This is a genomic window from Streptomyces katrae, assembly GCF_000717655.1.
GTDB lineage: Bacteria > Actinomycetota > Actinomycetes > Streptomycetales > Streptomycetaceae > Streptomyces > Streptomyces katrae_B.
This window is the reverse complement of sequence record NZ_JNZY01000039.1, coordinates 1-57,671: the sequence shown is the minus strand read 5'-3', so window position 1 is coordinate 57,671 and position 57,671 is coordinate 1. Positions and strand designations below refer to the sequence as shown.

The following is a 57,671-nucleotide window of genomic DNA, read 5'->3' as shown; positions in this document are numbered from 1 at the left end:
CCAGGCCCTGCACCCGCCCCAGTACGGTGTCGTACGGCCACCAGGCGCGCCGGAAGACGTTGAGTACGGACAGGCCCACGGCGACGGCGATCCCGGGCAGCACACCGAGCAGGGCCACGCCGGCGAAGGCCGCGAAGCACAGCAGGAACTCCGCCCGGCCCTGCCGCCACAGCCGAACGGCCCCGGGCACGTCGGCCAGGGACAGCGACGCGGTGATGACCACGGCGGCCAGGGCCGGCTGGGGGAGGTTGCGGAACAGGCCCGGAGCCAGCACGAGCATGAGGACGATGAGCGCCGCTCCGACGACGCCGGTGAGCTGGCTCCTGGAGCCCGCCCGCTCCGCCACTGCCGTCCGGGACCCGCTGGTGCTGACGGGGAAGCCCTGGAAGAGGGCGGCCGCCAGGTTGGCCGCACCGACGCCCGCCATCTCCTGGTTGCCGCGGACCTCCTGGCCCGTACGCGCCGCGAAGGCGGACGCGTTGGAGATCGTGTCGGCCAAGGACACCAGGGCGATGCCCAGCGCACCGCCGAGCAGCGGCGCCAGGTCGGCGAGCCGCACTTCGGGGATCGTGAACGGCGGGAAGCCCTCGGGCAGTACCCCGACCAGGCCGACGCCGTGCTCGTCCAGGTCGAAGGCGGCGGCCGCGCCGATGGCCAGGACCACCATCACGAGCACCGCGGGGATCTTCGGCAGGAAACGCTGCATGACCAGGATCAGGGCGATCCCACCGAGGCCCACGGCGGCGGAGGCCGGTACCGCCGCCCCGTCGGCGAGTTTCTGCACGAGGCCGGCGCACTCGCCGATCAGGTTGTCCGCCTCCACCTTGAAACCGAGCAGCTTGGGCAGCTGACCGATCAGGATGGTCAGCGCCAGACCGTTCATGTAGCCGATCATCGTCGGTTTGGAGATCAGGTCGGCGATGAAGCCGAGCTTCGCCACCGAGGCCAGGATCATGATCGCCGCCACCATGACCGCGAGCATCGACGCCAGCGCGACGGCCCGGTCGGGATCCCCGCCGGCGGCCACCAGGGGCAGCACGGTGGCGGCGATCATCGGCCCCAGCGAGGAGTCCGGGCCCAGCACCAGGATCCGGGAGGGGCCGAACACCGCGTATCCCAGCAGGCAGAGGATCGTCGTGTACAGGCCGGTGATGGCAGGCAGGCCCGCCAGCTCGGCGTACGCCATGCCCTGCGGCACCAGCAGCGTGGTCAGGACGACTCCCGCGACCAGGTCCTTGACGAGCCACTCGCGCCGGTAGGCCGAAACGGCGCGGAACCCGGGAACCGCCCGGAAGCGGGAGAGGACCCCGTGGCCGTGGTGCCGGGTGGTCACTTACGCGCCTTCCTCACGCGGCCCTCGAGGGGCGGGCCACGAGCAGCCGGCTGCCCGTCAGCGGGCCGGTGTCCTTCGCCTGCTCGGCGGGGATCTCGGCCTCCGTACCGTCCCTGCGCACCCGTGCCGTCGCCTTCATCATCGACTTCAGCGCGTTCATGGCGCTCTCGGCCTTGCCCTCCTGGCGCAGGCCCACGACCGCGTTCAGCAGCGTCAGCGCGACCAGCAGGATCCCAGTGGTCCACTCCTGGATGACCAGCGAGACGATCGCCGCGGCCACCAGGACGATCTGCATGTAACTGCGGTACTGCGCGAGGACCCGCCGCCAGGCCGGAGTCCGCTGCTCCTCGGGCAGTGCGTTCGGGCCGTGCGCGGTCAGGAGTTGGGCGGCCCGCGCCGCGGACAGACCGACCGCGGGATCGATACCGAACGCCGCCACGACCTGCTCGGGGGAGCGCGTGTACCAGCCGTCCCCCGCAGCCCGGGGCCGTTCTGCCACAGAGTCCGACCGCGTTGTCATGGTTCTGCCTCCGATACGGGACCGCGGACGCATCCGGGCCGTTCGCGCGCCGTCCGAGGGTCGCTAGCCGCGCTTCTTCCCCCGCCCCTTCCGTCCCTTGCGGTGCTCGTGTTCCGCCGGCGGGTGCCGGGCGGTGTACGGATCGGCCACGGCCCCGGCGGGGGCCTCGCGCTCCAGCCCCCGTTTGGTGACGAGGAGGTCCTTGCGTGCCTCTTCCCCCACGTCGGGGTACTGAGGATCGATCTCCATCAGGGTGTGCGCGAGGACCGCCGCCGCGCAGATCCGCGCGAACCACTTGCGGTCCGCCGGTACGACGTACCACGGAGCCCACCGCGTACTCGTGGCGGACAGCATCTCGGAGAACGCGTCCTGGTAGTCGTCCCACCGGCGCCGCTCGCGGACGTCGGCGGCGGAGAACTTCCAGTTCTTCTCCGGCAGGTCGATCCGCTTCAGGAAGCGGATGCGCTGCTCCTCCTTGGACAGGTTGAGGAAGATCTTCACCACCTTGAACCCGTTGTCCGTGAGGTACCGCTCCCAGCGGTTGATCTCCCGGTAGCGCCGGTCCCAGATGCCCGGCCCGAACGAGCCGTCCGGCAGCTTCTGCCGGACGAGGTTCTCGGGGTGGACCCGTACGACGAGGACTTCCTCGTAGTGCGAGCGGTTGAAGATGGCGATCTCGCCGCGCGCGGGCAGCCGCTGGGCGTAGCGCCACAGGTAGTCGTGGTCGAGCTCCTCGGAGGACGGCACCTTGAAGCTGCTGACGCGTACGCCCTGGGGATTGACCCCGCTCATCACGTGGCGGATCGTCCCGTCCTTGCCTCCGGCGTCGAGTGCCTGGAGACAGAGCACCACGCCGTACGTGTGCTGGGCGGCCAGCCGCTCCTGGTACTCGGCGAGCAGTGACACGCCGGTCTGCAGCAGCTCGATCGCGTTCCGCTTCTTGACGCCGGCCTTGTAGCGGGGATCGAAGTCCCGCTCCAGGTGCACCTTCGACCCCGGCCGTACCCGTAGCGGCTCGATGAAATCCGCGATGCGTTCGGCTCTCTCGTCCGACATCACCCATCACCTCGCGTGAGGACGTTCCGCATGGTCATTCCGTGCTCGGCTGGACACGACCGGCCACCGGGCGCGGTTTCTTCGGAAGGAGTACCGCGGCAGCGAGTCCGACGAGTCCGACGACGGCCAGCGTGATCATCGCGGCCGCGTAGGCGCCGCTGGTCAGGCCCGCGACGAGGATGGTGCCGGCGACTGCCGTGCCGAGCGAGGATCCGAGGTTCGACACGCTGCGGGAGAGGCCGGAAATCTCGCCCTGCTGCTCCTCGGGGAAGCTCGACTGGACGACGTTGACCGAGGGGGTCAGCATCACGCCGAGGCCCAGTCCGATCAGCAGGAGTCCGGGGGTGAGGGCCCAGGGGTTCGGGGAGCTGCCGGCCATGGCGATCAGCACGACGATGCCGGCGAGGGTGACGATGAAGCCGGTCGTGATGAGGGTCCGCTGGGGCCACCGCTTCGCGAGGCGTTCGGCGGCGAGCGAGGACACGAGCAGGCCGAGCGTGGCGGCGGTGAAGATGACGCCGGTCTGGACGGCGTCGTAGCCGCGCACCACCTGGAGGTAGGCCGCGATGGTGAACGAGGAACCCATCAGCAGCAGCCACTGCACGTTCTGCGTGACGAGGCCCAGGTTGGAGGTGCGGTCGCGGAACAGGCTGGTGGACAGCAGGGGTTCCTTGCCGGCCCGCTCCTTGGCCCGTACGGAGAGGAAGAACCACAGGAGGACGAGGGCGCCCAGCACGAGCAGGCCGATCATGAGCCAGACGTTGTTGTCGGCGGCGAGGATGCCCATGACGACCAGGATGAGGCCGACGGCCGAGAGGACCGCTCCGGTGGTGTCGAACGGGCGCGTCGGATCGGCCGGCAGCGGGTCCTCGAGGCTCCGGCTCAGCACGATGATCACCACGATGACCAGGGCCTGGAACACGAAGGCCGCCCGCCAGCTCAGCCACGAGGTGATGAGCCCGCCGATCAGCGGCCCGGCGGCGGCGCCGATGCCGCCCAGCGCCATGATGGCGCCGAAGGCGCGGGCCCGTGAGGTCAGGTCCGTGAAGATGAGCGTCGTGAGGATGTAGACGGGCGGGATGAGCAGCGCCGTTCCGATCCCCTCCAGGATCGAGTTCCCGAGGATCAGTACGCCCAGCCCCGGGGCGGCGGCGCTCAAAAGGGCGCCGATGCCGTAGACGACGAGGCCGACCAGGAGACAGCGCTTGCGGCCGTAGCGGTCGGTCAGCTTGCCGCCGGGGATCATCAGCGCGGCCATGACCAGGAGGAAGATCGTGATGGCGATCTGCACCCCCTGGACGGTGGTGTCCAGGTCCTCGCTGATGTCGTTGATCATCACGTTCATGTTGGACCCGGCGAAGCTGCAGATGAACTGCGCGAGGGCCAGGGGTGCGAGGATGCGCCGCTGAGCGCTGGACGACCGCTGCGGGGTTCGTGTGTCGGCCACCGCCATCACCTCCGCACGTCGGCCCGGCGGACGGTCACGCCTCGCCCCGGGCGGTTTCGGACTCGGGCCTGCTCTCCGTCCGGTCGAGGCGCGCCTCTCGGCGCTGCGCACCCACGCTCCAGCGTGCGTGCGCTGCGCACCCACGCTCCAGCGTGCGCCGCATCCGGGCCCGGCGCATGCCGGAGCCGGCAGGCCCCGGCGCTCGCGCGGCCCGGCCTACCGTCCGCGCGGGCGGGTCGGGCGGCGGCGGGAGATGCGGGGCCTGCGGGCGGACGGGGCCGGTGGGGCAAGGGCGAACGTCACGGTGATGCGCGCGCCCCCCAGCGGGCCGCGGCCGATGCGCATGGAGCCGCCCGTGGCGCTCGCGGCCCGTTGCGCGATGTCGAGACCCAGCCCCGTGGAACCGGTGCTGCTCCCGCGGGAGAGGGCCCGGTCCGGGTCGGGGATGCCCGGTCCGCCGTCCTCCACCACCAGCTCCACGGCCTGCGCCGTCCGTACGACGTGGACGGTGAACGGGGTCCCGGGTGCGGTGTGGCGGAAGATGTTGCCGATGAGGGCGTCCACCACGGCGGCGACGTCGTCCTCGGAGAGGCCGATGGAGGTGGGTTCCTGGGTGAGGTCGAGTGAGCAGGAGCGGTTCTGCTGCTCGGCCAGGACCGTCCAGAAGGCGGTGCGGCGCCGGACGACCTCGGCCGTCTCGCAGCGGGGGCCGGACGCCCCCGCGCCGACGGAGTGACGGTCTGCGGGCGCTTCCGCACCGAGCAGGCCCTGGGCCATGGGGCCCACGGCGAGCGGGGTGCGCGCCGCAGCGATGATGGCCCGGAGCTCGGCCTCCAGTTCGCCGACCGCCGCCTCGACCCTGGCCGACTCCGGTGTGCCGGCCATCCGCTCGGACGCCAGGTGCAGGGCGGTCAGCGGGGTGCGCAGCCGGTGGGACAGGTCGGCGACGAGTTCGCGTTCGACGGCGAGCAGCTCCGTCATCCGGTGGGCCATCGCGTTGAAGGCGACGCCCGCGTCGCGCAGTTCCCTGGGACCCATGGGGTCCACGCGGGTGTCCAGGTCGCCCTGGCCGAGGGCGTGCGAGGCCCGCGCGAGCCTCTTCGAGGACCGGACGACCTTCGCGCCGAGGCGGTCGGCGACCAGTACGGAACCGCCGACCAGCCCCACGGCCAGGAAGGCCATGACCGCCCACGACTCCTTCACCCCGCGGGTCAGTTCCGCGTCGGGGACGAAGTTCTCGATGACGGCGACCCGGTCCCCGGGGAGCACCACCGGCTGCAGGCATATCCAGCCGCCCGGGATCTCCTGGGAGATGGACTCCCGTGCCTGCTGGGCCCGTTCGAGCAGGTTCGCCGGCGCCTTCGAGCTGCCGAGGGGCTCCCCGTCCGGCAGATGCACGACCAGGTCCTCGGCCGCGTCCAGGCTCGCGACGGATTCCCGCAGGGCGTCCGGATCCGTGGTCAGGGTGAGGACGGGGGCCAGGGCGGCGGCACGCTGCTCGGCCGCGGTGACGCCCTGCTCCTTGACGAGCGACATCACCAGCGCGGCCAGCGGTATGAGGAAGGAGAGGGCGACCATGGAGGTCACGGCGAGCGCCACTCCGGCCAGCGAGCGTCTCAACGCGGTGCCACCAGCTTGATGCCGACGCCCCGGACGGTCAGCAGGTAGCGCGGGGCCGCCGCGCGTTCGCCGAGCTTGCGGCGCAGGGACGACAGGTGCACGTCGACGGTCTGGTCGTCCACGTACGGCTCGCGCCAGACCTCGGTCAGCAGACGGCGTTTGGAGACGACCTGGCCGCAGTGGTGGGCGAGGAACGCCAGGAGGTCGAACTCCCGGCGGGTGAGACGGAGCTCCCGGCCGGCCAGGTACGCGGTGCGCGCGCCCGGGTCCACCGCCAGCTCGCCCACGGTGGTGGCGCGCAGCGGCTCGCTCGTCGCCGCCACCGGTGCGCCCGCCGGGGTACCGGCGGGGGGGACGTGGCTGGTGCGCCGCAGGACGGCGGTGAGGCGCGCGATGAGCTGCCCCCCGGAGAAGGGCTTGACCAGGTAGTCGTCGGCGCCCGCGTTGAGGAGCTTGATGATCTCCCTCTCGTCGTCACGGGCGGTGGCCACCAGTACGGGTACGGAGGAAATGCCCCGGATCATCCGCAGGGCGTCCCCTCCGTCCAGATCGGGCAGTCCCAGGTCGAGGACCACGGCGTCGACGGGGGCCTGGGTGACCTCCCGCAGCGCGCCGAACCCGTCGGCAGCGCTGCGCACGGCATACCCGTGCTCCGTCAGCACCTCGATCAGTGACTGGCGGATGCTGGGGTCGTCTTCCACGATCAGGACGCTCGGCATGGGGACACCTTAGGGGGCGGCGTCGAACGCAGGTCCGTCGCCGGTGATGCGGAGGTGCACGGGGTGGTCGGACACCGGGATGGTGCAGCCGTCCCGGGTGCTGCAGCTCGCGTAGCCGAACAGCACCGTCGCGTCCCCGTCGGCGTCGGCGCGGACGGGCAGGGTGGTGGTGACCGGGCCGTCCGGGTAGACGGGGACCGGGGCGTCGACTCCGGGCACGCTGATCGACCGTACGTCCGCTGCGGCCGTCAGCCTGCCCTGCGCCTTCAGGACGCCGGTGACGGCCATCGCGGTCGGTCTGCCCACGCCCTCGATGCCGTGGGGCGGCAGATCGGCGCTGTAGAGGTGGAACCCCTTGGCCTCGGGCGTGAAGACCGCGGTGAGGGTGCCCTGCGAGGCGTGCCAGTCGGACACCGAGAGCGTGACGGTGACCCCGTTCTCGGTGAAGCGCGTCGTCCGAGCCGCGGAAGGCGGGGAGTCGCCTGCGCCCTCGGCGGGCTGCCCGCCGCAGGCCGCGAGGGCAGCGAGGGAGACGAAGGAGAGCAGGGCGGCCGCGACGGGGGCCGTCCGGGAAGGCCTCGTATGCGTCGAAGGGTTCACATGTACCTCTGTGTCGTGTGTCGGGGAGAGAAAGGGGCACTTCGGCCTGGGGCGAACGGCCGCCCTAGAAGGCGGTGGTGGAGTTCGCGCTCCACAACTGCAGGCGGTACACCAGGTCGTTCCACACACCGGTGGCCAGCAGCACGCCGACGAGTACGAGCATCCCCCCGCCGAGCCGCAGGACCGCCGGGTAGTGGCGCTTGACCAGGCCGAAGGCGCCCAGGGCCCGCCGGAAGGCCAGCGCGGCCACGATGAACGGCAGGCCCAGCCCGAGGCAGTAGGCCGCCATCAGCAGGGCTCCGCGGGCCGCGCTCGCCTCGGTCCAGGCGAGCGCCTGGACGGCGGCCAGCGTCGGGCCGATGCACGGGGTCCAGCCGACCGCGAACACCGCGCCGAGCAGAGGGGCCCCGGCGAGCCCCAGCGCGGGGCGCCGGTGGCTGCGGAACTCCCGCTGGGCGAAGCCCGGCAGGAACCCCATGAAGGAAAGCCCCATGAGCACGGTGAAGACCCCGAGCACCTGGGTGACCGCCTCCTGGTGGGCCACGAAGAGCCGGCCGGCGTGGCCGAACAGGGCGCCTCCGGAGACGAGGACCGCCGTGAAGCCCAGGACGAACAGCAGCGCGCCCGCCGCCATCCGGCTGCGGCGTCCGCCGTCCGCGTCCGCCAGGTCGGCGACCGACAGACTGGTCACGTAGCTGAGGTAGCCCGGCACGAGCGGCAGTACGCACGGCGAGAGGAAGGAGACGAGCCCCGCCGCGAACGCCACGGGAGCTGCGATCGCAAGGGTTCCGTTCACGAGGGAAGGGGCGTCCGCGGCGGCGAGCGCCCAGTCCGTGGCCGTCGTCATGACTCCTCCTCCACCACGCGCGTGAGCAGGGGCCGCAGCTGCTCCTCGGTGACGGCGCCCCCGATGGCGACGGCGATGCGTCCGCGGCGGTCGATCACGAGGGTCGAGGGAATCGCCTGCGGGTTGAGCAGCGAGGGAGGGAAGCGGAGCAGGAGTTCGCCGGTGGGGTCGTGCAGGCTGGGGAAGCTCAGGGCGTGCGCCCGGACGAAGGACCGGGCCGCGGCCCGGTCCCGGTCCCGCGTGTTGATCCCGAGGAACCGGACCCCCTCGCCCCCGGTCTGCCGGCTGAGCCGCTCCAGGCCGTCGGCCTCCGCCCGGCAGGGTCCGCACCAGGAACCCCAGACGTTGAGGACGACGACCCGGCCCCGGAACCCGGCGAGGTCGACGGGTTTCCCGTCCAGGTCGTCGCCGGCCAGTGCGGGCGCCTGCTGGCGGGCACCGGGATCCACGACCGTCGCCCCGGCCGCGGCCCGTACGGCGCTCACCCGCCCGTACGGCGCCCCGCCGCCGGTACCGCCGATGGCGAGGACACCGCCGACCGCGACCGTCAGGCCGGCCCCGGCGAGGACGGCGGCGGAGAGCCGCCGACGCCCCGGGACCTGCGGGGCGGGTCGTCTCACGACGCCCACTGGCGCAGGAAGGCGTTGATGCCCTCCGAAGTCAGGGACGGGTTGCCCGTGACATGGGTATCGGTGCGCACCGTGCCGGACGGGGAGACCACGACCAGTACGGGCATCGTGTAGGTCCCGCCCGACGGGCTGTACTTGCGCAGCAGCGCGGAGTTGGCGGAGCTGTTGCCGCCGATGTCGACCTTGACCAGGTGGTACGAGGCCCCCAGGATCGCGGCGGTCTGCGACTGGCCGAACACCCTGTCGGCGGCCTTGCAGTTGCCGCACCAGTTCGCGCCGAAGTCGAGCAGCACCGTCCGCCCGTCCGCCTTGGCCGCGCGCAGCGCCGCGTCGATCTGCTTCTGCGCATCGGCCGAACCGTCGTAGCCGGGACCGGGTATTTTGGCCGGCTCGGGCGCGGCGGACGTACGGGGCGGCTTGGCCGGCGTCGCGGAACCGCTCCGGGCGCCCGTCGAGGGAGTCGGCGACGAGCTGGGCAGGGCGGTGGCCGACGCGGACGGTGAGGCCGACGCGGTCGGCGACGCCTCGGCGGACCCGGTCGCGGACGGCGTCCCGGAGGCGAGGGCCTGCGAGGACTGTCCGGCGGCGGACGGCGCGGCGGATCCGACGGGCTGGGAGGACGGCCCGCAGGCGGCCGTCAGGCCCGCCGCGACCACGGCCGCGGCCACCAGTGGCAGCCGCGCCCCCAGCGGCGCGGGGGAGCGGCGCGGGCTCGTACGGCGCTCGGCACGGACGGGTCGGAGCATGTCAGGACTCATGGCGAAGACACCCCAGGGCACGGTTCGGACTGCGGGAGGGCAGAACGCCCCCCTCGGCTCGGTGAAGCCGGCGGCCCCGACGGTCGGCCGGGGTGTCACGCCCCGGCGCCGAAGGCCGCTCGGCTGACGCGAGCATAGGACCGCGGCGGGCGGCCGGAACCGTATCGGCGCGATCTTGAGGTTGCCCTAAGGTGCCCTAAGGAAGAGCTCACCTTCCGCTTCGCCGGAACCCGGTCCATCAGCCCTACAACGTGGTGAAATGCGCGAAGGGGACCAGAAGGGCGCCCAGTCGTGCGGATCGGCCGGGACGGCCGAGGAGACCGGGCCTCAGAGCGACGATTCGCGGACGCTGGCCTTCGCCCCCGGGTCGACCGTCGCCGTGATCACCGACCGGTGGTCGGCGCTGGTGAACGTGACCGTGAGGGTGTCGTCCGCGTTCTGCGAGGTGGTGGCCTTGAACCCGAGGGCGGGGATCGCGGAGATGAGGCACACGCCCCGGCTCCCGTACCGCACGGTGGCCTTGCCGCCCTGCGAGGGGACGGTGTGCAGGCCCGCTCCGCCGTCCTCGCAGTCCACCGCCGGCTTCGGTGTGCTGGGCCGGGGGGTCTTCGAGGCCTTGGCCGGGGTGGGGGCCGTGGCCGAGGGGGAGGGCCGCTGCGACACCGTGGGCGAGGGGCTCGTGGACGCGGTCGGGGACGGCGGGCTCTGGCCCGCCTGCCAGGCCGGCGGCGTTTCGATGACCGTCGGGGCGGACCGCGCCACCGGGGGCGTGTGCCTGGTCGTGCCGACCACGAACTGGACCGTGAGCAGTACGGCAGTCACGCTGGTGGCCGTGCACGACAGCCATATGAACAGGTAGCGCGGAATTCGAGGCACGGCCCCATAGTGGCCGACGCGCCGGCCGACCTGTCACCCGTCCCCCGATGGGCGGCCGGTACCCCCGCCGGGGCAACGCCGACGTCCTCCGCACCCGTGTACGGGTCGGAGGACGTGGACGCCCGCTCGGCGGCCGGTGGGGGGTCGTTCTTGCGGCCGGCGGAGGTCTGTTCGCAAGGCGGGGGCCGGCTGCCGGGGGGTCGGCTACCTCGGGGTCCCGAAGTCCTGCGTCCACCACGGGCCGCCGTCGCCCTTGTGGACGCCTATGCCGATCTCCTTGAACGAGCAGTTGAGGATGTTCGCCCTGTGGCCGGAGCTGTTCATCCACGCCTTCATGACCGCGTCGGCGTCGGCCTGGCCGCGGGCTATGTTCTCGCCCAGGCCGGACCACGCGTATCCGGCGGCCTCGACGCGGCTGGTCATGGTGGATCCGTCGGGTCCGGTGTGGGACATGACGCCGCTGCGGGCCATCGTGTCGCTGTACGTGCGCGCGGCGGTGCTCAGCTTGGCGTTCACGGCCAGCGGACCGCATCCGGCAGCGGACCGCTCCTTGTTGACCAGGGCCAGAACCGCGGACTCGGAGTTGCCGTCCACGGTGCCGGAACCGCCGGAACCGCCCGAGCCGCCGGACCCGCCGCCCGTCGTGGTGCCGGGCTTGCGCGTGGTCTTGCCGCCCTCGCCCGACGCCGACTTGGCCGCAATGCTGCTCTCCGCCGCCTCGGGCTTCGTCGGAGCGGCGGATCCCGACGCCTCGGCGTCGGGCGTCCCGGACGGACTCGGGCTCGCCGACGCCGAGGCGTCGGCGGCGGGTGTGGAGGCGGCAGGGGTGGGGGTTCCCGTCGCGTCACCGGTGCCCGCCCTCGGGGACGCCGTACCGGCCGCGCCGTCGGCCCGCCGGTCCGCGCGGGCATCGCCGTCGGAGTCGGCCACCGCGACGCCGACCGCCACCGCCGCAGCCGCCGCGGTGACGGACAGGACGATGCGCGTACGCACCGTCTTCCTCCGCCGAGCCTCGACGCGGGACGGCGTTTCGGGACCGGGAGTTCGGCTGCGGCTCATGCCGGTAACACCTCACAGGAGAGGGGGAGGAGGGGAGTCCGCTCGAGCCTAGGCCGGTGATCAGCGAAAAGGGCCGCCGGGAGCGGTTCTTCAAGTTCCCTTAAGGAAGCCCGCAGGATCCACACAGGGACGAGCCCGGCATTCCGCCCGACTTCGGCCGAAGCGGCCGACGGCCCGGCGGGAGTGCGCCGGGCTGTGGGGGAGTTCGCCGGGCCGCGGGGGTAGTTCGGTGGTCAGGCCGCGAGGTGGTCCCGGGGGAGCTGTCCGAGGCGTTGCCTGCCGGTGCGTCAGGTTCTCGCCCTCGACGATGCCCGTGCCTCCACGCCCCTGCGGTCAGCCGTGCAGCAGCCTCGTCCAGTCCTGCGGAACCCGGCCGACCGGTCCCGGGGCCGGCTGGTCCGCCGGGTGGGCGGCCGGGGGCGCCAGCTCGGGCCCGGACTCGTACAGCTCGTTGGTGTCGTAGTCCCAGAACCACTCCTCGCCCGGCTCGAAGCTCTGCACCAGGGGATGGCCGGCGGACTTCCAGTGCGCGGTGGCGTGCTGGGCCGGCGAGGAGTCGCAGCAGCCGATGTGGCCGCACTGGGCGCAGCGCCGCAGGTGGAACCACCAGCCGCCCACGGCGTCGCACTCGGCGCAGCCGGTGCCGGTGGGCGGGACGCTCGGGTCGATTCCGTTGATGTCGCTCATGCCGGCTCCTCGGCGGTCTCGGATGCGGGGGAGGGCTCGGGGGCGGGGTCCGGGGCCGTCAGCGGCAGCAGTACCTGGAACCGGGTGTCGCCTGGTACGGACTCGACCTGGAGGCTGCCGTGGTGCTTGCTGACCACGATCCGCCAGGAGATGTCGAGGCCGAGACCGGTGCCCTCGCCGACCGGCTTGGTGGTGAAGAAGGGATCGAAGATGCGGCTGCGGATGTCCGGCGGGATGCCGGGGCCGGTGTCGCGGAACTCCACCAGCAGCCGGTCGCCCTCCCGCGCCGTGCGGACCGTCAGCGTGCCTTCGCCGCCGGTGCTCCCGATGGCGAAGACGGCGTTGTCGATGAGGTTCGTCCAGACCTGGTTGAGCTCCGCCGGGTACGCGGGCACGTCCGGCACCGAGCGGTCGTACTCCTTGACCACCCGCACCCGGGAGCCGATCTTGCCGGACAGCATCAGCAGCGTGCTGTCGAGGAGTTCGTGGACGTCGACGACCCGGTGCGGCGCGCGGTCCAGTTGCGAGTACTGCTTGGCCGCGTCCACGAGGTGGGAGATGCGGGTGGTGGAGTCGTCGATCTCGTCCATCAGCAGCTCTGTCTCGACCGAGTAGTTGAGCCAGCCGATGGCCGACGGCAGGATCTCCTCGGCCACGGTCGCCGCGACCTGCTCCAGCCAGTCCGTGTCCAGCCCCGCCTGCACGAAGGTCGGCGCGATCCGCCAGCCCTCCGCAATGCCGTGGTCGTCGAGCCAGTCGGCGAGTTCGTCCTCCCGGTCGGAGGCTTCCAGCGGGCTGAGCGCCGTTGCCTTCGCGACGCGCTCCACGGTGCGCTCCTGGATCTCGATGAGATCGGCGATCACCTCGCGCGAGTACCGGCCCTGGGAGATGTGGGCCAGCTTGTGCCGCATCTTGCCGACCCGTTCCCGCAGCGTCGCGGTGGCCCGGACGGCGGCCGCGGCCGGGTTGTTGAGCTCGTGGGTGAGCCCGGCGGACAACGACCCCAGCGCCAGCAGCCGTTCGCGCTGCCCGATGGCCCGCTGGGTGTTCCTCGAACCGAAGAACAGCCCCTCGAGCAGGTGCGCCGCCATCGGGAACCAGTCCCGCATGACGTCCGCGAAGGACTGCGCGGGCAGCACGAAGAACCGCGTCGGCTCCGTCACCCGCATCGAGTTGGTGTACGTCTGCGGCACGCGGTCGCCCAGGTACGCCTGCATGGCTCCCGCGTACACACCGCGCTGCGAGGTGCGGCTCACCTCGACGTCGTCGCCGCCGACCCGGCGCGACAGTACGACGGTGCCCTCGATCATCACGTAGAAGCAGGTGGCCGGGTCGCCCTCGGTGTACACCGGGCCGGCTTCGAAGCGCTCCACCCGCCCCTCGCCGCACAGCCGCCCGAGCTGCTCCGGGGAGAGCTTCTCGAACAGGAACAGCGAGGCGATCTCCCGCGGGCTGCACGGCATGAGCTGCCCGCTCATGACTGTTCCAGGTACCGGTGGACGAGCATCACGGCCATGGCTCCCTCTCCTACGGCGGACGCGACGCGCTTCGCGGACCGGGCGCGTGCGTCGCCCGCCACGAACACGCCGGGAATGTTGGTCTCCAGGTGGTACGGCGGCCGGTCCAGCTCCCACTCGGCCGGCGGCCGCCCGTCCGGCGTGAGGTCCGGCCCGGCCAGGATGAAACCGTGCTCGTCGCGCAGCACCGTGCCGTCCAGCCAGTCCGTCAGCGGGGCCGCGCCGATGAAGACGAACATCCACTGGGCGTCGACGAGTTCGGTCGCACCGCTGTCCACGTCCCGCAGGGTGAGCTGCTCCAGGTGTCCCTCGCCGTGCGCCGCCCCGACCTCGGTCCGGGTCCGCACCGTGATGTTCGGCGCCTCCTCGATCTGCTGGACCAGGTAGTACGACATCGACGCCCTCAGGGACTCCCCGCGCACCAGCAGCGTCACCGACTTAGCACCCCGCGCCAGGTACATCGCCGCCTGCCCCGCCGAGTTGGCGCCGCCCACGATGTACACGTCCTCCCCCTGGCAGGAGGACGCCTCGGTGAGCGAGGAGCCGTAGTACACCCCGCGGCCGGTCAGGTCGTCGCAGCCCGGAGCCCGGAGCTGCCGGTACGTCACACCGGTCGCCAGGATGACGCTCTGCGCGGCGACCGCCGAGCCGTCGGAGAAGCGCACGACACGTGCCGCCCCGTTGACCTCCAGCCCCGTGACCTCGCGCGCCGTGAGGATCTCGGCGCCGAAGCGGCCGGCCTGGCGGCGGGCGCGCTCCGTGAGCTGCCCACCCGACACGCCGTCCGGGAAGCCGAGGTAGTTCTCGATGCGGGAACTCTGGCCGGCCTGCCCGCCCGTCGCCGACCTCTCGACCAGTACGGTCCGCAGCCCCTCGGAGGCCCCGTACACCGCCGCGCCGAGCCCGGCCGGGCCGCCGCCGATCACGACGAGGTCGTAGAAGTCGGCCGTCGGCGTCGTCGCGAGCCCCACGTGGGCGGCCAGTTCGGGCGCATCCGGCTCGATCAGCACGGTGCCGCCCGGTGTGACCACCAGGGGCAGCCGCTGTCCGTCGGCGCCGGCGGCCTCCAGCAGCCGCCGTCCCTCGGGCTCGTCGGAGGAGTACCAGCGGTACGGCACCTGGTTGCGGGCCAGGAACTCCCGCACGTACGAGGAACGCGCCGACCAGCGGTGCCCGACCACCTTGGTCGAGGGCACCGGCCGGTAGTCGCTGGCGCGCCAGGCCGTGAGCAGATCGTCCAGGACCGGGTAGAGCTTTTCCTCCGGCGGGTCCCACGGCTTGAGCAGGTAGTGGTCGAGGTCGACGACGTTGATCGCGTCGATCGCCGCGTTGGTGTCGGCGTACGCGGTCAGCAGCACGCGCCGCGCGCCCGGGTACACGCCGAGGGCCTGCTCGAGGAACTCGATGCCGTTCATCTGCGGCATGCGGTAGTCGGCGAGGATCACCGCCACCAGGTCGCCCCGCAGCTTCAGCTCGCGCAGCGCCTCCAGCGCGGACTCGCCGGACTCGGCGCGCACGATCCGGTATCCGGCGCCGTAGTGGCGCCGCAGGTCACGGGCGATGGCCCGGGAGACTCCCGGGTCGTCGTCCACGGTCAGGATGACGGTCCGCGCTGTGTCGGCGGGCTGTGCCATACGTCTCCACCCCGAGTGGTCTGGGCGGGCAGCCGGGCGGGGCGCCCGCGCCGGTTCCCGCCCATCGTATGTTCGATCGTCCGGGACCGCCCCGGGACGCCGCGGGGATCCCCGGGGCCCCGGCCCGGGGCCGGCCCGGGACGCCGCGGGCCGTGCGCTCCGGGTACCCGCCCGGTCGCACCTGGTCAGCGAATGGTCGTCCCCGCCTTGACCCATCCGTCGCCGCCGAGGGGGAACTGCCGGCCGCCGGTGTGTACTACGACAGCTCGCTCACGGTCACGTACTGGCAGCAGGAGATCGGGGACGCACTCGGCTCAGGCGCCGAGGCGGACGGTCGTCAGTCCACGTTCACACCGGACCGGGCATGCCGGCGTGAACGGTCCGCGGTCCGCCGGAATTCGAGCGGATTCCGGCGTCGCGGCTTCAGCGGTAATCCTGGTAGATCGCCGGCGGGGGCGGTTGGTGGTCCTGCGGGTGGAACGGGGGAGGGTACGCCCAGGCGGGGTCGCCGACGTGGCCCGCGCCCGGCGCCGGTACCTCTTCCGGTACGTATGCCTGTGCCGTTACGGGCCCCTGTGCCGGTACGTACGCCTGTGCCGGTACGGGCGCCGGGGATTCCGTCGTGCCGAGGGGGACCTGGAGACTGCCGTACCGCTCCATCCGCTGCCAGCGCAGGCGGGATCCGGCGATGGCGGTGAAGACGGACTGGATGACCACGAGGTACATCAGCTGGCGGTAGACGAACTGCTGGAGCGGGAGGCTCCAGAGCGGTCCGGGCCGCTCGTCGTCGAGGCGGAACGCGTACAGCCCCATCAGCACTTGCAGGAGCAGGAACGCCGTCCACAGGCCGACGATGCGCAGCGGGTCGAGGAAGACCAGGCCGTAGACCGCGAACACGTCGACGACGGGGGCGAGCAGGGGCAGCAGGACCTGGAACATCAGGAGGTAGATCAGCCCGCGCCGGCCGAGCTTGCCCGCCTGGCCCCGCTGGGTGAGGGCGCCCCGGTGCTTCCACATGGCCTGCAGGGTGCCGTAGCACCAGCGGTAGCGTTGCTTCCACAAGGCGCCCAGTGAGGCCGGTGCCTCGGTCCACGCCTTGGCGCGCTCCTCGTAGACGACCCGCCAGCCATCGCGGCACAGGGCCATGGTGAGATCGGTGTCCTCGGCGAGGGTGATGTCGCTGACGCCGCCGACGCGCAGCAGTGCCTCGCGCCGGAAGGCGCCGACGGCGCCGGGGACGGTGGGCATGCATTCGGCGAGGTCGAACAGGCGGCGGTCGAGGTTGAAGCCGACGACGTACTCGATGTGCTGCCAGCGTCCGAGCAGGCCGCCCCGGTTGACGACCTTGGCATTGCCGGAGACGGCGCCGACGCGGCGGTTGGCGAAGGGCTGGATGATCATACGGACGGCGTCCGGTTCGAAGACGGTGTCGCCGTCGACCATCACGAGGAGGTTGCACGAGGCCGCGGCGATGCCGGTGTTGAGCGCGGCCGGCTTTCCGGCGTTCTGCTGCCGGATCACGCGCACTCCCGGCAGCCGCAGGGCCTCCACGATGTCGGCGGTGCCGTCCGTCGAGCCGTCGTCGACGACGATGATCTCGACAGGATGGTCGGAGGCGAGGAGGGAGCGGACGGCCGCCTCGATGCCGGCGCTCTCGTTGTAGGCGGGGACGATGATGCTGACGGGCTCGGTGACCGGCGCCCCCCAGGGCTTGCGGCGCATCCGTACGTGGCGGCGGGCGGCGACGAACACGGCGATCGCACGCAGCAGGCTGATCGCGCCCGCGGCCCACAGGAGCCAGGAGATGCCGTCCAGGATCCAGTCACTGGTGCGCAGCGCGGTGATCAGGGCGAGTCCCTGCCACTGCTCGGCCGTCCCCGCCGGCTGCACCGTCTCGGGGAGTGCGACGGCGTCGCCGACGGTGGCGAACGCGAATCCGGAGGCCTTGAGCTTCGGCAGGAGCTGCTCGAGCGCGGTGACGGTCTGCGACCGGTCCCCGCCCGCGTCGTGCATCAGGAGGATCTGTCCGCCGTTGTCCTCGGGGGTGGCGTTGGCCACGATCTGTGCGACGCCCGGCCGGCGCCAGTCCTCGCTGTCGCGGGTCGTGAGGACGGTGAGGTAGCCCTCCTGGCCCGCCTGGACGACCGCGTCGAAGTCGGCGTCGGTGAGCGCGCCGGCGGTGGAGGAGTACGGCGGGCGCAGCAGCGGAGTGGTGACTCCGGCGGCCCCGGCGATGGCGAGCTGCGTCTCGCGCAGTTCCAGGGAGCGCCGCCACGGGGACGCGGCGCCCAGGTTGGTGTGGGTGAAGCTGTGCAGTCCGATCTGGTGGCCCTCGGAAACGATCCGCCGGGCGAGGTCGGGATGCTCGGCGACGCGGGCGCCGACGGTGAAGAACGTGGCGTGCACGTCATTGCGGCGCAGGACGTCGAGGATCTTCGGCGTCCAGACCGGGTCGGGGCCGTCGTCGAAGGTCAGGGCGATGGTGCGGGCGGCCGGGGTGGCGGTGCGGCCTGCAGCTCCCTCGATCACCGGGCCGCCGGAGGCGATCTGCGCCGGCACGGAGGAAGCCGGCCCCCGGCCGCGGACCGACCCGTCGGCGGAGCTGTCGAACAGGTGCTGGGTGTACCCCTGGAGCAGCAGGGCCGCCGAGAGGGTGAGGACCAGCGTCGTGAGGAGCAGCCAGTGCGTGCGCAGCGGGACGTTGCGTACGGTGCCGTGCCGGCCGCGGGCCTGGCGACGACGGGGATTCTTGGACAAGGGGAGCGCTTCCTGCCTGGCGGTGCGGAACTCAGGGATGGGCGGTGGGCTTGCCGCCCTGGCCCGGTGCGGAAGTGGAACGGCCGCGCGCCCCGCCACCCGGTGAAGGGCGGGCGCCGCCGGGGGAGGCGGTCGGGCTGCCGACCGGGGCGCCTGTCGGCCCTGCCGCGGACGGGCTGCCGGAGGTGGCGGACGAGGGCGCGGTGGCGGTCGCGCCGGACGGCTGGGGGCTCCGGGTCCGGTTCGCCGCCTTGCCGCCGGAGGGGCTCGGCGTGGACCCCGCCGCCGGGTCCTTGGCCTTGGGGCTCTGCGGTGCCTGCGCGGAGGGGAGGAACGGTGACCGGACCGTGGGGCCGCCCATGACGGTGCTGATGAGCAGGACGACGTAGGCCGCGGCCGGGATGACCAGCAGACGGCCCATCCGGCGCACTCGGCGCTGCCTGCGCCCCGAGCTGTCCACGAAGACCGGGCTCGCCTCGGGTACGTACGGCGGCAGGGTGTCCGGTACGCCGGGGGCGCCCGTGTCGGCGAGAGGGATCGGCACGGTTTCCTCGGCCGGGTTGCCAGGTCGTCGGTGCATCGGTGGAGGGCCTCTACGGATAGGAGGTTCGAAAGCCGGTCGGGTGGTGGTACCGCCCCGCCCACCGGCCCGGGCGTGGGAGGCGGGTTCATCCCCTGGGGTGCGGGGTCGGGTCACCGCCTGAGTCGGGAGGGACTCCGGGCCTGCCGTCCGGGGGACCGGTCGGATGGCTGTCGGGCGCGTTCGGTGTGTGGCCGGCGCCGGGACCGGCGGGCCGGTTGTCCGGCGGCTGGGGCCGGGACGTCGGACGCCCGCTCGGCCGGGACTCTGCCGGGCGGTCCGTGGCAGCGGGTGCGGCGCCAGGACTGCTGGGGGCTGCCAGGACCGGGGCGCAGTATTCCGGGATGCCGTCCGGGCCCCCGGCCGCCGTGACCAGGACGGCGAAACGGGGCTCGGCCGGTGCCTCGCCGGGATGCGCGTCGCGCGCCCTTCCGTATGCGCGGCAGAGTTCCGCCAGGTCGGCCGCCAGGGGCGCCGCCGTACGACCGGCCGCGTTCGGGCGGGCGGCCGGGGAAGGGGAGGCCGCGACGGCCGCCTCGGCCCGCGTCGGCCGGTCGTCGTCCGGGCCGCCACCGAGCGCTGCGGGCAGGTGGCCGGTGCCGGCCGCCACGGCGACGCCGCCGAGCGCGGTGGCGGCGGCAGCGGCCGCGACCTTCGCGCTCAGGACCTTCGCGAGGGCCGACGTGGCCATCGGCTGCCTCCGGGGGCGTTGTGGAACAGGAACAGGGGCAGGTGCGAGCTGAGCCGCCCGGAACGCCGCCCGCGCCGCCTGCTCGCCGGACAGCTCCGCCTCCGACGCGGGTGCGGCGGCGGCGGAGAGCAGCCCCGCGAGGGCTTCGTGGCCGTCCTGCGCGCCGGCCACCTGCCCGCCGAGCAACTGCTCGGCCGTGTCGTGGTCGATACGCCGGGATCGGTTGGTGCTCATCTCATGCCCTTCAGCGCTGGTGCCTTCGCCGGTGTCACTCCCGGGGCCGATTTTTTTTCCGGGGACTTCGACACGTCCGGTTCCGTGGGGGTCCCTGGGCCTCGCGGCGGCGCTGCGAGACGCTTCGCGAGCTTGCGCAGACCGCGATGGGAGGCCATCCGTACCGCGCCCGACCGCTTGCCGAGCACCCGCGCGGCAGTCTCCGCGTCGAGGTCCATGACCACCCGCAGCAGCACGGCCTCGGCCTGGTCGCGGGGCAGTGCGGCGATGAGGGCCAAGGCCGCCGTGGTCCCGATGCCGGCGAGAGCGGCGCCCTCGGTGTCGTCGGCCGCGGGCCGGTCGCCCAGCAGGTCCTCCACCGGCACGCTGCTGACCGGCCGCCGGCGCCGGGACCTCAGCAGGTCCAGCGCCCGGTTCCGGCCTATCGTCGCCACCCAGCCGCGGAATCCGTCGTAGTCCCCCTGGAACGATGCCAGGTCCCGGGCGATCTGCAGCCACGTCTCGGAGGCCACGTCCTCCGCTTCGGCGCCGACGAGGACGCCCAGATAACGCAGGAGGCCGGGCTGCACCGCCCGGAACAGCTCGCCGAACGCCGCCTCATCGCCTTCCTGGGCGGCTCTGACCCGTAGGGACATGTCCGTGGGAGCGCGTGGGGCCGGCACTCCCGGGCTGTCCGTCTCGTTCTCGGCCTCGCCGAACTGTTCCGCATTGCGCACCGGGACATCATCCTGGACGGCCGGCGCAGACCCGGCCGATGTGCGGGATGTGGCATTTGTTTGGATATGTCACCAGGTGTGTGGCGGATCACCGCCGCGGTGCCGGCAGGGGCAGCCCCCGGCCGGCACCTGGCCCGGTCAGTACAGCGAGACCTTGTACTTGGCGAGCGCCTCGGGCACGGGCTGGTAGAACGTCGTTCCTCCGGTGCTGCAGTTGCCGCTGCCGCCGGAGGTGATGCCGAGCGCCTTCGTGCCGTCGTACAGCGCGCCGCCGGAGTCGCCCGGCTCGGCGCAGACGTTCGTCTGGATCATGCCGCGGACCGTGCCGCCGCCGCTGTAGTGGACGGTCGCGTTCAGTGCGGTGACGGTTCCGCTCTTGGTGCCGGTGGTGGAGCCGCTGCGCTTGACCGGCTCCCCGACGTACGCGGTGCCGGCCGTGAAGCCCCCCGCGTGGCTCAGCGAGGTGTTGTCGTAACGGACGAGTGCGTAGTCACTGCCGGGAAAGGTGGAGCCCACGGTCGGGCCGATGAGGGTGCTCTGCGCAGAGTTGGCGTACCACGTCTTGACCACGTTGCCGCAGTGGCCGGCAGTGAGGAAGTAGTACGTGCTGCCGCTGACCACGTTGAACCCCAGCGAACAGCGGTACCCGCTTCCGTAGATGGCATCGCCGGCACCGAGGAGCCGGCTGAAGGTTCCCGGGGTGCGCTCGATGCGCAGTGCGCCGGCGTCGGCGCCCGCCGCGTTCCTGATCTTCGCGAGGCCGGCGGTGGAGACCGTGCTGTCGGCGGTCACGACGACGCGCCCGGTGGCCTGGTCCACGTGCCATGCGGTGCCGCCGACGTCCGCGTTGAGCACGGCCTGGTCGACGGTCTCGAGTTGTGCCGAGCTGTAGGTCCGGAGGGGGGCTGCTTCGGCCTGCGGAAGGGTGAGTGCGATGGCGGCGAGCAGCCCGGCGGCGAGCGCGGCGAGCCTGCTCCGTCGTGCGCTGCCGGTGCAGGGGGTGATGCGCGTGATCCTCACTGATCTCCTCCTAGGAGCGTGCGGCCCCGGGGGTCGGGGGCCTGTGAGGCGCAACAGGAATTTGGCGTGTTCCTGCCAAGCGCTGGTGGGAGTATGCGCACAAGCGCCGCCGTCCACAAGGGTGTCCGGGGGTGCCGCAGGTCGCCCCGTTGTGGCGATCTCGCGTGACATTGCTCACCGGCCCCGCCCGTCGATCGGCCTGCCGCGCGGCCCTTTCGCGATATGGGGCAACGTTCCGCGGTCGACAAAAGGGACAATTAGGGGTGTATTGCCTATTCAACTTGGTTCCCGACATAAGCCCCTTGAGGGTGTGTCAGTCACAAACCCGCGAGGCATAATCGGCCCCGGTCGTCACCGGAAGCAGTGGAGCCATCGGGACATCGACCGACCTCCCAGGCGGAATTCCGCACCGGACCGACCCTCAAGGCGCTGTACATGTCCCTGGCCAGCCGCACCCGCATCGCGGCCCTGCTCGCCGCGGCCTCCGTCGGCGTCGCCGGCGTGACGACCTGGGCCTACGGATACGGGACCGGCCGGCAGCAGGCGGCCCCCGAGGCGGTCGTCCGGCCGAGTGTGACCGAGGGCTCGGCCCTCCAGGTCGTCGCACACCCCGACGACGACCTCTTCTTCATGAACCCCGACCTGAGCCGCTCCATATCGACGGGCATCAAGGTAACCACCGTCTACCTGACCTCCGGCGAGTCCGACGGCAGGAACGAGGCCCACAGCCCGCACCTCGAGGACGCCGCCGGGCCCGCCGACCGCGCCGCCTACGCGGAGGCCCGGCAGAACGGCATCCGCGGCGCCTACGCCCAGATGGCCACCGGTGACCGCACCAGCGCCTGGCAGCGGAAGTCCGTGCCCACCGCCGGCGGGGGCAGCGCCGAGGTGGACGTCCTCGTCGCCAGGCCCGAGGTCAACCTGGTGTGGATGCAGCTCCGTGAGGCCCGCAGCATCTCCGGCGACAATCCGGACAGCATGCGCGGTCTGTGGGACGGCCGGATACCCGCCCTGGGCGCCCAGCTGGCCTCCGGGACGCCGGTCAAGCAGGCGTTCTCGTACACCAAGGACCAGGCGATAGCCGCCATCGCGGACGTGTTCGCGCTCTACCGGCCGACGACGATACGGACGCAGGACCCGACCCCCGGCAGGTCGGAGGGCGGCACCTTCCTCGACCACCAGGACCACATGTACGGCGCCCGCTTCGTCCAGGCCGCCGCCGAACGCTACGCGCAGTCCACGGACCGGCCGCACTTCTCGGTCCAGAACTACATGAGCTACCCGAACAGCTCGCTGCCGCCGACGCTCGACCCGCAGACGGCCGAGGAGAAGCTCGGCTACCTCAAGACCTACGCCTGGACGGACCACGAGGACTGGTGCGGCAGCCCCGCCGGGTGCGGCGACCGCAAGACCGCGACCAGGCCCACCGGCGCCGGCTGGAGCCAGACCATCCGCTACAGCCGCGGTGACGGCACCTCCTGGATGACCGAAGGCGTCCCCGGACGGCTCTGGGCCTTCGCCGTGCTGGACGGCCGGATGGCGTACTGGTCGCGCAGCGGCCCGCAGGCCCCCTGGCAGGGCCCCCGGTTCCTGCCCGACGCCGGACCCGGCACCGGGATCGACGCCGGCGCGACGGCGGTCCGGCTCCCCGACGGCAGGATCGCGGTGTTCGCCACCCGCACCACCCTGGGCACCAAGCCCCGGGACTACGGCCGGGACATCGTCTACGCCGTCCAGACCAAGGCCGACGGCGCATTCGGCCCGTGGCAGTCGCTGGGCACCCCGGACACCACCGACAGGTCCGTCACCTCGGCGATCAGCGGACCGGCCGTCGCAGTGGACCCGGCCGGCCGGATGACGGTGTACGTACGCGACTCCAGGCGTACGCTGCGCGCCCGGGCCCAGACGGCCCCGGACGGCGCCTTCGGCGCATGGCAGGCCCTGGGCGGCGCCGGCCTCCTGGGCGATCCGGTCACCGCGACCGACGGCTCGGGGCGGCGGCACGTGTACGCGGCGACGGCCGGCTCCGTACTGGCCTGGGTCCAGCCGACGCCGGGTGCCCCGTTCGGCGGCCCCTTCCCGACCGGGCTGCCCCAGACGACGGGCGTGCTCTCGGTGCGCCCGGAGGGCGACGGGGTCCGGCTGTTCTTCCGCCGCCCCGGCACGGGCGCCGTCGGTACGAGCCTGGCCGCCGCGGGCGGGCCCGCGCCGCAGTTCTCCCGGGTCGCCGCGGCCGGCGGTCTCGGCGGGTACGGCGCGGTGGGCGTCGCGGGCCACGTGCTCGCGGGCCGCGCTGGCGCGGGGACGGTCAGCGTGGCGGGCACGGACGGCCCGCAGTCCTGGCAGGAGTCCCAGATGCTGTACACGGGTGCCCCGGCAGGCGTGGCCGACTGGGGGGCCGGTACGGCCGTCGCGGCGGCCCTCGGCCTGGACGCCGATCTGCACATCGTCACGACGCTTCCCGCAGCCGGGTCCGAGCAGACCGCAGGCCGGACCCCCACCCCCTGGCACCGGGCGGTCCAGCCCTCGACTCTCGCGCAGGCCGCGCGCCAGCCGCGGCAGTGACCTGCGCCGCGCCGTGCACCCGCGGCCCCTGGGCCGCCGGGTGGCAGCGCGGATCGGGGCGGGTGAGGATGGCGGCCAAGGCCACCTCGCCGGGCAATGGCGTGTACACCGCCTCGCCGGCGACGGCGGCCGCACTCTGACCCTCGGGCGATCGGGGCTCACATGGCTCCTCTCTTCCTCTCGCACAGCCGCATACGCATACGCATACGCACAGGCACACGCATGCGCGGGGGAGGGGGAACGGTCCGCGCCGTGGCCGCCCTCACGGCCCTCACCGCCCTCGCGACCGGATGCAGGCACGACACGGCGCCCGCCTGGGAGTACCCGGAGCTCGGCACGACCTTGAGATCGCTGTCCCACGACCTGGACGAGGACTGCGCCGAGACGGACCCTGCGAGATGCCTGGACGGACTCGACCGGCTCGGCATACTGGCGGAACGCGCCTTCGCCGAGGTCCTCGACCACAAGCTTCTCGCCCACGGATACGTGGCGGCGATGAACGACCTGGCCGGAGCGAGGCGGCTCCGCCTCGCCGCCGCGCACGAGGCGCGGGCCCGGCACGATCCGCGCTACCTCCCCCTCAGGCGTGCGGTGCACGCGGAGCGGCTCGCGTACCGGCGCCTCCTCGCCGAGCTGGAAAGCCTCCGCACCGCCCCGCCCCCGGGTGACGGGACGCAGCCCGTCTGAGGCGGCGCCCGGAGCGCGTGACGGTTACCGGGCCCGCAAGGGTGGTGTGGGGAGGGGCTTGCCGTCGAGCGCCACCAGGGCGAGGACGGTGATCGAGCCCGTCCAGGCCAGCGGTGCGACCGACGAGGGCCTGCCCGCCCGGTTCACCTTCTCGGGCAGCTCCCCGAGCGAGTTCCGTTTGGAGAGGACCCAGTCCAGGACCTGCCTGGCCTTCGCCGTCTGCCCCGTCCCGGCCCATGCGAGGGCGAAGAACGAGGTACTGGGCGTCCAGGCGTTCCCGCCCCAGGGCGCGGTCGGATCGTTCCCCGGCGTGAGTCCGCCGTTGGGCAGGAGCAGCGCCTTGTGCGTGTCGTCGAGCGCCCGGGGCAGGTCGGCCGGAGCGGCGTTGAAAGGCGGCGCCATGAACGCCACCGCGCTGTCGTGTCCGTGCTGTCCGTCGACGGTGCGCTGGTAACCGAGGGGTGCGAACCTCTTGGATATCCCGGACGAGAGCCGCCCGGCGGCAGCGGTCCAGCGTGCCGCATCGTCCGGCCGGTTCAGCGCTCGCGCGAGGTCCGCGGAGGCGTTGAGCCCGGCGAGCAGGGGCGCTGCCGTACCGATGTTCGGCGTGGTCGTCATCAGCTCCCAGTAGTCCGGGGAGGCCGGGGGCAGCCCGTCCGCCCCCAGGGAGGCCGCCGCGCGGTCGGCCGCCTTGCGGACCATCGGGTAGAGGCCGGCCAGCCGGGTGTGCCGGGTGGTGCGGGGCGCGGTCTGGTACCACTGCCAAGTGGCCCAGGGAACCCAGCCGTTGGCGTCGAGCTGCCAGCGCCTGCCGTCCGGCGGTCCGGAGCCGTCGAGTTTCGTCCGCGCTTCCCAGGTGCCGTCCTTCCGCTGGGTCGCGGCGCTGTAGCGGAGGATCCGGTACGCCTCGGCCTCGTGGCCGGTGTGGGCGAACGCGGCGGAGGCGAAGCTGGAGTCACGCGGCCAGGAGTACATCCAGCCGGGCGTCCACCCCGCCGCCACGGCGCCGTTCGGCCGGAGCAGTGCGCGCATGGTCAGCAGGGCCCGCTCGGCCGCCGCACGCTGTGCGGGCGAGCCGCCCGGGATCCGGCCGGCCGCCAGCCAGGCGCGGCTCTGCGCGATCTGCTGCCGGGCCGTCGGATCGTCGAGGGCCACCACGGCCGACGCCGTCCTGCCGGCGGGCATGTACTTCCACCGGCCGGACGGCAACCGCAGTACGTTGCTCCGCTCGACGTACCGCGCGCCCTGGGCGATGGCCGGTGTGACGCCCTCGGTGGCGGTCGTGTTGGAAAGGAGCCCGACCGTGGGGGCGGCGAGGACCGACAGGGGCGCGTAGTTGCCCTCGGCATCACCACGGCTGTGGTGTCCCGGCGGCCTGACGAGGAACACCGGCCGTTCTTCGCCGGAGCGCCGGCCGGCAGGGGCTCCGGCGACACAGACGGGAAGGGCGACGCTCGCGAGGGACGCCGCGACGACCGCCCAGCGAACGAGCCGGACAGCAGGCATCGCCACTCCCTCCGTCGGGCTTCCGTGAGCTCCCTGCGCGTCTCCGTGCGTACCGTGCATGTGCGGGTGCGCGGAACTCCGGAATTCCCATCGTGGCCGACCTCTCCGGAGCCCGCCACGGCATGCCCGCCGCCCGGGTGACCGGGAGACCTCGGGCCACCTCGCGTCACCGCATGGCGTAACAGCCGTCGCGGGGACGGAGGCCGCCGCAAAGGATGGGTGAATGAGCACTGCTCCGTTGCTGTCCGAGGGCGAGGGCCGTCGAACGCAGTCCCCCGGAGCGGACGGCCGGGGAAGCCGCCGTCGCCCGCCGGTCCGCGGGCTCCTGCTGGGCGCGGGCGGGACCCTCGTGGCGGCGGCCGGGGCCCTGGTCGCCGTCGGGTGCTTCCTCGGGCTCTACGTACGGCCCGCATCGGACGACTGGTGCGCCGCCTGGAAATCCCGTGACCTGGGAGTCCTCGGCATCACGTCCGACTTCTACACGACCCAGAACGGCCGGGTCGCCAATGCCTTCCTGAGCGGCGTCATCTATGGCGACGGACTCGCTGGGGTCAAGGTCCTGCCGACCGTCATGGCCGTCACGTTCACGGTCGGTCTGGTGCTGCTCGGCTGCCGGTTCGTCCGGTTGCTCGGGGGAAGACCACCGATATTGGCCCTGTTCGCCTGCTCCCTGGCCATCCAGGCACTGCTCTACTACGCCGGAACGCGCAGTTATCAAGTCCTGTTGTGGGCTCCTGCCACCATTTCCCACACCATTCCCAGTGTCGTCGGCGTGTGGGCGCTCCTGCTGGCCCTCTGGACCGTCCGCCAACCCCGTACCGCCGTACGCGCAGGGGGATGTGCCGCCGGCTTTCTCATCGCGCTCGGGCTCGGCACCCTGAGCGAACCGTTCGCCCTCGTCAGCGGTCTGCTCGCGGCCGGAGCCGCCCTGCTGGCCGTGCCTCGCCTCAAACTGGCGCAGACCTGGCACCCGTTCACCTGGTGCGTGCTGTGGTGCGCCGGACTCGTCTGCGGTCTGGTCGTGCTCTACACCTCCCCCGGCGCCCGGTGGCGCCGCGCCCAGCAGCCCGACGGGGAGTCCGTGCTCTCCGCGCGCGAACTCAGGGCCACCTTCCAGGACTGGCTGCACATGTGGGACTCCGTCACGGGCCAGTGGGCCTACCTCGGAGCCGCAGCCGCCGGCGTCCTCCTCGGCTGGGGAGCCGGCCTGCGGGCACCTGCACCCGGGCGGCGGCAGTGGCAATGGCGCCGGTCCGCCCCGCGGAAGATGCAGATCGCCGTGCTGCTGCTCCCCGTGCCGGTGGTCGTCCTGGGGTCGTTCGCCGTGGTGCTGGGCCTGCGCAGCGGCTACGGCCCGAGCGGGTGGACGTACGCCCGCACCTGGACGAACTACCTCGTACCGATGGAACTGGCCCTGTGCGTCTACGGAGCCCTGCTGGGGGAGTGGGCCGGCCGCTCCCTGGCCCGCCGACGCGCCTCGGCCGTGGTCGTCCCGGCCGGCATCGTGGCCGCGGGCGGCCTGGCGCTGGCAGCGCTGGCGGTACTCGTCCCGAGTGTCCAGCAGCTCACCACGGCCACGGTCACCCGTGCCGCGGCCTGGGACGCGCAGAACTCCCGCATCCGGACCGAGGCCGCGCAGGGCGCCACCGATGTCGGATACCGGCCCCTGTACATCGGGAGCCTGGCCGAGCCCTTCTTCACGTCCGACTACACGCGGGACTGGGTCGCCGGCTGCGTCTCGAAGTGGTACGGCATCGACCGGATCCACCGCCTCTGAGCCGGTGTCCTGCGCAGGCCGGACGGGCGGTACGCCGGTTCCGGACCGGCCGGCAACCGCCCCCGGGCACCCGTTGGACCGATCACCGGGGTGTCCACGTGCCAGGGCGCGGCAGGGTCGCCAAGGATGCGGGCATGCCTCTTTCCCTCTCCTTCTCCCCCCGCGCCCTCCTCCCGTTCGTGGCCGCCGTCGCCCTGCCGGCCACCGCCTCCTCGTCGGTGGCCGGCGCGGCCGAAGCGTGCGGTTCGATCATCACCGCGCCGCTCGCCCGCCCCGTCCCCGCCGACGACCCGTGCCCCGGCACCGACCCCGTCGTGTGCCGCATCCGCGTCCTGCCGATGGACGAGAAGGTCGAGGCCCAGCGGACCCGGATGAGCTACCACGGGCTCCTCGAGGACATGCACCGTACGGAGGCCGACATGCGCGCGGCCGGGGCCACCGACGAGGAGATCGCCCGGGAGCTGGTCGACATGCGCAACCAGGCCAAGGCGATCACCCGGGCCGGCATGACCCCGGAGGAGGTCCGCATCCTGGAGGAGCGCAACACCGCCAAGTACGGCAACCCGCTCGGCCCCACCGCGGACCAGCTCTACGCCAAGTACGGCTCCTGGCAGCAGGTCACCGACGCCTCGATGCGGACCAGTTACGCCGTCGCCCGCGAACTCAGCCTCGAGTACCGGCCCTGCCCGGTCTAAGGGGCGTCCGCGCGGCCGAGCGGGCCGGCCGCATTGGTGTCGAGGATCATCGCGGTCTCCTCCGGGGTGAGCCCGGCGTCGGCGATGCAGTCCACGGCCCGCAGGAAGACCTCCCCGTCCTCGTACGGGAAGTCCGTGCCGAGGACGAGGCGGTCCGCCCCGAAGGCCGCGGCCGCAGCGGCCGGTCGACCGGCGCTCCGGCCATCCAGGTCATGGCGTGCTCGGTGATCGGCGGGCTGCCGGCTCCCTCGCCGGCCGGGTGGATGCACAGGGAGGGCGCCGCGCCGCTCGAGCTCCTCGTGGACGGGCCGCAAGAGCGGGTCGGCGAGGGTGCGGCCGACCACGGTCGTGGTCGGCCGGTCGGCCGGTCAGCCGCCGGGGCGGGGCGCGCCGGCCCGTGGATCCGTGGAACCGGGCGGCGCCGTTCCCCCTCTCAGAGGGCGGACACGCAGGAGGCGCGCATGAGCGGGACCGCAGACAGCCGTACGACGGGCAGCCGCCCGAAGGAGATCGAGGCGGCGTGGGCGCTCATGCTCGCGGCCTTCGCCGCGTACCTCGCGGTGTGGGTGCTGGGCTCGTTCGTGGTCGAACCCACCGGCCTGGACGACCTGACCGCCGTCTCGGGAGCCGAAGGCGCCGCGCGCCAACTCGCCCTGTCGGGCGGGGTCCTGATCGTGGCCCTGGCGGCCTGGCTTGTCGTGGGGGTGAAGATGCGGGCGGGCCGCGGCTGGGCCCGTACGGTCCTCGCGATCGCCGGCGCCGGATCCCTGCTCTTCGTGGCCACCGACCTCGGCATGGACGGGCCGTGGCCCGGCGCCTGGCCGGTCCTGGCCGCCGTCCCCGACCTGCTCACGGCAGCCGCCGTGGTACCCCTCTACCTGCCCGCGGCCCGCGCCCACTTCCCGGGCCGTTCGCGCCAGGCCTGACCCGGCCGCGGCGGCCCGTCAGTGCCGGCGTGCGGGGCCGGGGCTGACGGGCGCCGGGGTGGTCAGCGCGGTTGCGGGGCCTCCGTGTTCTGGGCCTGGGGCGGCCGGGCCTGCTGGCCGGGGCCGCCCTGGGGTGCGACGAAGTCCTTGCTGCGGATGAGGGCGAAAGCCAGGACGCCGCCGACCAGCGCCACGATGCCGCTCACGACCAGCAGGTCGTTCATCGACGTCGCGAAGCCGGCCTGGACCGCGTGCTGGACCTCTCCCCGGAACTCCGCCGGGGCCGAGGCGATCGCCTGCCCGGGAGAGCCCATGCGGATCGAGTCGGCGATCCGGTCGCTCTGCCCCTGCAGTGCCGGGATGTTCGCGAGCCGCTCCCTCAGGGCGTCGTGCAGCGACGCGGTGAAGAGCGAGCCGTACACGGCGATGCCGACGGCGATGCCCACCTGCCGGAAGGTCTGGTTCACGCCGGACGCCATTCCGGCGCGCCACACCGGGACGACACCGATCGCGGTGGAGGCCAGCGGCGGGTTGACCATGCCGGCCCCGATGCCCGTGACGATGAACCCCGGGATGAGGTGGGTCCAGTCGGAGTCGGCGGAGACCCCCGTCATGAGCAGGAGGCCGACCCCCACGATGACCAGGCCGGGGCCGATCAGCCACCGGGTCGGGACCTTGCTCATGAGGCGGCCGGCCGCCATGGCGGCGACGAGCGTGCAGCCGGAGCTCACCAGGAGCCGGGCGCCGGTGCCCATCGCGCTGTAGCCGAGGTCGTTCTGCAGGTACAGCACGAGGTAGATGAACATCGCGAACAGCGAGGCGTTCATGGCGAAGGCGGCGATCGAGCCGCCCAGGAAGGTCGGGGTGCGCAGCAGCTTCAGGTCGAACATCGGCTCGGACACGCGCGATTCGATCACGGCGAACGCCGCGAGGAACACCGCGGCCAGGCCGAAGCAGATCAGCACGCCCTGTTCGCCCCATGCCGTGTCGCTCGCCCTGATGAGGGCGTACACCAGGCTGAACAGGCCCGCCGTGAGCGGCACGATGCCCAGCCAGTCGATCTTGGAGGCGCGCGGCGGACGGGACTCGTCGACGAGGCGCAGCGTGATGAAGATCGCGGCGATACCGATCGGAAGGTTCACCAGGAAGATGCCGCGCCAGCTGATCCCGCTGGTGATCACACCGCCGAGCACCGGGCCCAGCGCGGTGGCGACACCGGCGACGGCGCCCCAGATGCCGAAGGCCGAGCCCCGCTCCCTGCCCTGGAACGTGCCGGCGAGCAGCGCCAGGGAGGTGGCGAACAGGATCGCGCCGCCGATCCCCTGCACCGCGCGGGACAGGATCAGCATCAGCTGGTCCTGCGCGATGCCGCACAGCAGCGATCCTGCGGTGAAGACCGCCAGCCCGATGACGAACAGGCGCCGCCTGCCGTACAGGTCGGCCAGGGAGCCCGAGGTGAGCAGGAGTGCCGCCAGGCTTAACGCGTAGGCATCCGTCGTCCATTGCAGGCCGCTGAAGCTCGCGTCCAGCGAGTGCTGGATGTCGGGGAGCGCGACCGCGACGATCGTGACGTCCAGCAGCAGCATGAACGTGGCGGCGCACACCACCAGCAGCGTCCACCATTGGCGTTTCATTGTGGGGAGTCCTCCTCGGTTCGTAACTCTTGTTCGATCGGCCCTAGTTGGACGAGCGCTCGGATGCTAGCATCCTAGTATGCGTGCAGAGGTAAAGCAGTTCAACGTCTACTTGCCGGTGGAACTCATCCGGCAGATCAAGCACCATGCAATCGAGAACGAGTCGTCGCTCTCGGCCCTGGTCGCCGAGGCGTTGCGCACGTATCTCGCCGTACACGAGCAGGAACCGCGGAAAGGAAAGCAGGCATGAGCACCGAAGGTGTCGAAGGCGTGTACCTCGAGACCCATAACTGGGGCAAGGCGGCCAAGTTCTTCCAGTCGCTGGGCTACAACGTCGAGTTCGCGACCGAGGAGGGCTCGGGGATGCTCCGCAACGGGGACGGCCCCTACCTGCTGCTCGCCGAGATCCCCGAGGACCAGAAGCCCGACTTCCAGGTCGTCCTGCGGGTGGGGGACGCCGGCGAGTTCACGGTCGACCCGTCCGTCGAGGTGGTCGCGCCGTTCGAGGAGACCCACTACGGAACGCAGGAGATGAAGGTGCGCGACCCCGACGGGCGCGTCTGGAGCCTCCAGGCGCCGCTCAAGAAGTAGGTGCGGGGCAGCTGTCCTCATGTGCGACATGGTCCGCCTCTTCGGCGCAGCAGCCGACGAAGAGGCGGACTGTTCGTCAACTCGGGGGCGGGGCAGCCCGTTGACTTGACAGACCCGCGCCATTTTTCCCCGTACGGCTCCGCGTCGGCTTCCATGCTGCACTCCGTCGGCCACACCACCACTCGGCGTACTCGGCTGTTCGAATTCCGGGCCGACGCGGGCAGGCCACGTTACGGAGATTGCGGATGTCTGAGCAGAAGAACACGGCGGAATTGCTGGTCATCGGTACCGGAGTGGTCGCGATGTCCGTCGCATACCACTGCGCGGAAGCGGGCGTCGACGTCGTCGTGCTGGGACGGGATCAGCCCGGTGCCACCGCGACGCAGACCGCCGGCGCATTCCGCACCTATTTTCCCGGGCGCGTGTACGACTCCGAACTGGTCGCACGCAGCCTCGCCGATTTCCGTTCGTTCGGTGCCACCACCGGCGCCGAACTCGAGGTGACGCAGACCGGGATGCTCGTGGTGGCGGCCACCGCGGACGAGGCGGCCGAGCTGCTGGCGGAGGTGCCCGCCCAGCGGGATGCCGGTGTGCAGCTGGAGCTGCTGACCGCGGCGCAGGCCGTCGAGCGCAACCCCTGGCTGGACCCGGCCGGTGTCGAAGCGGCGCTCTGGTGCCCGCAGATGATCCGCCTCAGGGCGGACGAGGTGCTCCGGGGCTACACCGAAGGCGCGCAGAAGCACGGCGCGCGCCTGGTCACCGGCGCCACCGTGACGGGGCTGGACGCGTCATGCGGCCAGGTCGCCACCACGGCGGGTGACTTCACCGCGGAGGCGATCGTCCTCGCGGACGAGTCCGGCAGCGGTGACATCGCCGCGCTGACCGGCTTCGAGCTCCCCGTGTGGGGCCAGTTCGCCGAGCTGTTCCACACCGACCCGGTCGGCGACGGCGACGTCGCGTCGCCGTTCACCTTCCACCCCGCAGCCGGACTGAAGACGATGGGGATGGGGCCGTCCTTCCTGGTGGGCCTCGAGCGCTTCTCCCGGAAGCCGGGCATGCGGGACATCTGGCACGAGGCGGCCATGGACGAGGTGGCGCAGCGGTACCCGCGCCTGCGGGACGTCACGCTGCACAGCGCATGGACCGGAACCCTCGACGTCACGCCCTCCAGGAGCGCTCTGATCGGCAGGGCGGGCGGCCCGCACGAACGCATCCTGTTCGCCACCGGCTTCACCGGTCACGAACTCGGCCAGGCGCCCGCCACCGGCAAGATCATTCGGGACCTCCACCTCGGCCGGCACCCCGGCGTCGACCTCACGCCGTTCTCGCTCGCCCGCAACGGGGCCTGATCCGCCACGACTTCACCCCCGTGCCGCTGCCGGCCCGGGGCCCGCCCACATGGCCGCCGCACTGTCCACAGTGCGGCGGCCATGTGTTTTTCACGAGAATCCGGGAATTCTGCATTTCTGGAATCGGAATTCCGAATTCCCGAGAATCGGCGGGGTCGTGCGAAGTGACAGGGAATCGGCAATGTGACATAAAAGTGCCCCCTGTCGGCCGATCGAAAGTCGCCATTCGTATATTCGATTTACGACGGCAGCGTGGCCGTCGCTCGTATTCCAACCCCGATTAGAGGTAGGAGCACAATGCGGCAAATCGAGATTTCCTGGGAGCCGATCGGCGCCAAGGTTCGCGTCACCCTCCTCGAGGGGCGCAACGCCGAACTTGTGGAGCCGTTGTGGGCGGCTTTGCCGTACACGACCCTCCAGGGGCATGCGCTCGTGGCCGGCGACTGCATGTACCACGTGCCGCCGGCGCACGACTTGCTGCACGCGGTTCCGGATTACAAGGTGAATCGCAAGATCCAGCCCAATGGCACGGTGTTCCTTTCCCCCGTGCAGCACCTGACCATCAAGTACGGCGAGCTCACCGAGCCGATGCCGACCTCGCCGATCGGCCACGTCGTGCCGGAGGACGTCGACCTGCTGCCGAAGATCGGTCAGCTGGTCTGGGAATCCGTCCACGGCAACGGCGTGCCCGTGATCGCCCACGTGCGTCGGGTGGACGGGCCGGCCGGCCAGGGCGTGCAGCGGCTCGCCGCCGAGTCCGAGCTGGTCCGTGAGCTGATCGAGAAGATCGCCGCGGAGACCGAGCGGGTGCTGGTCGACCCGACCGACGAACTGGTGGACATCCACGAGGGCAAGTCGCGGGGCACCTCCGGCGCCGGGACGAAGAACTCGGTCCTCACGACCCTGGTCGCCGTGAACGGCGAGACGCGGCCGCTCGGCTACGTGAACTACACCACCCTGGTGCGGGCCGGCCGGAAGATCGACATGCCGTTCCCGTCGCTGGTCGAACTGGCCAAGATCCTGCTGGTGAAGCCCACCGAGTTCCTGGGCTACTGCGGAATGAACACCCTCTGGGACATCACCAAGGAGGTGGTGGCCGCACTGGACGTCATCACCACCCGGGAAGAATTCGTCGCTTTGATGGCGCAGATGGCGACGTACGTCAACGCCCTCGGTGCGTGGAATCTGCAGCTGTTCCCGTGGGATCTCACGGGAGACGAATGGACCTACCGTCCGAACGTTGCAAGGAGCACGAATGTCTGAGCAGAAGAACACGGCGGAAATGCTGGTCATCGGCGGAGGGGTGATCGGCACTTCCATCGCCTACCACGCGGCGAAGGCGGGCATCGACGTCGTCCTCGTGGAGAAGAACCAGTTCGGTGCCGCGACCACTTCGCAGACCGCGCGCGCATTCCGTACCTATTTCCCCCGCAAGCCGCACGACTCCGAGATGGCGACGCGCAGCCTCGCCGAATACAAGCAGTTCTCCGCGACCATGGGCGTCGACGTCGGGCTGCAGAACCTCGGGCTGCTGACGATCCTGACCAGCCCGCAGCAGGCGGCCGAGCTCGAGGCGGACCTGGCGGACCACCGCGAGGCCGGAGCAGCGGTGGAGATGCTCACCGCCGCCCAGGCGGTCGAACTCAACCCGTGGCTGGACCCCGACACGATCGAGGCCGCGGTCTGGAACCCGGACACGTACCGCATCAAGCCCGAGCTGATCGTCCAGGGGTACGCCGAGGCCGCGAAGCAGCACGGCGCCCGGCTGTTCTCCAACGTCGCCGTGACCGGCCTGGACGGCGACAGCGGCGTGGTCAACACGACGGCGGGCGACTTCACCGCCGACGCGATCGTCATCGCGGCCGGACCGTGGAGCGGCGACGTCGCCAAGCTGACCGGCCTGGACCTGCCGGTATGGGGGCAGTTCGCCGAGCTGCTGCACACCGACGCGATCCGCACCGACCGCGACGTGCACAACTCCCCGTTCACCTTCCACCCCGTGTCCGGGCTGAAGACGATGGGAATGGGCAAGGCCTTCCTGGTCGGCCTGGAGCGCATCTCCAAGCAGGACGGGCTGCGGGACATCTGGTACCAGGCGGCCGTCGACGAGCTGCCGAAGTGGTACCCGCAGCTGGAGGGCGTCAAGCTCTACAGCGCGTGGACCGGGAGCCTGGACGTCACGCCGACGAAGTCGGCCATCATCGGCAAGGGCACCGGTCAGCACGAGCGGATCTTCTACGCCGCCGGCTTCACCGGCCACGGACTGGCGCAGGCGCCGCTCGCCGGCCAGATCATCCGCGACCTGTACCAGGGCCGGCAGCCGAGCGTCGACCTCACCCCGTACTCGCTGGGCCTCAACCTGGCCCGGCTCGAGGCGTTCTGACCACGTCAGTCTCGCGGTGGGCGGCGCCCCCAGGGCCCGCCCGCCGCATTCCCGAGAGGTGTAGACGATGCCGCCGGTAGACACATCGACCGCACAATGGCTCGGCGAGGCGCCGACGCCACTGAACCCCGACACCGCTTTCAACGGCTTCATCTGTGCGCACGTGCTGCACGCACTGGAGCGCCTGGGCCTGTTCCGCACACTGCAGGACGACGGTTCCGCCGACGTGGCCCCGTTCTGCCGGGAGAACGGCCTGGACGAGGCCGTCTTCCGCTCCCTGATCCGCGCCGCGGAGTCCTTCGGGTACGTGGAGGCGCACGGCGACCGCGTCCGGGCGACCCGGACCGGTGAGGAGGCCCGCCAGAAGCTGGGCTTCTTCACCTGGGGCGTCGGCGGCTACCACGACGTCTTCGCGAACGCCGCCTCCGTCGCCCGCGGGGAGCGCCGCTTCGGCGTCGACCTCCACCGCGACGAGGGGATGGTGGCCCTCGGCTCGGCGCAGGCGGACACCGCCCTCATGCGGCACATCCTGGACGACGAGATCTCCAGGCTCGACTTCACGACCCTCGTCGACCTCGGCGCCGGCGTCAGCGAGCGGGTCTCCCGGCTGGTCAAGGCCCGCCCGGGAAGCCGCGGACTCGGTATCGACATCAGCAAGTCCGCCACCGAACTCGGGGCCGACACCGTCGACCGGTACGGCCTCAAGGGCACCGTCGAGCCGGTGTGCGCGGACGTACTCGACATCCTGTTCAACGGGCAGCGGGTCGAGGGCGCCGACGAGGCCGACGTCGTGATGAGCTTCATGTTCCTGCACGACCTGCTGGTCGACCCGACCCGCCGCGACGAGGTGATCCCCCGGCTGCGTGCGGCCTTCCCCAAGGCCAACACGTTCCTGCTGGGCGACACCACGGTGCGGCCGCGGGGCGGCGAGAGCACCCTGCCGGTGTTCTCCAGCGGGTTCGAACTGGCCCACGCCCTGATGGGCGTCCCCATCTACACGCGTGAGCAGTACGAGGAACTCTTCGACAAGGGAGGCATGCATCTCCGACGCGCGGTGCCCTTCGGTGCGCCGCACACCTATCTCTTCGTGCTGGAGGCAGCGTGAGCCGCACGGCCGCCCCCGAGATCGTCTCCGGCCTTCCCATCCCGCTCGCGGTGGCGGGGCACCACCAGCCCGCGCCCTTCTACCTCACGGCGGACATGTTCGGCGGGATGCCGGTGCAGATCGCGGGTGGTGAGCTCAGCACGCTCGTGGACAAGCCGGTGGCCGCACCGCACACCCACGAGGTCGACGAGATCTACTTCCTCGTCTCGCCGCTCCCCGGCCAGGCGCGCATCGAGGTCCATCTCGACGGGGTCCTTCACGAACTGACCTCGCCGGCCGTGATGCGCATCCCGGCGGGCAGTGAGCACTGCTTCGTCACCAGGGAAGCAGCGGTCGGGAGTTACTGCTTCGGGATCCTGTTGGGATCCCAGCTGTGAGTGCGCCCGCCCGGCCGGAGCCGAAGGTCTACAACACCAGCGTTCCGGATGCGGACACGATGGTGCGGTTGCACCTGAGCGAGAGCCCCTACGGGGCGAGCCCGGCAGCCGTCGCCGCGGCCGCCGGAGCACTGGAACGGGTCAACCGCTACCCCGCGCCGCAGCGGGAGGGCCTCGTCAAGGCCCTCGCCGGGCACTGGGGCGTGTCCGAGGACCAGATCGCCGTGGCCAACGGCAGCGACGAGCTGGTGCTGGCGACCGCGTTGACGCTCGGCGACCTCTCCCGGCCCGGTCTGGTCGCCGCCGGTACGTTCCCGGGCTACCCGGAATCCCTGGAACGCATCGGCCGCGGGGCCGTCGCGCTGCCCCTGCGCGACGGTGCCCTCGATGTCAAGGAGTTCGCGGACGCGCTGCCCGAGCACGGCATCGGGTACGTGTGCAACCCGCACAACCCCTCCGGAACCGCGCTTCCGGAGGAGGCGTACGCCACTCTGGTCGACGCGGCGCAGGCCGGCGGGGTCCCGCTGGTCTTCGACGAGGCGTACCAGGAGTTCAGCGACCCGGGCCTGCCGCAGACGAGGGACTTCCTCGACCGCGGCGCCCCGGTGGTGGCGCTGCGCACCTTCTCCAAGGCGTACGGACTGGCGGCCCTGCGGATCGGCTATGCCGTCGGCCGGGCCGATCTCATCGCCGAGGTCCGCCGGACGCTGAACGTTCTTCCGTTCAGCGTCAACCGGGTCGCACAGGCCGGCGCACTGGCCGCACTCGCCGACCAGGAGTTCCTCGGCGAGATCCGCACGGGCACCGCGCAGCGGCGCGCGTGGTTCACCGCGGAGCTGGAGCGGCGCGGGTACCGGTACCTGCCGTCGGTGACGAACTTCGTCGCCGTCCGGGTCGACGCCTCCCGGGAGGCGCAGGACGCCCTGGCCAAGGAGTACGGGATTCTCGTGCGGGACACGGGCCTGTTCGGTTTCCCCGGCCACCTGCGCGTATCGCTCGGTACGGAGGAGGAGCTGCGCAGCTTCCTCGACGCACTCGACGAGCTCACCACCCGCAAGTAATCGAAGATCACGGAGGTCAAGAATGGTCAAAGCAATACCGGACGGGTACGCGGAGCTGACGGCCTACCTGTCCGTCGACGGGGCGAGCGAGGCGATCGACTTCTACACCGAGGCCTTCGGTGCGAAGGAACTGGCCCGCTCCACCGCTCCCAACGGCAAGATCATGCACGCACAGATCCGGATCGGCGGCACGATCGTGATGCTGTCCGACGAGCTGCGGGAAGCCGGCCTGCTCGGCCCCCACTCCGTCGGCGGTACCCCGGTCACGCTGTACCTGTTCGTCGAGGACGTCGACGCCACCTTCGCCCGTGCCCTGCGGGCCGGCGCGAAGCAGCAGCGAGAAGTCCAGGACCACTTCTTCGGCGACCGGGCGGGACAGGTCATCGACCCGTTCGGCCACCGGTGGACGATAGCCACCCACATCGAGGACGTGCCGCCGGACGAGTTCGATCAGCGCGCCGAGGCGCACATGCGCAAGGCAGCCGGCTGACCGGCAGCGACGGGGCGAACCGGCCCTGCGCCGCACCCGCGGCGCAGGGCCGGACCCGTGTCAGGCGGAGGTCCGGCCGCGGCGCTCGGCCCCGCCGTTCGTGGGCGGGTACGCCGGCTTCGCCGGTGTCGCCAGCCGCGCGGGCGGCGAGGGCAGCGCCGGGAGGGCCGGTTCGTACAGCCAGCCCGAGAACAGGTCGTCCAGCGGCTCGCCCGCATAGCGGGCCACGTGCTGGGTGAAGCCCGCAGTGGTCACGACGCCGTGGCGGTGCACGGCGGCCCAGTCGCGGAGCATGCGGAAGAACGCGCCGTCCCCCAGGGCGCAGCGGATCGCGTGCAGGACGAGACCCCCGCGCTGGTACAGGCGGTCGTCGAACATCAGCTTGCGGCCCGGGTCGACGAGACGCAGATCCTGCGGCTGAGAGGCCAGCAGCCGGTGTGCAGCGGCGGCCAGCGCGTGTGCGGTGCGGCCGCCGGAGCGCTCCGACCAGAGCCACTCGGCGTACTTCGCGAAGCCCTCGTTCAGCCAGATGTGCCGCCAGTCGGCGATGGTCACGCTGTTGCCGAACCACTGGTGCGCGAGCTCGTGGGCGACGAGGCGCTCCGAACCGCGCCCGCCGTCCACGTGGTTGGCGCCGAACAGCGACAGCCCCTGGGCCTCCACCGGGACGTCGAGTTCCTCGTCGGCCACGACCACCGCGTACTCGCCGAAGGGATAGGGCCCGAACAGCTCCTCGAACAGCTGCATCATGGCGGGCTGGCGGGCGAAGTCGCGCGAGAACTTCGGCAGCAGGTGCGCCGGTACGTGGGCGCTCTGCGGGACACCGCCGAGCCCGGGGTCGCCGAGCAGCACCGTCTGGTACATGCCGATGGACAGCCCGACCAGGTAGCTGGAGGTCGGCGCGGACTGCTCGTACACCCAGGTGGTCGTGCTGGCCTTGGTCGTCCGGGTGAGCAGGCGGCCGCCGGCCACCACCGTGTAGGCGGACGGGGTGTTGACCGAGATCTGGTACGAGGCCTTGTCGGCGGGCCGGTCGTTGCACGGGTACCAGGAGGGCGCGCCGACCGGCTGGCTGGCCACCAGCGCGCCGTCGCTCAGCTCCTCCCAGCCGAGACCGCCCCAGGGGCTTCGGACCGGCTTCGGGTTGCCCGCCCAGTGCACCTCCACCGTGAAGGCGGCGCCGGCGGGCAGCGGCTTGGCCGGCCGGATGCGGAGCTTTCCGCCCCGGTGCGTGTAGTGCGGGGCCCGGCCGTTCACCAGGACCCGCCCTATCTTGAACTCGGCCAGGTTCAGGTGGAACTCGGTCAGGGGCGCCCGCCCGGCGATCGCACTGAGCCGGGCCGTCCCGGCCAGCCGGTTGGGGCCGGGACGGTACTCCAGAGCGAGTTCGTACCGGTGCACGCGGTAACGGGAGTCGCCGTTGTCCGGGAAGTACGGGTCCGATGCCGCTGTTCTCTGGCCGCTCATTGCCGCTTCCGCTCCCTGCGCTGTGCCCGGGCCCTTGTCAGGTCCGCCATGCCTCGATCGGGTTGCCCAGCCAACGCGTGTCGGCGGGGACGGATTCCCCGGCCATCACGAGGGAGGCCGGACCCAGTGTGCTGTGGGCCCCGACCGTGCTTCCGGGCAGGACGATTCCGCCCGGGCCCAGGGTGGCGCCCTCACGGAGGACCACAGTATCCGTCCTCAAGATCCGGTCGTGGAAGAGGTGTGTCTGCAACACGCAGCCACGGTTCACGCTGACCGCATCGCCCAGCACCACCAGGTCCGTCTCGGGCAGCCAGTAGCTCTCGCACCACACGCCCCGGCCGATCCGCGCCCCGAGCCCGCGCAGCCACAGGTTCAGCAGCGGCGTACCGGGCACCGGACCCGCCAGCCACGGCACGGCCAGCACCTCGACGAACGTGTCGGCCAGCTCGTTGCGCCATACGAAGCTGCTCCACAGCGGGTGCTCGCCCGCCCGGTGCCGGCCCACGAGCAGCCACTTCGCGGCCACGGACACCGCGCCCGCCGCCACACCGGCGCTCAGCAGCACCACTCCGGACAGCAGCGCGGCTTCCCAGGTCCCGAGCCCGCTCGCCGTGCTCAGCGCGCAGAGCGCCGCCACGGTGAGGACGGCCAGCGCGGCCGAGCAGAACACCGGGACCATCCGGCACAGCTCCACCAGCCCGCGCGCCCACAGCAGCCGCGCCGGCGGGTCGTACGTCCGGCTCCGGTCGGCGTCGGCCGCGGACCGCGGCAGCCGGACCGGCGGCAGGCCCAGGTACGAACTGCCCTTCTTGGCCTTCTTCGGGGTCGCCGACAGCACGCCGACCAGCCCGTCGTCCGGTACGGTGCGGCCCGGCGCGGTCATGCCGGAGTTGCCGAGGAACGCCCGTCGGCCGATCTCGGAGTGGCCGATCCGCATCCAGCCGCCGCCCAGCTCGTAGGGCGCGGTCAGGGTGTCGTCGGCGAGGAAGGCGCCTTCGCCGACGGTGGTGAGGCTCGGCAGCGCGAGCACGGTCGACACCTCCGCGCCCCGGCCGATCTTCATGCCGAGCAGCCGCAGCCACACCGGCGTGATCAGCCCGGCGTACAGCGGGAAGAGCGTCTCGCGGGACAGGTCCATCAGCTGGGTGACGGTCCAGGCCTGCCAGCCGACCCGGCTGTGCGTCGGATGGGTCCCGGTGCGCAGCCCGAGGCTGAGCAGACGTACGGGGACCAGCAGGAGCAGCGCGTAAGTGAACCCGTACGCGAGCGCCCCGGGCACCAGGGCGATCAGGGCTCCGCGCAGCGCCTCCACGAGCCCGGCGCCGGCGGGCACGAACCGGCTCACCACGAGCAGCGCCGGCACGGTGGCGAGCACCGGCAGCGCCGTCAGACCGAAACCGGCCGCCCCGTACGCGGCCCGCCACGGGAGCCCGCGCGGCGGGCGCTCCTTGGGCCAGTTCCGCTTGGCCCTGCCGAGCTTCACGGCGGGCGCGCCGGCCCAGCGCTGGCCGGTCGGAATCTGCCCGACCACCGCGGAGCCGGGGGCCACCTCGGCCCGCTTGCCGACCCGCGCACCGGGGAACAGCATGCTGCGGGTGCCGACCACCGCGCCCGCGCCGACCTTGACCGGGCCGATCTCGAGCCGGTCCCCGTCCAGCCAGTGCCCGCACAGGTCCACCTCGGACTCCACGGCGCTGCCGCGGCCGAGCTTGAGCATGCCCGTCACCGGCGGCAGCGAGTGCAGGTCCACCTGGGGGCCGACCTTGGCGCCGAGCGCCCGCGCGTACCGCTCCAGCCAGGAACCGGTGAGCGAGGTCGCGCCGACGTACTCGGCGAGCCGCTCGGCCGTCCACAGCCTCAGGTGCACGCTGCCGCCGCGCGGGTAGCGCCCCGCCTTCACCCCGCGCAGCAGCAGCCGCGCGCCGCCGGCCGCGATCGCGAGCCGGCCCGGCGGGCTGAAGAGCAGCGCCGCACCGGGGACGACGAACCACCACGAGGCGGTCGGCGCCCACGGATAAGCGCCGAACCAGTGCAGTGCGTTGCCGAGGGCCAGCAGCGCCACCGTCCAGCGCAGGCCGACCAGGGTGAACAGCGGCAGCAGCAGGAGCGACTGCACCACCTTGGTCCGCAGCGGAACGGGCACGACGGTCCGGGCCGCGTCGTCGTCCCGTACGGACTTCTCCAGCCGCCGGGCCAGCTTGCGCAGGGTCGGCTGCTGGTAGATGTCGAGGACGGCCGCCCGCGGGTAGCGGGTGCGCAGCCGGGTGGTGAGCTGCGCGGCGGCGAGGCTGCTGCCGCCGATCGCGAAGAAGTCGTCGGCGGCGCTCGTGACGGCCACCCCGAGGGTCTCGCTCCACTGCTCGGCGAGCCAGGCCTCGGTGCCGTACAGCTGTTCCGCCGGGCCCGTGGTCTCCAGCTCGGGTAGCGGCCAGGGCAGGGCGTCGCGGTCCACCTTGCCGGAGGTGCGGGTCGGCAGCTCGTCGACCGGCGCGAGCAGCGGAACGAGGGCCGCGGGCAGCTCGGCGCGCAGCCGCTCGACGGCCGCCGCGTGGTCCCAGCCCTCCTGGGCGACCAGGTAGCCGACGAGCAGCTGGTTGCCGCTGCGCGCCGTACGGACGGCCGCGGCGGCGCCGGCCACCCCCGGCAGGGCCTGGAGCGCGGCGTCCACCTCGCCCAGCTCGATCCGGCGGCCGCCGAGCTTGATCTGCTCGTCGCCGCGGCCGAGGAAGACGAGCCCCTCGGGTTCCGCGCGCACCAGATCGCCGCTGCGGTAGGCGCGCTTCCAGCCGAGGGATTCCAGCGGGGCGTACTTCTCGGCGTCCTTCTCGGGGTCGAGATAGCGGGCCAGGCCGACGCCGCCGATCACGAGCTGGCCGCTGCCGCCCATCGGCACCGGCTGGCCGGACTCGTCGACCACGGCCAGTTCCCAGCCGTTCAGCGGGAGGCCGATCCGGATCGGCTCCTCCCCGGTCAGGAGCGAGGCGCAGGCGACGACGGTGGCCTCGGTGGGGCCGTAGGTGTTCCAGACCTCGCGGCCCTCGGTGACCAGGCGCTGGGTCAGCTCGGGCGGGCAGGCCTCACCGCCGAAGATCAGCAGCCGGACCTCGTTGAGGGCTTCGGGCTCCCAGAGCGCGGCCAGGGTCGGCACGGTGGAGACCACGGTGATCTCCTGGTCCACCAGCCAGGGGCCGAGGTCGGCGCCGCTGCGTACCTGGGAGCGGGGGACGGGCACCAGGCAGGCGCCGTAGCGCCAGGCCAGCCACATCTCCTCGCAGGAGGCGTCGAAGGCGACGGACAGGCCGGCCATGACCCGGTCGCCGGGGCCGATCGGCTCGTCGGTGAGGAACAGCGCGGCCTCGGCGTCCACGAACGCGGCGGCGCTGCGGTGGCTGACGGCGACGCCCTTGGGCTTGCCGGTGGAACCGGAGGTGAAGATGATCCACGCGTCGTGCTCGGGACCGGGCCGCGCGGCCGGCACGGCGGCGTCCGCGGGGCCGGTGGCGTCGATGCGCCCTCCGGCGCCCAGCACCGCCCGCACCCCTGCCTCGGCGAAGACCAGCTCGGCCCGCTCGTCGGGGTCCTCGGCATCGACCGGCACATAGGCGGCGCCGGCGGCGAGCACGGCGAGGATGGCCGCGTACAGCTCGTTGGTCCCGGACGGCACGCGTACGCCGACCCGGTCGCCGAGGCCCACCCCCGCGGCCTCGAGGGCGCGCCTGCGGCGTCCGACCTCGGCCGCCAGCGCCCGGTAGGTCAGCCGGACGGTGCCGTCGTCCAGGGCGAGCTCGTCGGGGCAGGCCCGTACGGAGGCCTCGAAGATGTCCACGAGGGTGCGCGTCGGGGCGGCGGGCCCGGCCGAGAACCGGGCGGATTTGCCGGACTCGTCGTACGGGTCCCCGTCGTCGAGCAGGGTCATTTCACCGCGCTCAGGTGTGGCTGCCATCGGCCCTCGCGTCTCGGTCCCGGAAGGAGGTCCGGGTCGCTGGCGGAGCCCAGGTCTGCCCGGGTTGTTCCGGTCCAGCGCCAAACAACCGGCCAGTCTAGTGCGTCATCAAGGATTTTCCCGCTGAAGCCTTGCGGGTGGCGGAGAAGAGAGGGTATGGCGGTGGCGCCCGTGACGATGCGGCGAGTGACTGGTCCGCCGCGGTGCGGGGTACACACGCGGGGTACGCGGTCGCGCACATGGAGCAATTCGACGTCGGGGGCGCTGATGGGCCGGGCACTGCGGGTGGGGATCCCCGTCCTTCTGTTGGGTCTGTTCTTCTGGTGGGCCTCGTACGCCACCACGATCATGGTCTGGGAACTCCGGAAGATCCTCTCGTGGCTGGCTGCGCCGCTGCTGACCGCCGTCCTCATCACCCTGCTGTGGCTGGTGGTGAAGGCGCTCCGGGGCAAGCGCGACCAGCAGGGCGGCGCCGGCCGTGGGAGCGGGGGTGCGGCCGTGGCCCTCGGATGGCTGGGCGGCATCCTCGGGCTGGGCATCACGCTCTGGTGGCTGGTGTACGGCTCCTACCTCCAGGATCGCGCGTACATGCAGAACGTGGAGATCGTGGCCGAGCCGGTGCCCGGGCTGGCGGCCCGTGCGCCCTACGTGGTCGGAAAGGCACAGGCCGCGCCGCACCTCGGCGATGTCACCGGCGAGATATCCGACATCACGTACCTGCCCGACTCGGACCGGTTCGCGACCCTGGTGGAACGACGGGGCTGGCTGTCCGGCTACGAGGTCGGCCTGGTGCAGGACATTCCGCTCGGCGGCAACAGCCGCAGCCGGCAGCGCTGTTCGTTCGACGTGGAGAGGGCGGACGCACGGATCGGCGGCTGGTTCACCCACAATCTCGGCCGGAAGATCTCGGCACAGAAGCGCTGGCTGCGCTTCGAGGCCGACGACGCGTACGTGACCTGCTCGGGCGACACCCCGATCGTGGTCGTCCCCCTCAAGCGCCAGACCGGGATCCTGGTGGTGACGGAACGGCCCGCCGGGCTCGCGCTCTACGACGGGCGGACCGGGAAGCTCACCCTCACCGACGACACGGCCGCGGTACCCGGCCCGTCCTATCCGCTGAGCCTCGCGGCCCGGCAGCGGGAGGGAACGGCCGCGGTCGGCAGCTTCAGCGACTGGTGGTTCGAACGCAGTGGCTGGGACGCGTCCGAGGACGGCGCCAACGAGGGCAACGAGTCCGAGTTCGCCCTCCAGTACCGCGACGCGACCGGAAGCAGCGCGTACGTCACCCCGCTCACCCCGCAGGGGGCGGCCAGCTCGGTGGTGGCCGTGTCGACCGTGCCGACCCGCCATCAGGGCGGCGGGCTCGCCCCGATGACCGTCCACCGGCTCAGTCCGACGTGGGCCTCGCCCAAGGCGCTCGTCGCACTGATCAAGGCCGAGTACCGGGACGTCTGTTGCTACAACGACGACAGGGTCTTCGAGGTCGTCCCCACCGGCGGCAGCACCTGGATGGCGACGGTCGGCAGCGAGCAGAACATCCGCTACCGGGTGGAGGGCAGGGGCCAGCCGGACGGGCGCGAGGCGACCTGTCTGAAGGCCGCCGACGGAGCGCTCATCCGGTGCGCGTACGCGGCCCCCGGCTCGCCGGAGGAGCAGGAACTCCGGCGCAGGGAGCAGGAGGAACAGAAACAGAAGGAGCAGGGCACGGGCGGCGCCGGGGCCCCGGGCGACCTCACCGCATACACCCCCGAGCAACTCGCCGACCTCCAGCGGCGCGTGTCCGACGAGGTCGTCCGGCGGCTGAAGGGCGGGTAGGCACCGGGAAGTCGGACCGGGGCAGGAGCCTGCCCGGCCGGTGGCGGTCAGGCGGCCGAAGCCGCGAGGGCCGGCGCTTCGGCGTCCGTGAGGAGTTCCATGAGCGACGTACGGGCGCGGGCCACGCGGGAGCGGATCGTGCCGATCGGGCAGCCGAGGGCGGTCGCCGCCTCGGCGTAGGGGAGGCCCAGGATCTGCGTGAGGACGAAGACGTCACGGCGTTCGGCGGGGATCGTGCCCAGCAGCTCGGCGAGGGCGATTCCGTCCTCGAACCCGGGCAGGCCGCGCGGCTGCGTCCGTTCGGCGGCGGTCTGCCAGTCGTCCCGGTCCGAGATCCTGGGACGGGCCGCCTTGTGGCGGAGGCTGTCGATGACGGTGCGCCGGGCGATGGACAGCAGCCAGGTGCGGGCGGAGGAGCGGCCCTCGAAGCGGTGCAGGCCCCCGAGGGCGCGCAGGAACGTCTCCTGCGTGAGGTCGTCCGCCGCCTGCGGATCGGCGCTGAGGTACGCGACGTAGCGCCGGACGTCACGGTGCAGGGCGCGTACGAAGCGGTCCACCGCATCGGGGTCGCCGTCGCGCGCGGCGAGCGCCAGCAGGGTGGTCGACTCGTCGGCACCGTCCGTACGCCGTGCGGGTGCCGTCGTCGTCTCGGCGGCGGTCGGACGGGGAGGGAGGGCAGGGGTCATCGCCTGATGTCCTTCTGGGAATCCGTGATCCGGAGCCGGCGCCGCGCACGCCCTGCGACTGCGGGGCGCGGCGGGCCGGTGAGCGGTACGGCCTGCCGGACGGCGAGGCCGATGACCGAGGCGGGCGGCGCGGCTGCGTCGCGCGCGTCGGTGAGCCGGCTGTCAGCTGACAGCGGTCCCGAGGGGCGGACCCCGTGAGGTGAGGGCGTGGACAAGCAAGAGCCCGTGCAGACGGCGCGATCCGAGGCCGCGGCGGGGGCGCGGGCGCGGCCGGTGAGGGGGCGCGGGGAGGCGCAGGGGCGGCCGCAGCGGTACGAGGAGCAGACCGGCCACGGCGCGCAGGATCCGGGATGCGCCCCGCTCCCCGGATGCGCGCCAGAGCCCGCAGAGCAGGGCGGCGAGCAGGTGCGCGGCCGGCGTGCCGGTCGGTGACACGGAGCCCAGGTCGTGTCCGGCGGGCACGGTCGTCCGCACCGGCATCCGCACGGGCATCGGCATCTGCATCAGCATGTGCATGGCCACGCTGCCGTCGGTCGTCGCGTGCGCGGCGCGATGGGCGTGGCCGGCGGCGCGTACCGGCGCGGACGGCTGAACGGCCGCCTCGGCCGGGGAGAACCCGGTGTGCAGTGCGGCCGGGACGGCGACCGTCGCCGAGATGACGGCCGGGAGGCCGCGTTCGCGCCCGGCGAGGAACCAGGCGAACGCGCCGGTGGCGCCCGGGGCCGCCGCCACGGCCCACCAGCGGACCGTCGTCCCCGTCATGAGGATGTGGGCGAGAGAGGCGAGCAGCACGCAGGTGGCCGCGAACATCGCAGCCCGTACCGCACGACGACATCGTCCCTGGGTCATGGCGGGCTCATCGTCGCATCCCTCTCGAGGCCGCTGCAGAGGGGCGCCGGGAATTGGCATCACCGGACAAAACCACATGTGTCGTAGGCCACAACAGGGCATGGGAACCCGCCTGTTGACCGTGCGACGCGCTCGCCCGCCGCGATCTCCGGATCCACCTCGGCGACCGCCTCGACCCGGCCGTGGCGGCAGGCGACCCCCCGCATGCGTACGTCCAGCCCGCCCATCCGACGCCTCCCGTCGTCCGGTGCCGGGGTCCGCGCCGCACGGGGCATGCTCCAGTCGGCACCCTGCTGTCCGGATGTGACAGAGAACCGTCATTGCGGACATGCGGCCGCGAGGCCAGGATGGACGCATGTCCACGCCCCACCGCGTCGTGATCGCGGTCTTCCCCGATGTCGACCTGCTCGACGTCACCGGCCCCGCCGAGGTCTTCGCCCTCGCGAGCCGGGAGGCCGGGCGCAGGCTGTACGACGTACGCCTGGCGGGCCCGGACGGCGGACACGTCACCACGTCGGCCGGCGTCCGGCTGGTCACCGACCTCTCCTTCGCCGAGGTCGGCGCCGCCGTGGACACCCTCGTGGTGCCCGGCGCCGTCGAGCCGGAGGAGGACGGCCCGGTCGCCCGCGTCGACGACGAGGTGGTCCGGTGGATCGCCGCCACCGCCCCGCACGCCCGGCGCGTGGCGTCGGTGTGCGTCGGCGCGCACCTGCTGGCGGCGGCCGGCCTGCTGGACGGGCGCAGGGCCACCACCCACTGGTCCACCGCCGCCCAGCTGGCGGCCGACCACCCGCAGGTCGAGGTCGATCCGGACCCGATCTTCGTCCGGTCGGGCCGGGTGTGGACCGGGGCCGGGATCAGCGCCTGCATGGACCTGACGCTGGCCCTGGTGGCCGAGGACCACGGCGAGGAACTGGCCCTCGGGGTCGCCCGGCAGCTGGTGATGTACCTCAAGAGGCAGGGCGGCCAGAGCCAGTTCAGCGTTCCGCTCAGCCGCCCGGCGGCCTCCCGCAGGGACATCGACGCACTGCGGGTCTTCATCACCGAACACCTCGGCGAGGACCTCTCCGCGGCCGCCCTCGCGGCCCGGATGTCCGTGAGCGAGCGCCATTTCGCCCGGATCTTCCGCAAGGAGCTGGGCACCAGCCCCGCCGCCTACGTGGAGGCGGTACGGGTGGAAGCCGCCCGCCGGCTGCTCGAGACCACCGACCAGCCCCTGGAGCAGGTCGCCGCGGCCGCAGGGCTGGGCTCGGTGGAGACCCTGCACCGCGCCTTCCGCAAGCAGATCGCCACGACCCCGGCGGCGTACCGCCGCCGCTTCCGCACCGCCAACTGACCGTTTCCACCCATCCCCTGCCCGGCGCTCCCGCGCCGCGGCCGCGGCTTTGCCGTGCCCGTTTCCGATCCGAGGACGGTTCACCCATGTCTGCATCCACCGCGTCCGCCACCCTGCGCGATGTCATCGGCCTGCCGGGCACGCTGCCCCGCCTGGCCGAGTCCACCCTGATCATGGTCGACTTCCAGAACACCTACCTGACCGGTGTGATGGCCCTGGAAGGCGCGCAGCAGGCCCTGGCAGCGGGCGCGCGTCTGCTGGCCGCGGGCCGGGCCGCCGGAGCGCCGGTCGTACACGTCGTCAACGACGGCGGCGAGGGGACCCCGTACGACATCGGGGCCGAGATCGGCGCCATCAGCGCCGAGGTCGCGCCGCTCGACGGGGAACCGGTCGTGGTCAAGCAGTTCCCGAACGCCTTCCACGCCACCGAGCTGGAGAAGACCCTGCGGGGGCTCGGCGCCGGACCGGACCTGGTGATCGCCGGGTTCATGACCCACATGTGCGTCACCTTCACCGCCGAGGGCGCCTTCAACCTGGGCTACCGCCCGACCGTCGTGGCCGAGGCCACCGCGACGCGCACGCTCACGGCGCCCGACGGCACGCTGATCCCGGCCACCACCCTCCAGTCGGCGAGCCTCACCACGATCGCCGACCTCTTCGCAACGGTGGCACCCACGGTCGCAGCCCTGACGCCGTGACGGCCGCGCGGGTCAGTGGATGACGCTGAAGCTGCGCCAGGGGAGGCTGACCGGGGCCGTCACGTTCGAGAGCGTGGTCGCCACGTAGATGCCGTCGCCGCCGTCGAGCTTCTTGCAGTCCTCCGTCCGGTACAGGACGACGTCGACGAGGGTGTTGTTCTCGACGTGGGTGGCGCCCCTCGGGAGGGCGATCTTGTGGCATCCGTTCACCGACGTGTTGGAGTAGCTCAGCTCGACCGGCGAGTCGTGGCCGCGGAAGGTGAGCATGCCGACGGTGCTCCGGCCCAGGCCCGAGCAGGCGGTGGCGGTCAGCAGTAGTGCTGCGGCCGCGGTGATGACGCCGATACGCCGGCTGTGGGACATGGCGCGGTCCTCGTCTGTGCGGTGGTGGCTGGCCTTGCCCACAGCCTGCCCCGGCGGGGCACGGGCGGCATCCGGTGCTCCGCCGGGCGGATGAACGCGGCCGGGACGGGAAGGGAGTCGGCCATGACTGACCTTCGTATCGGCGTCCTCGGATTCGGGCTGCGCGGCAGCATTGCGCGCACGGCGCACCGGCCCGGCCGCGGGTCGGCGGTCACCGCCGTCGCGGACCCCGATCCGCGGGCCCGGGCGGATGCCGCCGCCGCCTTCCCGGGCGCGTACGTCACCGCCGGCCACCGGGCGGTGATCGAGGACCCCGAGGTCGACGCCGTCCTCGTGCTGACCCCCGACCACACCCACGCCGGCCTGGCCTGCCAGGCACTCGTCGCCCGCAAGCCCGTATTCGTCGAGAAGCCGCTCGACATCTCGGTGGACCGCTGCGACGAGATCCTGCGCACCGCCCGCGAGACGGGCACCCGCCTGTACGTCGGGCACAACATGCGGCACATGCCCGTGGTGCGGACGATGCGCGCGTTGATCGCGGCCGGCGAGATCGGCCGGGTCAGGACGGTCTGGGTCCGGCACTTCGTGGGCTACGGCGGCGACTGGTACTTCAAGGACTGGCACGCCGAGCGCCGGTACACCACCGGCCTGCTGCTCCAGAAGGCCGCGCACGACATCGACGTCCTGCACTGGCTGGCCGGCGCCTACACCGACGACGTCCAGGCGATGGGCGACCTGATGGTCTACGGGGACAACCCGCACCGCCGCGCGCCCGGCGAACCCAAGGGCGACGACTGGTACACGGAAGACGGCCACTGGCCCCCGCACACCCAGCGCGGCCTCAACCCGGTCATCGACGTCGAGGACGTCTCGCTGCTCAACCTCCGCCTCGCCAACGGCGTGCTCGCCGCCTACCAGCAGTGCCATTTCAGCCCCGACTACTGGCGCAACTACACCGTCATCGGGGATGCCGGGCGCCTGGAGAACTTCGGCGACGGCCCCGGCGGCGAGGTCCGGGTGTGGAACGCCCGGCGCTCCGGGTACCGGGCCGAGCCGGACGCCTCCCACACCCTCCCGGACGCGGCGGCCGCGGGCGGGCACGGCGGCGCCGATCCGCTCCTGATCGACGAGTTCCTGCGCTTCGTACGCCACGGGGGAGCCACGGACACCTCGCCGGTCGCGGCCCGCATGGCGGTCGCGGTGGGCTGCCTGGCGACCGAATCCCTGCGCGCCGGCGGCACGCCCCGCCGGGTACCGCCGCTCGACCCGGACCTGGTGGCGTACTTCGACCGCGGCCAGCAGCCCGCCGGGCCCTGGTGACCGGCCGTGGGCAGAAGTCCCCGGACCGACCACGACCCCGGCTGCGGCGCCACGAACCGCATCCCCCCGGCCTTTGACCGCGTGATCGCCGGCACGAACGGCACCTTCTTCTCCGTTGCGATCCAGGGCGCGGACGACTGGCGGCCTCGCTGTTTGCCCAAGAGTTCCCCAAGGGCGGGCCTGCCTCCGGCCCCCGGCCCCGCAGGGCCCTATCTTGGGCCCGCATGAGCGTCCTTGCCGAGCGCCACCGGGCCGAGGGCATCCCCGGGCGGCGCGGACTCGTGCGGGGCGCCCTGACCGGTGCCGTGGCCCTGTGCGCCGGGCTGGCGTCCGGGGACGGCTCCACGGCGCCCAGCGCCCGTACCGGTCTGCACGGCCCGCGGCCCGCCACGCCCGAGGCGGCGCTGCGCGAGCTGTCGGCCGGCAACGTCCGCTGGCGGACGTTCCACGAGGCGCATCCCGACGCCACCCGGACCGTACGGCAGGCGCTGGTCGGGGGACAGCATCCGTTCGCCGTCATCCTGGGCTGCGTGGACTCCCGCGTCCCGCCGGAGCTGGTCTTCGACCAGGGGCTCGGCGATCTGATGACCGTACGGTCGGCCGGCGAGGTCCTCGACGACGCGGTGCTCGGAAGCATCGCGTTCGGGGTCGTGGAGCTGGCGATCCCGCTGGTCGTGGTGCTCGGGCACCAGTCCTGCGGGGCCGTGACCGCCGCGGTCCGCGCCGCCGAGGGGCTACAGCAACTGCCCGGACACCTGCGCTACCTGGCCCAGCAGATCCGTCCGGCCGTCGACCGCAGCCTGCGCCGGGAGGCCCGCGTCGATGCGGCGGTCACCGAGAACGTACGGCTCGTACGCTCCCGGCTGGCGGCGGAACCCGATCTGGCCGCCCGGGTCACGGCCGGGAAGCTGGCCGTGGTCGGCGCCCGGTACGAGCTCACCACCCAGCGGGTGCGCCGGATCCGCTGAGGCACGCACCTCGCGGACCGCCCGACGACCGGCCGGGGGTCAGGTCTCCTCGGGTTCCGGCAGCGGCTGCTCGGACCAGATGACCTTGCCCTCCGGGGTGTACCTGGCCCCCCACCGGCGGCTGATCTGGGCCACCAGGAAGAGGCCGCGGCCCCCCTCGTCCGTGGTCTTCGCGTAGTGCAGCCGCGGCGAACTGCTGCTGCCGTCGAAGACCTCGCAGGTCAGCACCCGGTCGTGCAGGAGCCGTACGCGGACCGGCTCGGCGCCGTGCCGGATCGCGTTGGTGATGAGCTCGCTCAGCACCAGCTCCGTCCCGAAGGCGAGCTCCGACAGGCCCCACTCCTCCAGCTTCTCCACGGCGACGGCCCGCATGGCCCCGACCGCGCTCGGCTCGAACGGCACGTCCCATTCGGCGATGCGGTCCGCCGGCAGCGCCGACGTCCGCGCGACCAGCAGGGCCACGTCGTCGCGCGGGCGCACCGGCAGCAGCTCCGCGAGGACCGCCCGGCAGGTCTCCTCGGGCTTGCGGTCGGCGTGGGCCAGGGCCGAACGCAGCAGCGCGAGGCCCTCGTCGATGTCGCGGGTGCGCTCCTCGATCAGCCCGTCGGTGTACAGCACCAGCTGGGTGCCCTCGCTCAGGTCCAGCTCCGCCGACTCGAAGGGGAACCCGCCGAGCCCCAGCGGCGCCCCCGCGGGCAGCTCCGGGATCTCCACCGTGCCGTCCGGGCGCACCACCGCCGGCGGCATGTGGCCGGCCCGGGCCACCGTGCAGCGCTGGGTCACCGCGTCGTACACGGCGTACAGGCAGGTGGCTCCGATCAGCCCGCCTTCGCCGCCGCCGCCCTCCACGCTCTGGTCGATGTACTGGACGAGGTCGTCGAGGCGGGCGAGGAGCTCGTCGGGCGGCAGGTCCAGGGACGAGAAGTTCAGTACGGCCGTACGCAGCCGGCCCATGGCCGCGGCGGCGTGCAGACCGTGCCCGACGACGTCGCCGACGACGAGGGCGACGCGGCTGCCCGGGAGCGGGATCACGTCGAACCAGTCGCCGCCCACCCCGGACTGCGCGGGCAGGTAGTAGTGCGAGACCTCCACGGCGCTCTGCTCGGGCAGATCGCGCGGCAGGAGGCTGCGCTGGAGGGCCACGGCCAGGGCGTGCTCGCGGGTGTAGCGGCGCGCGTTGTCGATGGTGACCCCGGCCCGGGCGACGAGTTCCTCCGCCAGCGACAGGTCCTCCTCGTCGAAGGGCTCCTTCTCGGAGCGCCAGAAGTTGACCAGCCCGAGGATGACGCCGCGCGCCTTGAGGGGGGCGGTGATCAGGGAATGGACGCCGAACTCGACGATGGCCCGGGCCCGGGGCGGGTCCTGGGCGTGCCAGCCCGGAGCGTCGGCCAGATCGGTCACCATCTCGGCGCGGCCGCTGCTGAGCCCGCGCGCCTGCGGCGTCGAGGGCACGAAGTCGATCAGCCTGCCCTTCGGGTACAGCGGTACGTCGTCCCGGATGCCGCTGACCCCGGTGCGGCGCAGGTCGGCCGTGACGGCGGTGGGCTCGTCGCCGAGGAGCACGGGCTCGGCCAGGTCGACCGTGACGAAGTCCGCGAACCGGGGTACGGCGACGTCTGCGAGCTCCTGGGCCGTCCGCTCCACGTCGAGGGTGGTGCCGACGCCGACGCCCGCGTCGTAGAGCAGCCTGAGCCGTTTGCGGGCCGCCTCGGCCCGGGTGCTGAGCAACTGCATCTCGGTGGAGTCCCGGATGGTGACGGCCGTGCCCTCGGGCCTGCCGCGGGGCCGGGTCGGGCGCTGGTTGATGACGAGCAGCCGGTCCCCGGCCTCGTGCACCTCGTCGGTGGCCACCCGGCCGGACAGCAGGAGGTCGGCCATCTGCCGGTCGAGCCCGGACAGCTCCCGGATGTGCTGGCCCTCCGCGTCGGGCGGGAGCCGCAGCAGCCGTTTCGCCTCGTCGTTGGCGAGGAGGAGGCGGCCGCCGCCGTCGGTGATCAGCACCCCCTCGCGCACGGAGTGCAGCACCGCGTCGTGGTGCTCGTACATGCGGGTCATCTCGAGCGGGCCGAGCCCGCGGGTCTGCCGGTTCAGGCGCCGGCTGATCAGGGCCGCGCCGGCGGTGGCCAGGGCGAGGGCCGCCGCGCTGGTGCCGAGGATGACGGGGAGTTGCCGGCCGGCCACACCGGTGACGTTCTTCACCGTGAGGCCTGCCGACACCAGCGCCACGACCGGGCCGCCGTCCTTGTAGGGATCGACGAAGACGGGGACCACGGCCTGGATCTCCTGGCCCAGGGGACCCTCCACGCTCTCGGTGTACACCTGCCCTGCCAGTGAGGGCGCGATGGTGCCCACGAACTGTTTTCCGATCCGGTCGGGGAGCGGATGGGTGTAGCGGATGCCCTGGTCGTTCATCACGACGATGAAGTCCACTCCGGCATCCTTGCGCGTCACCTCGGTGAGCGGCTGGAGGATCTTGGAGGGATCGGGGGAACGGAGCGCCTCGCGCAGCCCGAGCGCATGGGCGAACGTCTGCGCGACCGCCACCGAGCGGGAGCGGGCCTCGCGGTCGACGTCGTGCCGCGACTGGAGTACGAGCGCCAGTACCGCACCGGCAGCGAGCAGCACCACGATCGCCACCTGGAGGACGAATACCTGTCGGGCGACGCTGCGCGGGCGCTTTTTGCTCAGTGACCGCACCGACGTCCCCGGCACGGGTTGCAAGGATGGGTCACGAACCATTTGTAGCACTGTCGGTGGTCCGCAGCCGGGAGAGCCGCGTGTGCCGTCCGGGCGCGCCGTCAGTCGGTCCGGCTCTCCCGCCAGGTCCTGAGCACCTCGTCGACGTCGAATTCGGTCAGCCGGAGGGGCGGCCCCGGCGGCGGCCTGCGCAGGGCTGCGCGGATCTTCTCGTTGATCTCGGCGAGGACGGCCCGCACCCGGCGCTCCGAGGGCGCCGTCCGGACCGCCTCCAGGGCGTCCTCGGCCTCTTTGCGCAGGGCGAGCGCCGGCGGCAGGGCGGCGAACCCCTCGCGGTGCATCTTGTCCCGGATCCACCACAGCTCGTCGTACGGGGCGTCGATCGAGGCCAGCGGCTTGCCGTAGCCGGGCAGCTTCTCGAACTCGCCGCGCTCGGCGGCCTCCCTGATCTGCCGGTCCACCCAGGACTCGAAACTGACGCCCGGTGGCTTGCGCTCGGTCACGTTCCCTCCTCGACAGCCCCTGCCGATCAGCGTATCGCCGGGCCGGCGGCAGGCGGTGGGGCGGTGGTCGACCACCGCAAGAATTATCTTGACGTCAAGATTAACCTCGGGCAGGCTACCGCGAGGTATCTCGACATCGAGATACTTTCGGCGGGGGATGCGGAGGCCCGGGATGATCTGGCGGCGCGGTGCGGAGAACCGGCAGGACCGGCAGGACGGAGCCGGGCTGCTGGCGCAGTTGCGCCGCCCGCCCGGCGGCCGGGACGCCCGCATCATGCTGTTCGCCCAGCTGCTGGACCGCACCGGGACCGGGGTCTGGGCCGCGTCCTGCGTCCTCTTCTTCACCTTCGTGGTCGGACTGGAGGCCCGGCAGCTGGGCCTGCTGCTGGGCGCGGCGGGTGTGGCGGGCATCGCCGGGTCCCCGCTGGCCGGCCACCTGGCCGACCGCTTCCCCGTACGTGCGCTGCTGATCGGCAGTCACCTGCTGCGCCTCGGGGCGGTCTGCGCGATGCTCGTGATCACCCGCTTCGAGGTGCTGCTGCTCGTGGTCGCCGTCACCTCCCTCGGCGAGCGCGGGTCCAAGATGCTGGAGATGCTCTTCGCCACGCGGGCGGCGGGCGAGCAGCGCGCCACGTACCAGGCGTTGTCGCGCAGCGCGGCGAACGCCGGCTACGCGATCGGCGCGGGCATCGCCGCCATCGGTCTCGCCGTGGGCACCCGCGAGGCGTACCACGTCCTGATCCTGGGCAACGCGCTGTCGTACCTCGCCGCCGCGGTGCTGGTGTGGCGCACGCGGGAGCAGGGCGGCTACGGCCACCGCCCCGGCCACGGGAGTGCCCGGGTGGCCGACGGGACCGGGGACGCGGCCCCGACGGGCCCGGCGGCCGCCGCGAACCCGTGGCGGGACCGCGGATACCTCAGGTTCGTCCTGCTGGACATCCCGATGTGCCTGGACGACTCGATCCTGGGCGTCGGGCTGCCGCTGTGGCTGGTCGACCACACCGACGCACCGCACGCCGTGGTGCCCGCCTTCCTCTTCATCAACACCGTCCTCGTCGTGGCCCTGCAGCTGACCGTGTCGGCGCGGGTCCGGCTGCCGCGCCAGGCCGCCCGGGCGGTCGGGCTGTACGGGCTGACGACGCTCGCGTGCTGCACGCTCCTGGCCCTCACCCCCGAACACGGGGCCTGGGCCGCCTCGGTCACCCTGCTGGCCGCGGCCGTGCTGGTCACCGCGGCCGAGCTGATCCGCTCGGTGAGCTCCTGGGAGCTGGCCGTCTCCCTCGCGCCGCCGGAGGCGAGGGCCTCGTACCTGGGGGTGGCGGGCATGTCCCAGTCCATCCAGAAGTCCGCCGGGCCGCTGCTGCTGACCGGCGCGGTGATGGCGGCCGGGCCGGCGGGCTGGCTGGCGCTCGGAGCGGCGGTCGCGGGGCTGTCCGTCGTCCAACGGCGGGCCGGCCTGCGGCGGCTGGACGCCCTGCAGGCCGCCGCTCCCGCTTGACGGGACCCGTCTTCCCCCTCCCAGATTCCCCAGTCGACGGGACAAGTTCCCCTATCTCTCGGGAACGGCAGAAATCTAGCCTCGCTACTGCCTGTCCGGGACTGGGATCACTGCGATCGAGGGGGAAGTGTGACTGTTCGGGAGGTCGGTGTTCTGGCGATCGGCGCGGGTCCGGCGAATCTGGCGCTGGCGGTGGCCGTCGAGGAGTCGGGTTCGGCCGAATTGGCGGACGGCACGCTGCTGTTGGAGCAGAGTCCGGACGTCACATGGCAGCGTGATCTGTTGATGCCGTGGGCGCGGAGCCAGGTGTCCTTCCTGAAGGACCTGGTGACGTTGCGGAATCCGTCGAGCAGGTTCACGTTCCTCAATTTCCTGCACGAGCAGGGGCGGTTGGACGAGTTCGTGAACCTGGGGACGTTCCACCCGTTCCGGTGGGAGTTCTCGGACTACCTGCAGTGGGTCGCGAAGTCGCTGGAGCGGGTGGAGATCCGCTACGGGGCGCGGGCGGCGCAGGTGGATCCGGTGTGCGGGCCGGACGGCTCCGTCTCCGGGTGGAGCGTGCTGCTGACGGACGGGGACGAGATCCGCTGCCGGGACCTCGTCGTCGGCGGAGGCCGCGACCCTCGCGTACCGGAGGTGTTCTCCGGACTTCCGCACGACCGGCTGATTCACAGTGCGCAGTACCGGACGCGGATCGCGGAGATTCCCCGGGACGAGCCGGTCCGGGCCGTGGTGGTCGGCGGGGCGCAGAGCGCGGCGGAAATGTTCTACGCGCTGCACGAGAACCTGCCGCAAAGTCAAGTGACGATGCTCGTACGGTCGATCGGCCTGCAGACGTACCAGACCAGCAAATTCGTGAACGAGTTGTTCTTCCCTTCCTTCGTGGACGAGTTCTACGAAAGTCCGGCGGAAGTCAGGGCACAGCTGCTGGACGAAATGCGCTTCACGAATTACGCGGGTCTGGCGCCGCCGTTCCTCGACGAGCTGTACACGATGCTCTACCGGCAGAAGGCGCTCGGCCCGCAGCGCTCGGAAGTGCGGGCGATGACCGAGGTCGTGGGTGCCCGGCTCGAGGACGGGGA

Annotated in this window: 51 protein-coding genes (1 of these 51 running past the window's edge); 21 read left to right on the top strand and 30 right to left on the bottom strand. The window is 72.4% G+C overall.

All coding sequences use genetic code 11. The annotated features are described in order from the left end of the window. The 20 genes from IF09_RS0132425 to IF09_RS0132330 form a co-directional block, all read right to left on the bottom strand. Positions 1-1,333, bottom strand: partial view of a SulP family inorganic anion transporter gene (locus tag IF09_RS0132425; RefSeq protein ID WP_030301904.1) — the 5' portion only. It extends 437 nt beyond the left edge of the window; only the first 1,333 of its 1,770 coding nucleotides appear in the window; the start codon lies at positions 1,331-1,333; its stop codon lies beyond the left edge, outside the window. Between the two features lie 13 nt (positions 1,334-1,346). Continuing rightward, on the bottom strand, positions 1,347-1,832 hold the full coding sequence (locus tag IF09_RS0132420) for a cation-transporting P-type ATPase (protein ID WP_030301902.1): 486 nt from the start codon (positions 1,830-1,832) through the stop codon (positions 1,347-1,349). An 84-nt stretch (positions 1,833-1,916) separates the two neighbouring features. Next, entirely contained in the window at positions 1,917-2,909 is a 993-nt protein-coding gene (locus IF09_RS0132415) for a polyphosphate kinase 2 family protein (RefSeq protein ID WP_030301900.1), read from the bottom strand. A 34-nt stretch (positions 2,910-2,943) separates the two neighbouring features. Beyond that, positions 2,944-4,356, bottom strand: coding sequence for an MFS transporter (locus IF09_RS0132410; RefSeq protein ID WP_267882192.1), 1,413 nt, complete (start codon positions 4,354-4,356; stop codon positions 2,944-2,946). A gap of 216 nt (positions 4,357-4,572) precedes the next feature. Further along, on the bottom strand, positions 4,573-5,976 hold the full coding sequence (locus tag IF09_RS0132405) for a HAMP domain-containing sensor histidine kinase (RefSeq protein WP_030301895.1): 1,404 nt from the start codon (positions 5,974-5,976) through the stop codon (positions 4,573-4,575). Further along, positions 5,973-6,695 (bottom strand): response regulator transcription factor, encoded by a 723-nt coding sequence (locus IF09_RS0132400; RefSeq protein ID WP_030301893.1) that lies wholly within the window; start codon positions 6,693-6,695, stop codon positions 5,973-5,975. Before IF09_RS0132400 ends, IF09_RS0132405 begins: the two co-directional genes overlap by 4 nt. Before the next feature lie 9 nt (positions 6,696-6,704). Then, a complete protein-coding gene (locus tag IF09_RS0132395; RefSeq protein WP_030301891.1) occupies positions 6,705-7,295 on the bottom strand; it encodes a hypothetical protein in 591 nt (196 codons plus the stop codon). Between the two features lie 64 nt (positions 7,296-7,359). Then, positions 7,360-8,142 (bottom strand): cytochrome c biogenesis CcdA family protein, encoded by a 783-nt coding sequence (locus tag IF09_RS0132390; protein ID WP_030301889.1) that lies wholly within the window; start codon positions 8,140-8,142, stop codon positions 7,360-7,362. Then, positions 8,139-8,762: a TlpA family protein disulfide reductase gene (locus tag IF09_RS0132385; RefSeq protein WP_030301887.1), complete on the bottom strand. Its 624-nt coding sequence runs from the start codon at positions 8,760-8,762 to the stop codon at positions 8,139-8,141. Before IF09_RS0132385 ends, IF09_RS0132390 begins: the two co-directional genes overlap by 4 nt. Beyond that, a complete protein-coding gene (locus IF09_RS42135) occupies positions 8,759-9,517 on the bottom strand; it encodes a thioredoxin family protein (protein WP_051833257.1) in 759 nt (252 codons plus the stop codon). Before IF09_RS42135 ends, IF09_RS0132385 begins: the two co-directional genes overlap by 4 nt. A 339-nt stretch (positions 9,518-9,856) precedes the next feature. Next, on the bottom strand, positions 9,857-10,405 hold the full coding sequence (locus IF09_RS47525; RefSeq protein WP_234321227.1) for a hypothetical protein: 549 nt from the start codon (positions 10,403-10,405) through the stop codon (positions 9,857-9,859). Between the two features lie 204 nt (positions 10,406-10,609). Further along, positions 10,610-11,398: a CAP domain-containing protein gene (locus IF09_RS0132370; protein WP_324606884.1), complete on the bottom strand. Its 789-nt coding sequence runs from the start codon at positions 11,396-11,398 to the stop codon at positions 10,610-10,612. A 399-nt stretch (positions 11,399-11,797) separates the two neighbouring features. After that, positions 11,798-12,151, bottom strand: a complete 354-nt coding sequence (locus IF09_RS0132365; RefSeq protein WP_030301879.1) for a UBP-type zinc finger domain-containing protein — start codon at positions 12,149-12,151, stop codon at positions 11,798-11,800. Beyond that, positions 12,148-13,629: an ATP-binding protein gene (locus IF09_RS0132360; protein ID WP_030301878.1), complete on the bottom strand. Its 1,482-nt coding sequence runs from the start codon at positions 13,627-13,629 to the stop codon at positions 12,148-12,150. The genes IF09_RS0132365 and IF09_RS0132360 overlap by 4 nt, the downstream gene beginning before the upstream one ends. Further along, a complete protein-coding gene (locus IF09_RS0132355) occupies positions 13,626-15,302 on the bottom strand; it encodes an FAD-dependent oxidoreductase (RefSeq protein WP_030301877.1) in 1,677 nt (558 codons plus the stop codon). Before IF09_RS0132355 ends, IF09_RS0132360 begins: the two co-directional genes overlap by 4 nt. A 423-nt stretch (positions 15,303-15,725) precedes the next feature. After that, complete coding sequence (locus IF09_RS0132350) at positions 15,726-18,059, bottom strand: bifunctional polysaccharide deacetylase/glycosyltransferase family 2 protein (protein ID WP_234321226.1); 2,334 nt, start codon at positions 18,057-18,059, stop codon at positions 15,726-15,728. A gap of 31 nt (positions 18,060-18,090) precedes the next feature. Continuing rightward, positions 18,091-18,603, bottom strand: coding sequence for a hypothetical protein (locus IF09_RS47520; protein ID WP_030301875.1), 513 nt, complete (start codon positions 18,601-18,603; stop codon positions 18,091-18,093). A 124-nt stretch (positions 18,604-18,727) separates the two neighbouring features. Continuing rightward, entirely contained in the window at positions 18,728-19,564 is an 837-nt protein-coding gene (locus tag IF09_RS42130) for a hypothetical protein (protein WP_051833253.1), read from the bottom strand. After that, positions 19,561-20,280 (bottom strand): RNA polymerase sigma factor, encoded by a 720-nt coding sequence (locus IF09_RS40965; RefSeq protein ID WP_324606883.1) that lies wholly within the window; start codon positions 20,278-20,280, stop codon positions 19,561-19,563. The genes IF09_RS42130 and IF09_RS40965 overlap by 4 nt, the downstream gene beginning before the upstream one ends. A 138-nt stretch (positions 20,281-20,418) precedes the next feature. Continuing rightward, positions 20,419-21,300 (bottom strand): S1 family peptidase, encoded by an 882-nt coding sequence (locus IF09_RS0132330; protein ID WP_030301872.1) that lies wholly within the window; start codon positions 21,298-21,300, stop codon positions 20,419-20,421. A 435-nt stretch (positions 21,301-21,735) separates the two neighbouring features. On the opposite strand from IF09_RS0132330, the gene IF09_RS0132325 reads away from it, so the two are divergent. Together IF09_RS0132325 and IF09_RS0132320 are read left to right on the top strand one after the other, a co-directional pair. Continuing rightward, a complete protein-coding gene (locus IF09_RS0132325; RefSeq protein ID WP_063607457.1) occupies positions 21,736-23,865 on the top strand; it encodes a PIG-L family deacetylase in 2,130 nt (709 codons plus the stop codon). Positions 23,866-24,117: 252 nt separating this feature from the next. Beyond that, positions 24,118-24,552, top strand: coding sequence for a hypothetical protein (locus tag IF09_RS0132320; protein WP_030301869.1), 435 nt, complete (start codon positions 24,118-24,120; stop codon positions 24,550-24,552). Positions 24,553-24,576: 24 nt separating this feature from the next. Here the strand turns inward: IF09_RS0132320 and IF09_RS0132315 are convergent, their stop codons facing one another. After that, a complete protein-coding gene (locus IF09_RS0132315; protein WP_030301867.1) occupies positions 24,577-26,058 on the bottom strand; it encodes a hypothetical protein in 1,482 nt (493 codons plus the stop codon). A 223-nt stretch (positions 26,059-26,281) separates the two neighbouring features. On the opposite strand from IF09_RS0132315, the gene IF09_RS0132310 reads away from it, so the two are divergent. Continuing rightward, on the top strand, positions 26,282-27,835 hold the full coding sequence (locus IF09_RS0132310) for a DUF6056 family protein (protein ID WP_030301865.1): 1,554 nt from the start codon (positions 26,282-26,284) through the stop codon (positions 27,833-27,835). Positions 27,836-27,969: 134 nt separating this feature from the next. Beyond that, positions 27,970-28,530, top strand: coding sequence for a hypothetical protein (locus IF09_RS0132305; protein WP_051833251.1), 561 nt, complete (start codon positions 27,970-27,972; stop codon positions 28,528-28,530). Here IF09_RS0132305 and IF09_RS0132300 read toward each other — a convergent pair. Beyond that, positions 28,527-28,874 carry an amidohydrolase family protein gene (locus IF09_RS0132300; RefSeq protein WP_030301861.1) on the bottom strand — a complete coding sequence of 116 codons (348 nt, stop codon included), beginning with the start codon at positions 28,872-28,874 and terminating at the stop codon, positions 28,527-28,529. The genes IF09_RS0132305 and IF09_RS0132300 overlap by 4 nt on opposite strands. Positions 28,875-28,991: 117 nt before the next feature. Here IF09_RS0132300 and IF09_RS0132295 point away from each other — a divergent pair, with 117 nt between their 5' ends. After that, the gene (locus IF09_RS0132295; protein ID WP_030301859.1) at positions 28,992-29,456 is read left to right on the top strand and encodes a hypothetical protein; all 465 of its coding nucleotides are present in this window, start codon (positions 28,992-28,994) and stop codon (positions 29,454-29,456) included. Positions 29,457-29,518: 62 nt separating this feature from the next. Here IF09_RS0132295 and IF09_RS0132290 read toward each other — a convergent pair whose 3' ends face one another. Beyond that, the gene (locus IF09_RS0132290; protein ID WP_037636608.1) at positions 29,519-31,090 is read right to left on the bottom strand and encodes an MFS transporter; all 1,572 of its coding nucleotides are present in this window, start codon (positions 31,088-31,090) and stop codon (positions 29,519-29,521) included. Positions 31,091-31,169: 79 nt separating this feature from the next. Here IF09_RS0132290 and IF09_RS0132285 point away from each other — a divergent pair, with 79 nt between their 5' ends. The 9 genes from IF09_RS0132285 to IF09_RS0132245 all read left to right on the top strand — a co-directional run bounded on the left by IF09_RS0132285 (position 31,170) and on the right by IF09_RS0132245 (position 38,446). Continuing rightward, positions 31,170-31,340, top strand: coding sequence for a CopG family transcriptional regulator (locus IF09_RS0132285; protein WP_030301855.1), 171 nt, complete (start codon positions 31,170-31,172; stop codon positions 31,338-31,340). Beyond that, positions 31,337-31,681, top strand: coding sequence for a glyoxalase/bleomycin resistance/dioxygenase family protein (locus tag IF09_RS0132280; protein ID WP_030301853.1), 345 nt, complete (start codon positions 31,337-31,339; stop codon positions 31,679-31,681). The genes IF09_RS0132285 and IF09_RS0132280 overlap by 4 nt, the downstream gene beginning before the upstream one ends. 245 nt (positions 31,682-31,926) lie before the next feature. Continuing rightward, positions 31,927-33,030 carry an NAD(P)/FAD-dependent oxidoreductase gene (locus tag IF09_RS0132275; protein WP_030301851.1) on the top strand — a complete coding sequence of 368 codons (1,104 nt, stop codon included), beginning with the start codon at positions 31,927-31,929 and terminating at the stop codon, positions 33,028-33,030. A 252-nt stretch (positions 33,031-33,282) separates the two neighbouring features. Beyond that, complete coding sequence (locus IF09_RS0132270) at positions 33,283-34,293, top strand: hypothetical protein (RefSeq protein WP_199920518.1); 1,011 nt, start codon at positions 33,283-33,285, stop codon at positions 34,291-34,293. Continuing rightward, positions 34,286-35,413, top strand: a complete 1,128-nt coding sequence (locus tag IF09_RS0132265; RefSeq protein ID WP_030301847.1) for an NAD(P)/FAD-dependent oxidoreductase — start codon at positions 34,286-34,288, stop codon at positions 35,411-35,413. Before IF09_RS0132270 ends, IF09_RS0132265 begins: the two co-directional genes overlap by 8 nt. A 67-nt stretch (positions 35,414-35,480) precedes the next feature. Continuing rightward, positions 35,481-36,518, top strand: coding sequence for a class I SAM-dependent methyltransferase (locus IF09_RS0132260; protein ID WP_030301845.1), 1,038 nt, complete (start codon positions 35,481-35,483; stop codon positions 36,516-36,518). After that, a complete protein-coding gene (locus IF09_RS0132255) occupies positions 36,515-36,895 on the top strand; it encodes a hypothetical protein (RefSeq protein ID WP_030301841.1) in 381 nt (126 codons plus the stop codon). Before IF09_RS0132260 ends, IF09_RS0132255 begins: the two co-directional genes overlap by 4 nt. Continuing rightward, a complete protein-coding gene (locus tag IF09_RS0132250) occupies positions 36,892-37,956 on the top strand; it encodes a pyridoxal phosphate-dependent aminotransferase (protein ID WP_030301839.1) in 1,065 nt (354 codons plus the stop codon). Before IF09_RS0132255 ends, IF09_RS0132250 begins: the two co-directional genes overlap by 4 nt. Positions 37,957-37,978: 22 nt before the next feature. Then, a complete protein-coding gene (locus IF09_RS0132245) occupies positions 37,979-38,446 on the top strand; it encodes a VOC family protein (RefSeq protein WP_030301837.1) in 468 nt (155 codons plus the stop codon). A gap of 60 nt (positions 38,447-38,506) precedes the next feature. On the opposite strand, the gene IF09_RS0132240 is transcribed toward IF09_RS0132245, so the two are convergent. Beyond that, the gene (locus tag IF09_RS0132240) at positions 38,507-39,913 is read right to left on the bottom strand and encodes a M1 family metallopeptidase (protein ID WP_030301835.1); all 1,407 of its coding nucleotides are present in this window, start codon (positions 39,911-39,913) and stop codon (positions 38,507-38,509) included. Between the two features lie 37 nt (positions 39,914-39,950). Beyond that, positions 39,951-43,856: a Pls/PosA family non-ribosomal peptide synthetase gene (locus IF09_RS0132235; RefSeq protein ID WP_030301832.1), complete on the bottom strand. Its 3,906-nt coding sequence runs from the start codon at positions 43,854-43,856 to the stop codon at positions 39,951-39,953. A gap of 267 nt (positions 43,857-44,123) precedes the next feature. Between IF09_RS0132235 and IF09_RS0132230 the strand changes: the two genes are divergently transcribed. Then, complete coding sequence (locus IF09_RS0132230) at positions 44,124-45,671, top strand: hypothetical protein (RefSeq protein WP_030301830.1); 1,548 nt, start codon at positions 44,124-44,126, stop codon at positions 45,669-45,671. A 47-nt stretch (positions 45,672-45,718) separates the two neighbouring features. On the opposite strand, the gene IF09_RS0132225 is transcribed toward IF09_RS0132230, so the two are convergent. Both IF09_RS0132225 and IF09_RS0132220 read right to left on the bottom strand, forming a co-directional pair. Further along, complete coding sequence (locus IF09_RS0132225; protein WP_030301829.1) at positions 45,719-46,357, bottom strand: sigma-70 family RNA polymerase sigma factor; 639 nt, start codon at positions 46,355-46,357, stop codon at positions 45,719-45,721. Positions 46,358-46,519: 162 nt separating this feature from the next. Continuing rightward, positions 46,520-47,206: a hypothetical protein gene (locus IF09_RS0132220; RefSeq protein WP_051833249.1), complete on the bottom strand. Its 687-nt coding sequence runs from the start codon at positions 47,204-47,206 to the stop codon at positions 46,520-46,522. Positions 47,207-47,561: 355 nt separating this feature from the next. On the opposite strand from IF09_RS0132220, the gene IF09_RS0132215 reads away from it, so the two are divergent. Together IF09_RS0132215 and IF09_RS0132210 are read left to right on the top strand one after the other, a co-directional pair. Further along, the gene (locus IF09_RS0132215; RefSeq protein WP_030301826.1) at positions 47,562-48,542 is read left to right on the top strand and encodes a GlxA family transcriptional regulator; all 981 of its coding nucleotides are present in this window, start codon (positions 47,562-47,564) and stop codon (positions 48,540-48,542) included. An 86-nt stretch (positions 48,543-48,628) separates the two neighbouring features. After that, on the top strand, positions 48,629-49,240 hold the full coding sequence (locus IF09_RS0132210) for an isochorismatase family protein (RefSeq protein ID WP_030301825.1): 612 nt from the start codon (positions 48,629-48,631) through the stop codon (positions 49,238-49,240). A 12-nt stretch (positions 49,241-49,252) separates the two neighbouring features. On the opposite strand, the gene IF09_RS0132205 is transcribed toward IF09_RS0132210, so the two are convergent. Next, positions 49,253-49,603, bottom strand: coding sequence for a hypothetical protein (locus IF09_RS0132205; protein ID WP_030301824.1), 351 nt, complete (start codon positions 49,601-49,603; stop codon positions 49,253-49,255). 123 nt (positions 49,604-49,726) lie between these two features. Between IF09_RS0132205 and IF09_RS0132200 the strand changes: the two genes are divergently transcribed. After that, positions 49,727-50,923, top strand: a complete 1,197-nt coding sequence (locus IF09_RS0132200) for a Gfo/Idh/MocA family protein (RefSeq protein ID WP_030301823.1) — start codon at positions 49,727-49,729, stop codon at positions 50,921-50,923. A 224-nt stretch (positions 50,924-51,147) separates the two neighbouring features. Beyond that, positions 51,148-51,891, top strand: coding sequence for a carbonic anhydrase (locus IF09_RS0132195; RefSeq protein WP_030301822.1), 744 nt, complete (start codon positions 51,148-51,150; stop codon positions 51,889-51,891). 39 nt (positions 51,892-51,930) lie between these two features. On the opposite strand, the gene IF09_RS0132190 is transcribed toward IF09_RS0132195, so the two are convergent. Beyond that, positions 51,931-54,630, bottom strand: a complete 2,700-nt coding sequence (locus IF09_RS0132190; RefSeq protein ID WP_051833247.1) for a SpoIIE family protein phosphatase/ATP-binding protein — start codon at positions 54,628-54,630, stop codon at positions 51,931-51,933. A gap of 59 nt (positions 54,631-54,689) precedes the next feature. After that, positions 54,690-55,091, bottom strand: a complete 402-nt coding sequence (locus IF09_RS0132185; RefSeq protein ID WP_030301820.1) for a DUF1992 domain-containing protein — start codon at positions 55,089-55,091, stop codon at positions 54,690-54,692. A gap of 172 nt (positions 55,092-55,263) precedes the next feature. Here IF09_RS0132185 and IF09_RS0132180 point away from each other — a divergent pair, with 172 nt between their 5' ends. Then, positions 55,264-56,589, top strand: a complete 1,326-nt coding sequence (locus IF09_RS0132180) for an MFS transporter (protein ID WP_234321225.1) — start codon at positions 55,264-55,266, stop codon at positions 56,587-56,589. 129 nt (positions 56,590-56,718) lie between these two features. Continuing rightward, on the top strand, positions 56,719-57,671 hold a 953-nt coding region (locus IF09_RS0132175; protein ID WP_030301818.1), incomplete at its 3' end, for a SidA/IucD/PvdA family monooxygenase.

Bases quoted from the DNA above. Each gene is read 5' to 3' on its own strand.
- IF09_RS0132215 (WP_030301826.1), top strand. From the start codon at position 47,562: ATGTCCACGCCCCACCGCGTCGTGATCGCGGTCTTCCCCGATGTCGAC.
- IF09_RS0132295 (WP_030301859.1), top strand. From the start codon at position 28,992: ATGAGCGGGACCGCAGACAGCCGTACGACGGGCAGCCGCCCGAAGGAG.
- IF09_RS0132205 (WP_030301824.1), bottom strand. From the start codon at position 49,603: ATGTCCCACAGCCGGCGTATCGGCGTCATCACCGCGGCCGCAGCACTA.
- IF09_RS0132210 (WP_030301825.1), top strand. From the start codon at position 48,629: ATGTCTGCATCCACCGCGTCCGCCACCCTGCGCGATGTCATCGGCCTG.
- IF09_RS42130 (WP_051833253.1), bottom strand. From the start codon at position 19,564: ATGAGCACCAACCGATCCCGGCGTATCGACCACGACACGGCCGAGCAG.
- IF09_RS0132230 (WP_030301830.1), top strand. From the start codon at position 44,124: ATGGGCCGGGCACTGCGGGTGGGGATCCCCGTCCTTCTGTTGGGTCTG.
- IF09_RS0132200 (WP_030301823.1), top strand. From the start codon at position 49,727: ATGACTGACCTTCGTATCGGCGTCCTCGGATTCGGGCTGCGCGGCAGC.
- IF09_RS0132190 (WP_051833247.1), bottom strand. From the start codon at position 54,630: ATGGTTCGTGACCCATCCTTGCAACCCGTGCCGGGGACGTCGGTGCGG.
- IF09_RS0132275 (WP_030301851.1), top strand. From the start codon at position 31,927: ATGTCTGAGCAGAAGAACACGGCGGAATTGCTGGTCATCGGTACCGGA.
- IF09_RS0132180 (WP_234321225.1), top strand. From the start codon at position 55,264: ATGATCTGGCGGCGCGGTGCGGAGAACCGGCAGGACCGGCAGGACGGA.
- IF09_RS0132265 (WP_030301847.1), top strand. From the start codon at position 34,286: ATGTCTGAGCAGAAGAACACGGCGGAAATGCTGGTCATCGGCGGAGGG.
- IF09_RS0132235 (WP_030301832.1), bottom strand. From the start codon at position 43,856: ATGGCAGCCACACCTGAGCGCGGTGAAATGACCCTGCTCGACGACGGG.
- IF09_RS0132365 (WP_030301879.1), bottom strand. From the start codon at position 12,151: ATGAGCGACATCAACGGAATCGACCCGAGCGTCCCGCCCACCGGCACC.
- IF09_RS0132260 (WP_030301845.1), top strand. From the start codon at position 35,481: ATGCCGCCGGTAGACACATCGACCGCACAATGGCTCGGCGAGGCGCCG.
- IF09_RS0132400 (WP_030301893.1), bottom strand. From the start codon at position 6,695: ATGCCGAGCGTCCTGATCGTGGAAGACGACCCCAGCATCCGCCAGTCA.
- IF09_RS0132325 (WP_063607457.1), top strand. From the start codon at position 21,736: ATGTCCCTGGCCAGCCGCACCCGCATCGCGGCCCTGCTCGCCGCGGCC.
- IF09_RS0132310 (WP_030301865.1), top strand. From the start codon at position 26,282: ATGAGCACTGCTCCGTTGCTGTCCGAGGGCGAGGGCCGTCGAACGCAG.
- IF09_RS0132360 (WP_030301878.1), bottom strand. From the start codon at position 13,629: ATGAGCGGGCAGCTCATGCCGTGCAGCCCGCGGGAGATCGCCTCGCTG.
- IF09_RS0132315 (WP_030301867.1), bottom strand. From the start codon at position 26,058: ATGCCTGCTGTCCGGCTCGTTCGCTGGGCGGTCGTCGCGGCGTCCCTC.
- IF09_RS0132390 (WP_030301889.1), bottom strand. From the start codon at position 8,142: ATGACGACGGCCACGGACTGGGCGCTCGCCGCCGCGGACGCCCCTTCC.
- IF09_RS0132355 (WP_030301877.1), bottom strand. From the start codon at position 15,302: ATGGCACAGCCCGCCGACACAGCGCGGACCGTCATCCTGACCGTGGAC.
- IF09_RS0132290 (WP_037636608.1), bottom strand. From the start codon at position 31,090: ATGAAACGCCAATGGTGGACGCTGCTGGTGGTGTGCGCCGCCACGTTC.
- IF09_RS0132240 (WP_030301835.1), bottom strand. From the start codon at position 39,913: ATGAGCGGCCAGAGAACAGCGGCATCGGACCCGTACTTCCCGGACAAC.
- IF09_RS0132280 (WP_030301853.1), top strand. From the start codon at position 31,337: ATGAGCACCGAAGGTGTCGAAGGCGTGTACCTCGAGACCCATAACTGG.
- IF09_RS0132245 (WP_030301837.1), top strand. From the start codon at position 37,979: ATGGTCAAAGCAATACCGGACGGGTACGCGGAGCTGACGGCCTACCTG.
- IF09_RS0132225 (WP_030301829.1), bottom strand. From the start codon at position 46,357: ATGACCCCTGCCCTCCCTCCCCGTCCGACCGCCGCCGAGACGACGACG.
- IF09_RS42135 (WP_051833257.1), bottom strand. From the start codon at position 9,517: ATGCTCCGACCCGTCCGTGCCGAGCGCCGTACGAGCCCGCGCCGCTCC.
- IF09_RS0132195 (WP_030301822.1), top strand. From the start codon at position 51,148: ATGAGCGTCCTTGCCGAGCGCCACCGGGCCGAGGGCATCCCCGGGCGG.
- IF09_RS0132415 (WP_030301900.1), bottom strand. From the start codon at position 2,909: ATGTCGGACGAGAGAGCCGAACGCATCGCGGATTTCATCGAGCCGCTA.
- IF09_RS0132285 (WP_030301855.1), top strand. From the start codon at position 31,170: ATGCGTGCAGAGGTAAAGCAGTTCAACGTCTACTTGCCGGTGGAACTC.
- IF09_RS0132220 (WP_051833249.1), bottom strand. From the start codon at position 47,206: ATGACCCAGGGACGATGTCGTCGTGCGGTACGGGCTGCGATGTTCGCG.
- IF09_RS0132305 (WP_051833251.1), top strand. From the start codon at position 27,970: ATGCCTCTTTCCCTCTCCTTCTCCCCCCGCGCCCTCCTCCCGTTCGTG.